The sequence below is a fragment of the Pseudomonas fluorescens genome, from assembly GCF_000968015.1.
In the GTDB taxonomy this organism is placed as follows: Bacteria; Pseudomonadota; Gammaproteobacteria; order Pseudomonadales; family Pseudomonadaceae; genus Aquipseudomonas; species Aquipseudomonas fluorescens_W.
Window position 1 is genome coordinate 1 of record NZ_LACH01000043.1, and the last position, 57671, is coordinate 57671.

The window sequence follows — 57671 nt, forward strand, 5'->3', positions numbered from 1 at the left end:
GCCGGCTCACTCCTACAGGGACTGTGTCAACGGAGCAAATAAGGGATTTCGACTTTCACGGCCCCGGTCGGGCAGTCCTTTTCACACGGCATGCAGTACCAGCATTCGTCGAAGGCCATGTAGGCCTTTTGCGTGGCCGGGTTGATCGCCAACAGGTCCATCGGGCAGACGTCGACGCACACGGTGCAGCCTTTGTGGGCAATGCAAAGGTCCTCATCGACCGTGACGGGCGCGTTGGAGCGAAAGAAGATTTCCTGGGGTTGATAGGCCATTTCGCGGTCTCTCTTTTTGTGATGCTCAGGCAGCAAAGGCACCGACACGCAGCCGGTCGTAGGCCTGCATTTCATCGGCGTCCAGCGGGATGATGTAAGGCTCGACGGCTTTCTTGAAACTGGTCATCTGGCCGTTTTCATCCTTTTTCAGGTGGCAATGGCAGAACCAGTCGCTGTCGTTGCGTTGCGGGTGGTCGACCCGATAGTGGTAAAGCCCCCAGCGACTTTCGGCGCGGAACAGCGAAGCGCGGGCGGCCATTTCGGCGCAGTCGCGGATCATGCTGACTTCCATCGCGCGCATCAGTTCGTGGGCGTTGTGGGCCTTGATCTGATCGAGATCGCGCTGGATATCGCTGAAGCGTTGCAGGCCGATTTGCATTTTCTTGGTCACTTTCGGCGGTTGCAGGTAGTCGTTGACGAAGCGTCGCAGCTTGTACTCGACCTGAGCCGGCGGCAGGCCGTGTTCGCGGTCCAGCGGCGCGTAGACCCGGGCCTTTTCTGTTTCGATCTGCTGGGCATCGACCGTCGAAAACTCGCGTCCGACGACAAAATCCGCCGCGTTGGTGCCGGCAAACCAACCATAGGTGAACGCGCCGAGCATGTAGTTGTGCGGCACCGCGGCCATGTCACCGGCCGAGTACAAACCCATGACCGAGGTTTCGGCCTTCTCGTTGACCCACACGCCGGACGCCGAATGCCCACTGCAAAAACCGATTTCCGAGATGTGCATCTCGACCATCTGCGTGCGGTAGTCGGTGCCGCGATTGGCGTGAAACTGGCCGCGACTCGGACGTTCGTTGCTGTGCAGGATCTCCTCGATGTTCTGGATGGTTTCCTCGGCCAGGTGATCGAGTTTGAGGAACACCGGACCGTTGCCGCTTTCGAGTTCCTGGTGGAACTCCCACATCATCTGGCCGCTCCAGTAATCGCACTCGATGAAGCGTTCGCCCTTGTTGTTCGCGGTGTAGCCGCCTAACGGACCGGTGACGTAGGCGCAGGCCGGGCCGTTGTAATCCTTGATCAGCGGGTTGATCTGGAAGCATTCCAGGTTCGCCAGTTCGGCCCCGGCGTGATAGGCCATGGCGTAACCGTCGCCAGCGTTGGTCGGGTTTTCGTAGGTGCCCATCAGGTAACCCGAGGACGGCAAACCCAGACGCCCGGCGGCGCCGCAGCAGAGGATCACGGCTTTGGCCTTGATCACATGGAAATCGGCAGTGCGGCAGTCAAAACCCATCACACCGCTGACCGCGCCCTCTTCGTCCGTCAGCAATCGCGTGCAGACCAGCCGATTGGTGATGCTCACCCGCGCCCGTTTCAACTGGCGATACAGGACTTTTTTGATGTCGTGCCCTTCCGGCATTGGCAGCACGTAGGCGCCCATGTGGTGGACCTTTTTTACCGCGTAGTCGCCGGTCTCGTCCTTCTCGAACTTCACACCCCAGCGATCCAGTTGCTCGATGGTTTCGAAGCTATGGGTCGCGTACGCATACACCGCCGCCTGATTGACGATACCGTCATTGGCGATGGTGATTTCCTTGGTGTATTGCTCGGGCGTCGAGTGGCCGGGAATGATCGCGTTGTTCAGGCCGTCCATGCCCATGCTGATCGCGCCACTGCGTTTGACGTTGGCCTTGTCGATCAGCAGCACGCGCAAATCGCGGTTGCGTTCCTTGGCCTTGATCGCCGCCATCGGTCCTGCGGTGCCGCCGCCGATCACGACGATGTCGTATTCCTGTTCGAGCGTCTTTCTAGTCATTGAGCCGTGAGTCATGCCTGCGCCCCTTTTTGCCGGTCGATCCGCAGGCGGTACTGGAAGGCATCGCCGCGGTAGTAAAGGTGTTCGAAGTCCACGGGCTGGCCGCTGGCGTCGTGGGTCAGGCGCTCGATGCGCATGATCGGCGAGCCGGGCTCGACATTCAGCGCCTGGGTCAGATCGCTGTCGGCCAGCACTGCGTCGATGGCCAGATCGGCGTGACCGAGGGCCAGGCCGCAGTCGTTTTCCAGGATCAGGAAAATGTCGCGAGTGACCAGGTCGGCCTTCTCCAGACGCTCGCCGATGGCCTTGGGCAGGTAGGTGATTTCGAGGGAAATCGGCTCGCGGTTGATCAGGCGAACCCGCTTGATCTGCGCCACGGTCTCGCCTTCGGCGACCTGCAAGCGCTCGGCAACGAGTTTGTCGGCGGGAATGAATTTGAAACTGCGCAGGCGGTTGATCACCTCGTAGCCGCGACCGGTCATGGACTCGGCGAGGCCTTGCAGGGTGCTGACGTTCTGGAAGGTTTTCGGCTTGGCGACGAAGGTGCCCTTGCCGTGGATCTTGAAGATCAGCCCTTCTTTCTGCAGATCCCCCAAGGCCTGGCGCACGGTGATGCGGCTGACGTTGAACAGCGCGCCGAGTTCGCTTTCGGAAGGCATCTGGCTGTCTTGCGGGTATTCGCCGTCGAGGATGCGAGCGCGAAGCACATCCCGCAGCTGGGTGTGCAGCGGAACGCTACTGAGGGAGAGAACGTTATCGGTCATGGAAGATCACTTGTTATAACGAGTTATGACGTGATCTTAAAGTTCTAATGGCGGGCTTGAGAAATACTGTTTGAGCATAAGGTTAGAGCGGTCTGTCAGACGGGCACAAACCATTGTGGCGAGGGGGCTTGCCCCCGCTCGGCTGCGCAGCAGTCGCTAAACCTGCTGACATGGTATGACTGAAAGAATGCAGGGGAGCGCTTCGCACTCCAACGGGGGCAAGCCCCCTCGCCACAGGGAACCACTCACCGAGGAAGTGGGGAGTAATCAAAACTCAACAGCGCTTGAGGATCTGGTCCATCACCCAATCGGTTTTCAATGCCTGCTCGGCCACGGCTGGATGCTGCGCTTCTCCACGGATATGGGCGTTCATGCCCAGCACGTGATGCCACTGGATGTGCTCGTGATTGTCGATGTGCAGGCTGAGGTTTTCATCGGCTTCAAGCTGAACCGGATGTTCATCGAATACGGAAAAGCTGATCCGGCCTTTGCTGCCGATCAGCTCGACCCGATCTTCGCGGCGGTCCGCAACGAAGTTCCAGCAGCCCATGCCCAGGGCGCCCGACGCAAACCGCCAACTGGCGCTGACGGCATCCTCGGCGGCATACAAACCGGCCTGGTGCGCGGTAAACCCGGCGACTTCGACGATGTCACCGAGCAGGTACTGGAACAGATCGAAGCCATGACTGGCCAGGTCGGCGAAATAACCACCGCCAGCAATTGTCGGGTCGGTGCGCCAGTTATCTGTACCGCCAAGATCGGTCGGAGATGGCGCTTTGGTCAGGGTCCAGGTCAGGTGCCGGACCTCGCCGATCCGCCCCTCTTCCAGCCATTGCCGCACTTGCTGGAAGCGCGGCAGCGAACGCCGGTAGTAGGAAACAAACAGGTGCAGCCCGGCATCGGCAAAGACCTTTTGCATCTCACGGCTTTGCCCGGCATTCAACGACATCGGTTTTTCGACGCAGCAATGTTTGCCAGCGGCGGCCACCCTCAAGGCGTAAGCGTGATGACTGTCAGGCGGCGTGGCGATGTACACCGCGTCGACCTCGGGATCATTGATCAGCGCGTCGACTTCGGTGTAGACCCGAGCGATGCCGTGGCGCGCGGCATAATCCGTCACCGCGTCCAGACGCCGGCCCATCACCGCCACCAGCGCCGAACCGGGCGCCTTGTAGAAGGCCGGCCCGCTCTTGCGTTCAGCGACGCTGCCACACCCGATCATGCCCCAACGCACCACGTTCATACTCACTCCCTGATGGTTAACCGATGCACAGTGCGCGCAGGTCCAGATGACCGTCCTTGAGCGGCGGGCACCAGTAGTAGCCGCCAGTGATCGGCCGGCTGATGCGGTACAAACCGTCGGTGATGCCGTCTTCCAGACCGCTCATGCGACGCAGTTGGGCTTCGAAGGCATCGAGGGAGAAACCGAAGGCCAGGAACATCAGGCCGGCGCGGTCGCCTTCGATCCAAGGCATGGAACGGCGCACCACAAAGGCCTCGGGGGCGAAGCTTTCCTGGGCGGTGCGTTTGACGTGAGCGGAAATCGGCGCGTCGTCGATCTCTTCGTTGTCGCTCAAACGACGGCCCATGATGTTGTCCTTCTCATGGGACGGCATCGCGTGGAAGCCCTTTAGATCATGCTGCCACTGCTGGATCGCGGCGAAGCTGCCGCCGACCATTCCGTCAGCGCCGTCACTCACCAGCGCAGCGGCAACGGCGGCTTCGTCGTGAGGGTTTTCGGTGCCGTCTTCGTAACCGGTCAGGTCATGGCCGGTGAGGTGGCGGAAGGTTTCGTTCATCTGCACCAGACGCAGGGCCGGGGCCAGCGCGGCTTCGATGGCGCTGCTGCGATTGAGCAATTCGCCACGGTCGACACCGTGCAACCAGCACCAGAGCGCGTGCTGGGTCGACGGGTTGTCGACGCCGACACCGGTCAATGCTGGAAAGGCGCGCAGGCCTTCGATTTGCCCTTTGAGGGCCTTGACCAGGGATTCACCGAAACCGACTACTGCCGACTTCCCGTCGACCAGCCCTTTCAGATTTTCCAGCGCGGCCGGCAAGGCAGCGGCGGATTCGAGTGCGAAGAACATATGACGGGCTTGAGGCGGAACTGGGGTGGCGAGAATGCCCGGCTGGTAGTAACTCATATGAACTCCTTTAGAAAGAGCGCGAAGTTTAACCGCAGCATCGGCCGTTGTGTGTTTTCAGCTCAAAAACCGCCACTGTCATCCCTCTTCCAACCGGTCAAGACAGCCTGTGTGCTGTGGGTCATGACAATCCGTGTTGCCATCTGGTAAAACGATTCAGCTATGCTGATCTAGCCACCACTTTCGACAGCCGCGTTGTGATCAGGCCTTGACCTGATGGCAGTGCGTAGCGATAACAGACCTTATCCGCATCACCCAATCCAGACGGGGTAGCGACATGACCACAGCACACATCCTAGGCAACCTGTTTCCCGACGCCAGCGACATCCCGGAAAAATACCGCCTCGACGGCCAGACCGAGCAGCGTGAGTACCTGGTCGACGGCGAGCTGAAAACCTGGTCCGGGCCCCTCGCCCAAGTCCGCAGCCCGGTGTACCTGGCGGGTGAGAATGGCGACGAACAAGTGATCCTCGGCAGCACGCCACTGCTCGATGCCGACACCGCATTGACCGCTCTCGACGCCGCCGTCCGTGCCTATGACCGGGGCCAGGGTCTGTGGCCGACAATGCGCGTAGCCGAACGTATCCAGCACGTCGAGACCTTCCTCGGACGCATGCGGGAACAACGCGAAGCCGTGGTCAAGTTGCTGATGTGGGAAATCGGCAAGAACCTCAAGGACTCGGAGAAAGAATTCGACCGCACCTGCGATTACATCGTTGACACCATCAACGCGCTCAAGGAACTCGATCGCCGCTCCAGCCGCTTCGAACTGGAACAGGACACCCTCGGCCAGATCCGCCGCGTACCGCTGGGTGTGGCGTTGTGCATGGGACCTTATAACTACCCGCTGAACGAAACCTTCACCACGCTGATTCCGGCGCTGATCATGGGCAACACCGTGGTGTTCAAACCGGCCAAGCTCGGTGTGCTGCTGATTCGTCCGTTGCTGGAAGCATTCCGCGACAGCTTCCCGGCCGGGGTGATCAACGTGATCTACGGCAGCGGCCGCGAGACGGTCAGTGCGCTGATGGCCAGCGGCAAGATCGACATCTTCGCGTTTATCGGCACCAACAAGGCTGCCAGCGACCTGAAAAAACTCCATCCAAAACCACACCGCTTGCGCGCAGCGTTGGGCCTGGATGCGAAGAACCCCGGCATCGTGCTGCCTGAAGTGGATCTGGACAACGCGGTCAGCGAAGCGCTTACCGGTTCCTTGTCCTTCAATGGCCAGCGCTGCACCGCGCTGAAAATCCTCTTCGTCCATGAAGACGTGGTCGACGCTTTCATCGAGAAATTCAACGCCAAACTCGCCAACCTCAAACCCGGCATGCCGTGGGACAGCGGCGTGGCGCTGACGCCGTTGCCGGAAGCGAGCAAGGTCGATTACCTGCACTCGCTGGTGGCGGATGCCGTGAGCAAAGGCGCCACCGTGGTCAACCCCAACGGCGGTGAAGCCCGCGCCTCATTCTTCTACCCCGCCGTGCTGTATCCGGTGACGCCGCAGATGCGCGTCTATCAGGAAGAACAATTCGGCCCGGTCGTGCCGATCGTGCCTTACCGGCATCTGGACACGGTGATCGATTACGTCCTGGAGTCGGACTTCGGCCAGCAGCTGAGTATCTTCGGCACCAACCCGGTGGCGGTCGGTCGGCTGGTGGACACCTTCGCCAACCAGGTCGGCCGGATCAACCTCAACGCCCAGTGCCAGCGCGGCCCGGACACCTTCCCGTTCAACGGCCGCAAGAACTCCGCCGAAGGCACGCTGTCGGTGCATGATGCGCTGCGGGTGTTTTCGATCCGGACACTGGTGGCAACCAAGTTCCAGGAAACCAACAAAGAACTCATCAGCGAGATCATCAGCGGACGCAGTTCGAGTTTCCTGACCACCGATTACATCTTCTGAGGAGACCGAGCCTGAGCACATTCAGAGCCAATCGACTGCCACCGCTAATGCGCCGACTGCTGCGTCCGTTGCTGGACCCGTATCGGCGCTATCGCCACGCCAGGGTGATCCACGCGGTGCGTGTGTCGTTGGGGTTGCTGGCAACGATCCTGCTGACCACCGGCATCCATCTGCCCCACGGTGAGTGGGCGTCGGTGACGATGCTGGTGGTGATCGGCGGTTTGCAGCACCACGGCAACATCGGCAAAAAAGCCGCCGAGCGCGCCATCGGCACCTTGATCGGCGCCGGCGTCGGCTTGCTGCTCGTGGCGCAACAGGCCTGGCTCGGGATGCCGTGGCTGACCTATTTCGCGATGGCCGTGGTTTGCGGATTCTTCTCGTACCACGCCATCGGCAAGGGCGGTTACACCGCGTTACTCTCGGCGATTACCGTGTTTATCGTCGCGGGGCATGGCGACAATCCGATCACCGACGGGTTGTGGCGTGGGGTGGACATCCTGATCGGCATCGCCCTGGCCCTGGCATTTTCTTTCGCCCTGCCGCTCTACGCGGTTTATTCCTGGCGCTACAACCTGGCCGATGCCTTGCGCGACTGCGCGACGATCTACGGGCGCATCATCAATGGCCAATCGGTCACCGATGACGAGCACCATAAACTCGTGGGCCGCCTGAACACCGTGATGGTGCAACTGCGCTCGTTGATGCCCTCGGTGTCCAAGGAAGTGCGGATATCCATGACCGAACTCGATGCCATTCAGCGCCACTTGCGGATGTGCGTCAGCACCCTGGAAATCCTCGGCAATACCCGACCTGACGCCAGTGACCCCGATGCCATGGCCCATCTGCAATCGGCCTTGAAAGCCGAGCATCGGCTGATTCGGGTCCAACTGATCGGTATGGCCCGGGCGCTGAAATCCGGTGCATCCCAGCGGCTGAGTCGGCCCGTCGAACTGCCGTTGGATTCAAGCCTGGCCGCACCGGTTTACAACCCGCTGGATGGCTACCGGTTATTGGTCCGGCAATTAGCCGCCAACATCGGCGAGATGCGCCAGCGCCTGGCCAAGACGGCACCGCGCTGGAACATCTGACGTTTCTTGACGGCTTATTGCGTCGTCACCGTCCGACGAAACTTAAGGCTCCAGCCCTGTTGCATGCCGGCAGCGGCCAACAGAATCGCGGCGACACCGATCCATTGCAGCGGCTCCAGGCGATGGCCGAAAGCGAACCAGTCAACGAAAATCGCCGCAATCGGGTAGATGAAGGACAGCGCACCGGTCAGTGCCGTCGGCAGTTTTTGGATCGCGCCGTAGAGCAGCACATACATCACGCCGGTGTGGACAATGCCCAGGGTGACCAGACTGGCCCACGCGCTCGGCGCTTGCGGCAGTGCCGAAAAGTGCGCGAATGGCGCGAGTAACAGCACACCGGTGGTGACCTGAATCAGCGCGATCAGATGCGGCGGTGTGCCGGTCAGGCGTTTGATGATCAACGCGGCAATCGCGTAAAGAAATGCCGCCCCCAGCGCCAGAGCGATGCCCATCAGGTAATCATTACCGCTCTCGCCCTGCCCGCCATGTGCGCTAACAATCGCCAGCATCCCGAGAAACGAAATACCCAGCCAGAACAGTTTCTGCAGGGTGATTTTCTCGTTGAGAAACAACGCGGCCAACCCCACCAGCATAAACGGCTGAACGTTATAGACCGCCGTACCGATGGCAATCGAGGCGCGGGAGTAAGAAGCAAACAACAGCACCCAGTTGCCGACAATCGCCACGCCGCTGAGCACGGCCAACAGGAACGTGGTGCGGGTCAGAATGCCGGGGCGCAGGAAGCCGAATGCCGCGCAGATCAGCAACAACGTGCCGGCGCCGAACACGCAACGCCAGAACACTACGTCCAGCACCGGCTGCCCGGACACCAGAACGAACCAGCCGATGGTCCCGGAAATCAGCATGGCGGCGGTCATTTCAAATGACCCGTGACGTATTGTTTTGTCCATCATCAGACTCCTGTGTTTGAGCCCAAAGTATGCCAATCCGCCGAAGGGCTTCTCCAGAGCAAAAAGCAGGCTAAACTCGATTTCTGCCTTTTTTATCAAGGCATTTTGAATTTATTGCCTAATAGGGGTTTCGCCATGACCGACGATATCGACCAAGTGCTGATCACGGCATTGATGGAAGACTCACGCCGCTCGCTCAAGGCTCTGGCGCAGATCAGCGGCCTGTCCTCGCCGAGCGTCGCCGAGCGATTGCGTCGCCTCGAAGAGCGTGGCGTGCTCAAGGGTTACACCGTCGAGATCGACCCCAAATGCTTTGGCTATCAACTCCAGGCCATCGTCCGTATTCGTCCGCTGCCAGGCCAGTTGCAGGAAGTGGAACGGCAGATACAGGCCATTCCCGAATTTACCGAGTGCGACAAAGTCACTGGCGATGACTGTTTCATCGCACGCCTGCATGTGCGTTCGATGGAGCAACTGGACACCCTGCTCGACCGCCTGAACACCCACGCCGAAACCAACACTGCCATCGTCAAGAAAACCCCGGTCAAGCGCCGCTTGCCACCGATGGCGTGACCCTTTACTCAAATCGCAGGCAAGAAAAAACCCGCCGAAGCGGGTTTTTTCCTCAAGGCTGACGATTAGTCATCGCGGCTCATGATGCCGAACAGCTGCAACAAGCTGATGAACAGGTTGTAGATCGATACATACAGGCTGATGGTCGCCATGATGTAGTTGCGCTCGCCGCCATGAATGATGGCGCTGGTCTGGAACAGAATGCAGACCGAGGAGAACAGCACGAAACCTGCGCTGATCGCCAGTTGCAGACCGCTGATCTGGAAGAACAGGCTCGCCAGCGTCGCACCCAGCAGCACGAAGAAGCCTGCAGTGATGAAACCACCCAGGAAGCTCATGTCCTTGCGGGTAATCAGCACATAAGCCGACAGACCGCCGAACACCAGCGCTGTCATCGCGAAGGCCGAACTGACCACCTCGGCGCCGCCCTGCATGCCCAGGTAACGGTTGAGGATCGGGCCGAGCAGGAAACCCATGAAACCGGTCAGGGCAAATGCCGACACCAGGCCCCAGGCCGAATCACGGAGTTTGTTGGTGAGGAAGAAAAGGCCGTAGAAACCGATCAGCACCACGAAAACGTTCGGGTAGCCGACACGCATCTGCTGAGCGACAAACGCCATCACGCCGCTGAATGCGAGGGTGAGAGCGAGTAAGCCGTAAGTGTTGCGCAGGACGCGGCTAACCTCTAGCTGCTCAGCCTGCACGCTGTTATTAACTGCGTAATCCTGTTCGCGCATGGCGACACTCCTGTTGGTTTGAAACGTTCAGTCGCAAAGATCATAACAGACGCTCTGTAACAAGCTACGTAGAGAGTTTGACAGTGTGTTTCATTCAGGTATTATGGCGCCCGCAACGCAAACGGAGGTGTGGCCGAGTGGTTTAAGGCAACGGTCTTGAAAACCGTCGACTGTAACAGGTCCATGAGTTCGAATCCCATCGCCTCCGCCATATTTGTACCGACAAAGCCCTGATTATTCAGGGCTTTGTCGTTTCTGGGGTTTGTGAATCAGGTTCGCCCATTCCTTGGTCGTTTCCGCATCTTTCCGGCTATTTCCGCCAAGATGCGCTGTACGCTGTATCGATGAGTGGTTTCGTTCAAATAGTTGGGCGATCTGCTGGAGAGAGTCGCCTTTCTACCAGTGATCCCACATTTCTGGCTTTCGGTGTAATAGATCCCAGGTCTCTGCTTCATCTGCAACACTCCTTCTGCTTACACAGGATCTAGTTGTGTTGCATCGACCGGTTGAATCCACAGCCAAAAGCTGCCTTCCGGCCTTCGCCTTCCATACCTATCTACCAGACTCGTTCGAGACGTGTGTCAGCCTGCCTCGGCAAAGAATTCATCGGCGAGAGGTTTTTTTGATGGCTACTGCTTCGAACCTGAAGGATATTTTTGACCGCTGGGAACGAGTTTGGCACGAGGGCGAATACGATTTAATTCCCCAATGTATGGCGCAAGCTTATATCCGGCACGATGAACTCGGAGACCGCACCGTAACGCCAGAGGATTACGTCAAGGAAATTGCTAAGGCACGAGAGGCACGTCCCAATACCCGTTTCGTTATCTACGAACACAGTTTCGTCGGCGACCGCGCTTGGTTCCGCTTCAATTTGAAATGGACTGACCCGAGCACGGGTGGCACTCAAACCCGGGCGGGCATACAGCTTTATCGAATCGAGGCCGACAAGCTCGCAGAAACTTGGCTGACTCTGCTGCCTCTAGGTTCAGCGTGGCCGGATACTGTTGCTCAGGATCATTGGACGAGCTAAACGCTGACTCGCAACCAATTTTGACCGCTGCCTGGCTGAAACAACAGTCAGCTTTGGATCCAGAGTGTGTAAAAACGCAGACACCGTTTGGAGATCTGCGTTGCTACGTAAAATCTGCCAGCGCTTGGCTAGTCAGCAAGACCTGAAATTTGCGTAGGAACGCAATTTTCGTTCGGGTTCTGACCGTCATACCTGCTCTAAAACGTTTTTACACAGCCTAGGTCGATTACAGCCCTTCGCGACAAGCAGCAATCGGCCAGCAGCAGTCATTCAAATGTGCCGAGTCGCGTTGTGCGGGTCGACGCAACTGCCATCAACTGAGTTGATCGATGACCTTGATCTGCGTCAACCCTGCCAGTTCAGCCTGCTTTAATACCTCCTCTGACGTCGCGTCCGCGGGCTTCTGTTCTCTCCATCCCCACCATGCAGCTGGTGCAGGTGCATACCCGCCTCAGGAATGGGCAACCGAGCCTACTTGAGTTCGAACACGCCGTTGGATAAATTTTGCAGCTCTATACAGACCTACTGCGCAGTGTGCCTCACACGTTAGTACCGATAGGTAGCCTGCACTGAAACCCCATTCGCACTATTGTCGTAGTTGGCGCTGTATCCAGGTTGAACACCGGAGTTGTTCGCCTGCTTTACCGAGACTTTGGAATCCCAGAGATAACCATAAGCAAAGTCTATCGTCAGATCGGAATTCGGCGAATAAGCGCCACCCAAGGTCACGGCTTGGCGATTCCCGACCGGAATGCGCACGCTGCGATCAGCATTCCTGATTGGCGACGGATCATAGGCGTAGCCTGCGCGCAGCAGCCATTGTTGGTTCAATTGATAGGAGGCGCCAACTGCGGTGCTCCAAGTGTCGCGCCAGTTCATTTCTTCGATCACACTTCCCAAGCCAGCCGCCTGACCCACAGGGGAAAGACCGCTATTGACTGCCTCGACCTTCTGGATCCGGCTCCAACGTTTCCAGGTGGTCCCCAGGTAGCCCGTCCAGCGACTGTTGAAATGATGGGTGATAGAGGTGTCCACGGATTCGGGCATCGTGAGGTCTATCTTGTTGTCATACTTTCCGTCCAGCGGGATAACGCTCGGGGAGCCAGAAACCTCAGTATGCCCTTTGAGTTCATAGTCCACCTTCGAGTGATAGTTAATCCCCCAACGGGTTGCCTCAGTAAAGTCAACCAAGATGCCTACGTTATAACCAAGTGCCGTGTCATCGCCTTTGATGGTGACCAGTGTGTCCTCGCCATTGTTCAGGGCGCCGGTGGCCAGGTAATTCTGAAGCTTTGCATTGAAACGGTTTATGGTCGGTCCGCCACCAATGGACACGTAATCATTGATCCGATAGGCAATGGTGGGCTGCAAGGTTATTTCCTTGGTCGTGCTGTAGGAGCCATGGTAGCGACCCTGAAAAGTGCTCTCGTAATCATTGATCAGGCCACTCGGAGCGTAGAGACCCAGGCCAATCGAAAAACGATCATCAAGTGGCGTCGACATATAAGCGAAGGGCACAACCCCCAACGGTACCGAATCCCCTTTATTCGTTCCTGAGGCACTGCTCTGCGCATCACTGATGTCATCGCTCACCGAGACGACCGCAGCTCCACCGGAAATCTCAGTGCGTTTGAGTTTGGTCAAGCCCGCAGGGTTGCCAAAGATAGTGCTGGCGTCCAGCGCGGATGACGATCTTCCCGCATAAGCAGTTCCCGCACTACTTGCACTTTGCTCGTTCAAGGCAATGCCATTGGCGCCCGCGGTTGTTGAAGCGCTGAGTATGGCTACGGCGCCGGTTAACTTGATCCAGGAAGCAAATGCTTGCTGAACAGAGACACACGGGATCGCACGGTTATTCACTTTCATTGTCCACCCCTTATTCTTTTTGTTGGTTGCACGCAGGCAAGGCTTGGCCTTCCCGTGCACATGTCAGTGCCGGTTGGAGTTGATCGAAGTTGTGAAAAGGGCCCTGGCTGATTAGCACCAGGGCATGTTTGTTTAACTTATGAAAGCGAACTCGCACTCATTTAAGCCACTCCACTTGAAAGCTATAGCGCCCTAGAAGAAGGGCCAGGGACTCCTGATTGCCTCCCGCCCGGATGCATGCGACTAGCCCGCGTCGTCCATCCTGTACCACCTCTACCTCAACTTCCTGCAGACACATACGTTCCACTTCCTGCTGGACTACTCTGGCAATCTCCCGCTGCTGCAAAGTGGGCTTGAATATCTTGCCCACGGCAGTCAGAGGCAACGCTTCGAGGATTTCAATGCGCTTGGGAACGGCTGCCCGCTCGCTGATGTTGAGATGAGCGAATGCCTCAAGTTCTTCGGCGCTGCACACTTGCCCGGGGCGCAGTTGAACGTAGGCGACCGGCACCTCGCCCGAGTAGGCATCGGGACTGCCGATGGCAGCGGCCAAGGCGACGGCGGGATGTGCCTGCAGAGCCTCCTCGATTTGCTTGGGATCGATGTTGTGACCGCCACGAATGATCAACTCCTTCTTGCGTCCGGTCAGCCAGAAATAACCCTGCGCATCCTGACGACCCAAGTCGCCCGTATTCAGCCAGCGCTGACCGTCGATATCGATCCAAAGGCCCTGGTTATGACGCTCCTCCAGATAGCCTTCGAAAAGGTTCGGTCCACTGATCGTGATGAGGCCGATCTCATCCTCGCTGGCGTCGCGCAGGTACTCTCCCGAATCGTTGAGCAAGACCGCGCGCATAGTCTGGTAGGCGATCCGTATCCCGATGGAGCCGATATGGCGCTCGCCATGGGGCGGATTGATTGAGGAGACGCAGGCGCCCTCAGTAAGGCCGTAACCTTCAAGGATTTTCACCCCGGTACGGTTCTCGAACTCTCGGAAAAGCTCAGCCGGCATGGGTGCGGCGCCACACATGGCAAAGCGAAGACTGGAGAGGTCGCGGCCCCGCCATTCATTTTGCAGAAGTGCAGCATAGACAGTGGGCACGCCGGAAAAGAGGTTGATACCGAAGTGCTCGACCATCTCCCAGAATCGTGGGATCACTCCCTCGCCACGATACCCCTGAGGCGTCCCGAGGATCACATGGTCGCCTTGAGTCCAAGGCATCAGTCCAGTCACCAACTGGCCATTGACGTGAAACAGCGGCAACCCACAAAAGATAACCTGGCCACCACTGCGCGGCTGCAAGTGAGCGGCCACGGCCCATGCATTGAATACTTCAGAGCCATGGGTTCGGGCGGCGATCTTGGGGAGCCCGGTGGTGCCGCCAGTACAGATATAAGACGAGCATTCATCCTGACGGATTTGCCGACCGCTCTTGAGGTATGTGTGCGGCTGAGTCGCCATCAGCGATCGCCAATCGTGGATCGCGATACCACTGTGTAAGTCTCGCTCCTTCAGTGCCGCGGCTTTCAGAGCCCCACGCACAGGTTCGGCGACATAGGGTTCCATGCTGACCCAAACAACAGACCTGACCGTGGGTATCTGATCCAGCTGCGAAGCCAGTTTGGGCCACAGATCACTGCCCGCAGTCGGCGCAAGCGTTACTACCACGGATGCCTTCGCGGCATTCAGCAAGCCAGCCATCTGCTTGGCCTCGAGCAGAGGATTGATCGCCATGACGATCCCGGCCGCCTCCCCGCCCCATATCGTGAAATGGGTTTCCGGCAGGTTGGGCAGGATGAAGGCAAGCACCTCACCCGGTTTTATGCCCAGGTCATGAAAGGCATTTGCCGCGCGGGTGATATTCGCGAAAAGCTGGGAGTAGTTCCACTCGCAGGTGCGCTTGAAATCGGCGGCATCGGCGAAGAAGCTCAGCGCCGGTGCCTGGGGGGTGCGCTCGGCCGCCACACGCAGCGCTTCATAAGTGCTGCAAGCCAGGCCACGCTCCGACAAGGGGACTCGTTCGAGATGTTCGATGTCGCTCAGGGTCTGCACCACCATCAGGCTTCCCCCACGACTCGGTTGCGTTGCACGCCGAGATCGATCACGCCATCGGCGCTGCGAATACGCGCCTCGACTACGTCACCTGCCTTGAGGTACTGCGTCCGGCCCTCTTGCGCCTTGAGGAAAAGCTTCCACTTGGTGGCTTCTGGCATCAGGGCAGCAATGCGCTGTTTGGCAGGCGAAGGCACCGTTAGAGCACAGCCCGCAGGCGTACCGGTGGCGATCAGGTCTCCAACGTCGAGATCTTGCAAGGCGGAGAGTTCGGTCAGGGTTTCAGCGGGACCGTAAACCAGGTTGGCCGTGCTGTCGTTCTGTCGCACCTGGTCGTTGACCGTCAGGCGCAGCTGCAGGTCTTTCAAGTAATGAATGTTCGAGGCATCCAAAAGGCAGAGGTACGGACCGACCGGACCGAAAGTGCGGTAGCTCTTGCCCTTGTAGAACTGCATCTGGGGAATCTGAATGTCACGCGCCGAGTAGTCATTGACAATGACAACGCCCGCAATGAACTCATGCAGATTGGCGTCGGTGACAGCAACAGCGCCGGTGATCGAGCGCTTCATCACGAGGCCCAGTTCGATCTCGTAGTCAAGAAAGCGCACGTGGCGCGGCTTGATCAGGTCGCTGTCAGCCGCCACCAGGCAACTCGTCGCCTTGGTGAAGATCATGTTGAATTTCTTCGCATCCGGGTCCATGCCCGACTCGATCATGTGCTGACGGTAATTGGCGCCCTGGCAGACGAACTGCTGGTTACGGGTCACCGGCGACAGCAGTTTTACTTCGCCCTCCGCAAGCTCAGCGCCTTTCAGTTGAGCGAGGTTGTCGATACTGTTCTGGCGAATGAAGTCACCGGTGGTTTCAAAAACACCGGGGACAACCGTGATACGGCCCTGGCGAAGCACGCCCCAGTGGATACCGTTCTGAAATTCAAAGCGGACTACGTGTACAGCAGACATTGAAGGTACTCCTGGAGCGGTGTTTGTCCCGCGTTCGGTGGTGCGAGAACTGTGGTGTTGTTCTGAAGGGGGGCTGACAACGGTGTAAACCCACGCACCGCCAGCAATCAAAGCGCCGGCTTTAAGCACGTCCCGCCGGCCAAACCGGGTTGAGTTGTCCGACATGGCGGCAGCTCTACCCGAACATCCGCATGAGTGTTATCAGCTTGCGAATGGTCAGGTCCGGGCTGCGTCGCAGGTTGCGGATCAGCAGAAGCACATTGGTCAGGTTCATCTTGGGTTTGGTAAAACTCTTGGGCATGCGCTGCCCCCACTGCGCCATTGCCTCGGGACTCACCGGATGAATGCCCGTAGGCCGAGTGGCCGTGAAAAGATCCCCGTCGCAGTAATGCTCGTGCTTGTCGCCCCAAGGGTCTTGCCAGTAATCGAAGATCTGACTGCCCAGAATGTGCCGGCCGATGCCCCATGAGTGTTCCCAACCGCGCTCGCGCAGGACGCGCTGCCCCATACCCACGGCGTCTGCATCAACGACTTCATAGGCGCTATGGCTGTAGGTCGCCATGAACCCTTGCGCAATCGCGAGCGTATGGTGAGGCGCCGGCATATCACCGAGATCAAGGCGCATGAAAGTGACGATGGGCGTGCCGTCGGGGAGTACCTGCACATCGCTGGGAATAAACCCGAAGTACTGCGTATACCAGGCACAGGTTGCTTGATAGTCGGCCACCTCAATGACGATGTGACCCAGTTTGAGAACTTCAGGGGGAGCAATCGGCGGGCGCTGCGTCGCGTTGATTCGCGGTTGTTCCTGCGCCAGATTCCAGTGCAATGGAGCTCTATGCACCAGAGGCTTGCCCGGCGTCTGGTCACAGACGGCTTCCACAATGAAACCGGAAGGATCCGTCAGTCTGACGTAATACCCTTTACCCGGATGTTCCGATTTCTCGACCGATGACGCACCCGGGATTCGAGTGAGCTTTTCCAGATCTTCCAGGGACTGCACGGCAAGTCCGAACCCGATAAAACGTGCCTGTTCGCCACGTTGGACACGGTAACAATAGGCAGTGGCTTCGGTGGCCCGCAGATAGAGCGTATCGGCCTCCTGCCGACTTACCGTCAGACCGAAGTCAGTCAGGAAACGCGCCGCCTCATTCAAGTCCGGGCGCTGGAAGATCAGGTGAGTCAGATCCTGGGCCTTTACCGACGGCTGCGGATGCCGCGCGGGGTGTGGTGTCGCCAACCGGTGCAATTCGTTTTTGTTGTTCATTGTTGTTGTTTTCCGGGTTTTTAGGGCAAAGCTGTCCCGAACCCCTGAAAACTCAGGGGTTTATTCAGTCAAATCAATTACGAGCTCAGTCGAGAGACGGAAGTGCCGGCAACTCTTGGGTCGCCAACGCACGAGCCTCTTCTGGCGGCACACCCAATGCCCGCAATACCAGCTCGGCGGTATCAGAGCCCGACTCGCGCCACGTTCGGTGACCTTCCAGTACCAGGAAAATCGAGCCAAGCACGCTGCTCGATATCAGCGTCAGTACCGAGAGCAATTGCTCCTGCGCAAACGTGTAGCGCCCTGTGGCAAGCCCGCTCAGAAGATCCTTGGTCGCCTGGCTGCTGAACATTTCGCGCAACGCCGAATTGCTCATGGCGAATTTATGGATGAACGCGCCCCACTGAGAGTCTTCGTGCGCTCGGCGAATGAAGAATCGAATGCCATTGGCCAAGCGATGAGCGGGATCCGAGAGGGAATTGAAGCTCTTGTTGACGCGCTCATGCATCTCCCTCGCGAGATGACTGGCTACCGCTTCGAACAGGCTTTCCATGCTGTCGATGTTGCTATAGACCGTTCCGCGCGCCACGCCTGCCTCTTGCGCGAGGTCAAGGATGTTCACTTGTGAAGTGCCTCTCTCGGCGAACAGGCGAAAGGCAGCTTGATGGATGCGGCGCTGTGTTGGATTCAGGGATTCCACGGTTCTCTCTCCAGGATTACCTCATGGACCGATTGAACACTCGTGTTCATTTTACGTCAACACTATTTTTTAGCATGTTGGATTTTTCGTCCGAAAAAACGGCCTAAAACCTAACAATCTGAATGCCAGGATCAACCTCGCCTAGTCAATAAATGTACTGAACATTGACATAATTGAACACGCGTGTTCATTTATGTTGGTCGAATTTTTATTAGCTGAAGGACAGAACATGACCGGCTCAAATCTCTTCAAACCGCTTCGATTGCCCAACGGCACGGTGATTCCAAACCGAATCGCCAAGGCTGCCATGGAGGAGAATCTTGCCAACGGGGATCACGCTCCAGGGGAAGCGCTGGTTAAGCTCTACCAGCGTTGGGCGGAGGGTGGTGCCGGTCTGATCATCACTGGCAATGTCATGGTTGACCGCCACGCCTTGACCGGGCCCGCTGGCGTAGTGCTTGAGGACGATCGGAACCTGGGCAAATTCAAGCTATGGGCCGATGCCTGCCGCAGCCATGGAGCCCAGGCCTGGATGCAAATCAATCATCCCGGACGGCAGCTGCTGGCTTCAATGGGGCAATCGGCAAGGGGTCCCTCCGCAGTGGCGGTCGATATCCCCGGCCTTTCAAAAGCGTTTGTGCCACCCAGGGCTTTGGAGGAACAGGAGATCGAAGAGCTGATCGGGCGCTATACCCAAGCGGCGGTGCTGGCCGAGCGTGCCGGATTCACCGGCGTGGAGATTCATGCCGCGCATGGCTACCTGTTCAGCCAATTCCTTTCCCCCCTGACCAATCGGCGTGATGACCGCTGGGGCGGTAGCCTCGAAAATCGTGCGCAAATTCTATTGAAAACCATCGACGCAATTCGCCAGCGAGTGGCACCGATCTTTTGCGTCGCTGTGAAGCTCAACTCCGCAGACTTTCAGCGCGGCGGGTTCGATGCCGCAGATGCGGCTCGTGTAGTGGAAATGCTTAACGCCAAGGCGGTCGACCTGGTCGAGTTGTCGGGCGGCAGCTACGAAAGCCCGGCCATGCAAGGGCAGACCCGCGATGGCAGCAGCCTGGCTCGAGAAGCCTATTTTCTCGAGTTTGCAGAAAAAATAGGCGATATAGCGCGCATGCCGCTGATGGTCACCGGCGGCGTGCGTAGAAAGGAGGTCGCGGAACGCGTGGTGAGCGGCTCGGTGTCGATGGTCGGACTTGCCACTGCATTGGCAATCGAACCAGCCCTGCCAAAACAGTGGCTGGCGGGTCGGGACATCAAAGTGGAGCCCATCGTCGTCCGCTGGAAGAATAAGACGCTGGCATCGCTGGCAGTGGCATCGGTGATCAAGAAGCAGCTCGGCTTGCTGAGCCAAGGGAAACGGACAAAACCCGGGACATCGCCCCTCATGGCATTGATCGCCAATCAACTGAAGGCTCGTCGTCAGGCGAAGAGCTATCGGCAATGGATTGATCAAGCCAGGTAGATCAGCGACGACACCGGATCAGGCCGGTAGCGGCTTGCCGGCGATTTTCCTGGCTCTGGCAGGTGTGACGCCCAGAGCCTGGAGAACCATTTCGGCGACCCTCAGATCGTGCTCCGCCACTGCACGCCCCTCGACAACCGAGCGCATGGCTCCGGTTGTGCACGACAGGACGATGTCCAGGGCGACCCCTTCGTCCTCGTAAGCAAACGTGCCCGCACGCAGTCCTTCACGCAGATCGCCCAGTACATGGTCAGCCAGACGCGAGCGCATGGCCTGGTCGAAATGGATAATGCGCAGCAGCGCATTCGCCCATTGGTGGTCGGCCGCGGCCCGGCACACAAACATGCGCACGCCAATCGAAAGCCGCTGTGCTCCGCACTGCACGTCCCTGCTCATGGCGGAAATGGCATCGGAGAACTCGGCGGCCATGGCGATGCCCACCGCCTCCAGCACTTCGTCGCGAGTTCGAAAATAGTTGTAGATGGTGCCGTTGGATACCTCGGCTTCCGCGGCGACCTCGAGCAGTGCGATCTCCCCCACTTCCTTACGTGCGATAAGGCGCAATGCCGCGTCCACCAGGCCGCGACGGGTGCGCTCACGTTTCTTGTGACCTCTCGTGAGAGGTTCTGGCGCATCAGCTTCTAAAGGAAGAGTGGGGGAATGCATGATCAAGCTCGTAATCTAATGGGCTCGTTGATAGTAATGGAAACGCCGTCAGGAGTGGCGCCATCACTCATCAGCAGACCCCGACAGTCTCGAAGGAGTTTGCTGGCCTCTGCGCCAGGGGCGTGGTGCATGATGATACGGTCAGGACGAACGGCGACGAGTGTTCCTTTAGCAGCCAGTGGCAAGATCTCATGGTTCATGTCTTCGATGAAGTCACAGCTGCCGCCGGAGCGTTGGCCGCGTGCTCTGACCTCTAAGAAGTGGCCGCCCATTTTTTCCCAGGAAACGATCTGATCAGGGGTTAGCAGTGACAACGGGTCAACGCCGAATCCAACCAGGGTCAGGCTATCTCCCAGAGCATCGTCGCTCAGTTTGATCTGCTTTTGCATGTTGCGAGTCCAGGCCTGGGGAAACAGGCTGCCACGTACCAGTTTGTCGCCCCGGCGATGCTGCACGAACAGGCCGTGTTTGAAGGTGTTCTTCGGCTTGATGTCCAACTGCTCGAAGTACCTCCTGGTTGTGGGAGTCAACGCCAGCGTGCGCATCAGACCGTGGACAAAGAAAGCGGCGATCTTGTTCTTGGGCATCACCAGACGGCCCATGAGTTTCGCTAGATTGATCATTGCCTGGGCATGCGGGCGGCGCTCTACGTCATAGGTATCGAGTATTGCAGGCGCGGCATGGCCGCGAAGGACCCAAGCCAGTTTCCAGGCAAGGTTGGCGCCATCTCGAAGTCCCGCAACGAGGCCCTGCCCGACAAAAGGAGGGGTGATGTGCGCGGCGTCGCCGGCGAGAAAGACGCGCCCCTTGCTGAATCTGTTGCAGCACCGCGCGTGGAATCGATACACCGCCTTGCGCTCGATTTCCAGCTCCTGCGGGTTGATCCATGGAGCAATCAGCCGGGCTATGCTTTCCGGGCTTTCCAGCTCTTCCCGGGACTCACCGGGTTGCAGCATGAACTCCCAACGCTCCCTGCCGCCGGGTGCGGGCATGTGCGGCGTTGGGCGCTGCGGATTACAGAGAAACTCAATGTGATCAATCGCTGACTTGTGACGATTCTTGACATCGACAATCAGCCAATCCTCCGCATAGGTCTGCCCTTCGAACTCCTGGCCAATCAGCGCTCTGACCCTGGAGCTAGCGCCATCCGCTCCGATCAGGTACTGGGCGCGAACGGAATGCGACTGCCCATTCTGATCCCGTACGCAAGCGACGACGCAATCTGACTGCTCGACCAGGCTCTCCAGCTCGAAGCCACCCAGGCTGGTCACGGTCTTAAGCCGGGAGACTTGGCTGCGCACTGCGTGTTCGAGGTCGGGTTGATAGAACGTCACGAGTTTCGGATGGCCGTCGACGCACCCTTCGGTATTGGCTCGACCGAACTGCCCGAGTACCGGGGAGTGCATCTTCACTTCAGGGATAACGATCTTCTCGAAAGCGTCTTCCGACAAACCAGCTTGTTGCAGGATGCGCAGCGCCTCGTTGTCCAGTGCAATGGCACGCGGCATCAGTACGACGTCATGGACCTTGTCCAGTACCAGGGTCGTGATCCCATAGCGGCCGAGCAGCGCCGTGATTGTTGCACCTACCGGACCGTTACCGATGACCAGCACGTCGACGGCGGAGGGAGGCAATTCGGAAACTTTCTTGTTGTTGTTCATATTGAGCCCTTGTTGTGATTGAAGTCGTGAGGCGCGCAGGTCTCATCGTCAGGCAAGGTCAAGGTATTCAATATTGAGAGATATTTCAATATTGATGTTCTTGTCATTATTTTTTGAGATCATGCTCAAGCCGCGATGGGGCCAAGGGGCGAGCCGAATTGCGCGGTGTGAAGCGAGTTTGCGCGTGTGCCGGTTTCCGACCGGCGACGCTTGGCTTCAGAGCCGATCAGCGTTGTCATTAGACCAATGGCTCAAGACTGCCGAGGCTGGAGAGCCGTTGATTCAAAAGGTTGGTCGATAGGACCAGGAAGCCGGCCACACCGGTTTTCAGTATCGACCCCCATGTGAAGCTTCGCGGCGCACAACCCTGTTTTAGTCTTTAGGAATCAACCGTGGCACGTCCGCAGCCCCATCCAAACCCAGTCTTGCTCTGCTTCTTCGAATTCGAGCTCGACGAGTCCAACGCCTGCTTGTTGCGTAATGGGGAAACCGTTGCAGTGGCACCCACGCCTTTCACGTTGTTATGCGTGCTGGCACGCCAGCCAGGGTCGCTGGTGACCAAGGATGCCTTGCTTGATGCCGTGTGGGGGCATCGGTTCGTCAGCGATTCGGTGCTGAAAACGGCCATCAGCGATCTGCGCAAGGTGCTGGGCGACGAACCCAGGCAACCTCGCTTCATCGAGACGGTGTCGCGGCGCGGCTATCGCTTCATCGCCCCACCCTCCTCCGCACTTTCGAAGCCGCCTGCATCCGCGACGGTTACAGCGACCGGCACACCTTCGTCACCGTCATTCATCGGTCGCACTGACGAGGTCGCGAGGCTGCAAAGGGCCTGGGAGCGGGCGAATGGCGGCCAGCGCGCCGTGGTGTGGCTCGCCGGAGAACCGGGGATCGGCAAGACCACGTTGATCGAACATTTCCTCGCTGGCCTTGGCGGCATCGCCTGCGCACACGGCCATTGCATGGAACACTTCGGCACCGGCGAACCGTACCTGCCAGTGCTGGAGGCGTTGGCCGATCTGTGCCGCGGCGACCCAACCCTGCCGGCGTTGTTGCGCGAAGTGGCACCAACCTGGCTGCTGCAATTGCCTTGGCTGAGTAGCACGGAGGAACGTGACGCATTGCGGCGCGAGCTGGCCGGCGTCGGCCCGGAACGCATGCTGAGGGAGTTCGGAGAACTATTGGATCGCTACACAGAGCTGCATCCGCTGTTGCTCGTGACCGAAGACCTGCACTGGAGCGACCGGGCGACGGTTCAGCTGATTAACTACATCGCACGACGCCGTGGCCCGGCAAAGCTCATGTGGCTGTCAAGCTTCCGCCTTGCCGAAGTGGTGGCGCTCGACCATCCGCTCAGCTCATTGCGTCACGAACTGCGCCTGCAACGCTTGTGCGAGGAAGTGGTGCTCGACCCGTTTTCCGAAACCGAGGTTGCCGACTATGTGGCGTTGCGTTCAGCTTCACTGGCTCGCGATGAAGCCTTCGTACGCGCCCTGCACGAACGGACCGACGGCGTGCCCTTGTTCGTGTCCTCAATCATCACTGAGGTGATGGATGCAAAAGAAGACGAAACCACCGTCGAAGCTCGACTGGCGGATCTGGCGGTACCCGACAACCTTGCGGCCATCATTGATCACTACATCGCCAAGCTTGGCCCGGAGCAACGTACCCTCCTCTCGGCGGCAGCGGTGTGCGGGGCCGACTTCCGGGTTGAGACGATTACGCTTGCGCTTGAGCTCGACCCCGTCTCAGTAACCAGTGCCTGTGAGGTGCTGGTGCGCGAGCAAATATGGCTCACACAATTGCAGCCCCATGAAGCTGACGACACGATAGAGCTGCCTTACTCATTCCGTCACGCCCTCTTTCGGCAGGTGCTGTACGACCGCACGCCGCGTTCATTGCGCATTAATCTGCATCGGCAGGTCGGCACTGCCCTGGAACGCGAACGCACAGCTGGCGTCCAGGTTGCAGCCTCAGAATTGGCGATGCACTTTGACCGTGCCCGGCTGCCGATGATCGCGCTGCGCTACTACGCCGAGGCCGCAGAAGCCGCGCTACTGCACTTCAGCCCGGACTTGTGCATCAGCCTCACTGAGCGTGCCCTGATCCTGCTTATGCAGGCACCCGAAGGGTCGGAGCGCGATACGCTCGAAATCACCTTGGCCACGTTGCAGGGGGTTTCGGCCTTCCACATGTTCGGTGTCGGCAGCGAAGCCAAGGGCGTTTTCGAACGGGCATACACGCTGCTCGCGAACGTACCCGAGCACCCTATGCGCAGTCGCCTTCTGCACGGATTCGGCTATCTACTCGGTCTGCGCGGCGACTATTCGCAGGCTCTGGAAGTGGCAGAGCGTGCTGAAGCTCTCTCCCTCAACGCAAACGATCAAGAGCTCATGCTGGCGGCGTGCATCGTTCAGGGCGAGGTGCATCACCTCCAGGGCCGCACGAAAATGACACGCAGCTGGTTAGAGAGTGCCCTCGCGATCGCCGAGCCGCTGGACATAGGTACAAACGAGATCTTTGCGGCAGATCCCCAGGTTATGCTGCACGGCATGCTGGCCATCGAGCTGGTGCGGTCTGGCCTGATCGAGCAAGGGCGAACCCATATGCAGCAGGCACGAACCCGCGCGCATACGCTTCGACAACCTATGACATGGCTGGTCGCGACCTGGCAGGAAGTTTTGATCGAGGTACGACTGGGAAACCCTGTGCGGGTGGCAGCGCTGGCTGACGATATGCAGAAGCTCGTCGATGAATATTCGCTCGCGCTCGGGCGCACGGCTTGCCGCTGGTGGCGTGGCTGGGCCGATGCGCGCAACGGTGCTCCCCACGACGGTTACCGGCACATCCGTGAGGCCTACGAGGAACACACCGGACTTGGTATGCGCTCCGGTGCCAGCGAAGTACTTGGCTACGCCGCCGAGGCGCTGCTACTGGCAGGCGATTACGACGCAGCGCACGTTGAATTGCAGGAAGCCCTCCGAGTGGGAGAGGAATTGGGAGAACGGGTGTACCTTCCGCAGCTGTTGTTGCTGGTGGCCGCGATCGCTCGAGCTCAAGATCGGTCGGATGCCAGCAACGCGGCGATACGGGCTGCGATTGAGGAGGCACGCGCCCAAGAAGCATCGTGGCTGGAACTGCTCGCATTGGTCGAGCTGAGTGAGCATCACGACGCAACAATTGAGGAGCACCAAGCATTGGGGATATTGATAGACCAATTGCCAGAAACGCATGGGACTGAATTGGTAAAACGTGCGCGCTCGTTGATTGACGCCGCCAAGCGGGCTTGAAGCGTCAAGGCGGGCCCGAAGCCATCCGCTGTTGGCAACGGCGCAAATTGCACTCCACTTGATCACCCGTTTGCACTCGACCTAACCAGTCATTTGCATTCATTCTGACCACGATTGCATCGGATTTGACCGGCACGCTTTGTAATCATGATTGGCAGATAACGGCCAAAAGCGGACACCTCAAATTGGTGGCGAGGTTTCTCGGTCGTGAAGTTCATTAAACAGTTTTCGCAAAAATCCGTCGCCGGCTGCGCATTCAGAAAGCACGTAATGCCCTGACCAAATGTCCCAACCTGTAGCAAGAGTCAGATCCGAGCGCTGGAAGCTTGGGTAGATTTTTTCGTCCAGGCCGATCACCACCGAGCCCACGCGCCGGAAGCCCCAGACTTCAATCAGTTTGTTTTCCAGCGTTTCCCAATCAGTTTCAGGTAAGTCGCCAAAATCGATTGTCAGATGGCCGTTTGAGGATGCTTGTAGGGTCGCATTCATATGTTCGCGCCTAGCGTGGAAATGTTGACTAGAAGGTGAAGAGTGAGACACGCCGCTGACGTGCTTGGCAGCAATCTTGGTTTGTTCTTAGCCAAAGGCAAGCAGTATTAAGCAGCCGCGATCGTCCAGGAGCTGCCACTCAACGCGACTCGATAATTCCCACCCGACCATGCATCATCATGCTCGCCACAATCCCGTTGTGGGCATCGAAGCTATAAATGCAGAACCTGCCCGCCTGCAAAAATGAGCCTTTTGAAATGGAAGTCATCTCATGTTCGAACGTAACAAACTGGTTCCGGAGTTAATGGTCACCAACCTGGATAGCAGCCTGGCTTTTTGGGTTTCTTGCCTTGGGTTCAACGTAGCTTATCAACGCCCGGAAGACGGATTTGCATACCTTGATTTGAATGGTGCTCAAGTAATGCTTGAGCAGGTTGATTCGGACTCGGGTCAATGGCTGACTGCGCCGTTGACTAAGCCGTTTGGACGAGGCATCAACCTGCAGATTGATATTGAGGCTGTCGCACCCATCATCCAAAAACTTGATCAGGCTGGATTTCCACTCTATCGAGAATGCAAAGACACCTGGTATTGGGCTGAAATTGTAGAAGTAGGCCAGCGTGAATTCATCGTCCAGGATCCCGACGGTTATCTAGTAAGGTTGGTAGAGCGGTTGGGTGAGAGACCGGCTTGCTCAATCTGAATCTGAGCCAAGCCCACCGTCAGCTTTGGGTTGTGGATTGATGCCGATGATGACTGGTAAAGAACGGTCAAAAGTGGACGGTGGACACGGTGATGGCAAATGGGTAGCTTCCTTGCCGTCACCCATGTTGCGTTTCTCCCTGAGCAATGTCGCATTTGCCGTGACAACTTCTAAGCCAACCTTACCGTTACGGAGCATATAAGACATGTCAAACATCGTCGCATGGACCCTGTTCGCCTTGGGCGTCCTCCATGTTCCATTCGGTATTATCAAGTTCAAAACAGCATTCGCCGCCGCTATAGACTCTGGCTTCGTTGACCAATTCAAAGCGCACGAAGACCGGCGTACTGCTCTCTGGTTTACCATGCTGGGGCCGCTTTTTATGCTCGCAGGGCAGACAGCGATTCACGCCGTAGCCGTTGGCGATCTCGCGCTACTTAAAATGGTTGGCCTCTATGTGCTTATGATCTCGATCATTTGCGTCATTGCTGTTCCAAAATCGGGGTTCTGGGCAACGCTGCTGGTTTCTCCGCTAATCATCGCGGCAGGGTATGGCTTGTACGCCTGACAAACGGTTCATCCTTGACAATAGGCAACAATCGGCCAGAAGCAGTCAGTCAAGAGCAGATCAAAATCACTCATTCCGAAGGCAACCTGGCACCTTTACGAATTTGGCGGGCTCTAAATGCTGCATTCGTCGATAAACGCACCTTGAAGATGACATTTTTATTACTATCCAGTGGCAATCCTTTCGGGTCAGAAGATGAAAGTCAGAGCTACAGTCATATGCGAGAGAGATAGGCAAATCTTGCTCGTTCGAAAACTCAAGTCAAAATGGGCCCTGCCTGGTGGCAAGGTAGAAACTGGCGAGTCCATCGCTAGAGCTGCTGCTCGATAACTCCAAGAAGAAACCGGACTGACCATTGATCAGCTCTTGTATATCTTTGAATTCGATGCAGGCAACACACGTCACCATGTTTTTGAAGCCTCTGTTCCAGAGGCAGAAAACGCCACGCCTCAAAACGAGATCACCGAGTGCATTTGGTTTTCTATGGGCAAGCTTCATGACTTGGACACAAGCGATGCTACGAAATCAATTGTCAGGTCATTTCTACGCCGTCTTTAACTCTCCCCGGATCGTTCTGGTTCGCGCAAAGGTAAATCGTCTCTTCGTATCATTGGGTTTCTGCAATGGGGCGGATAGCGACAGCAAACTGCGTGCCTGTGACTTAACCAAGTTGCGAGTACGAGACATAGCCCATGGGGAACATGTATCGTCACGGGCCATCGTGAAGCAGCAGAAAACTCAGCACCCAGTGCAATTTGAAATCACTGAGCAAACCCGAACGGTTCTGGAGGCTTGGATGCATCAGGCCCACCTTCGCAGCGAGGACTTCTTGTTTCCGACCCGGTTGCACGACTCAGACCATCTCTCCACCAGACAATACGCTCGAATAGTCAAAGCGTGGGTGACCGTCATTGGCCTTGACCCAACCATGTACGGTACTCACACACTCCGGCGAACCAAGGCATCGCTGATCTATCGCAGGACGAAGAACCTGAGAGCTGTCCAGCTCCTGCTTGGTCATACGAAGCTTGAAAGCACCGTCAGATACCTGGGAATCGAGGTCGATGATGCTCTGGAAATGGCGGAACAGACGGAAGTCTGACCACCCACCGCGACGGTCTATTTTAGATCGCCGATGTCCGGCCATAAGCGGTCGCCCCAATCACACCACTCATACGGCCGGGAGAGAAATGTCATTTTCTCGGACGAGTCGCTCAACGAAGAACTCCATATGCCCTCTGGGGACAGTCAGCAAAGGCCAAGTGTCGACCTTTAAAGCGATACCCTGAAATGCTTGGGCGCACTTGGAACGCGGAAAGTGTTCGTAGACTGCTCGCTGCTTCTGCACTGCCCTGCGCGCACATTCATCGTACGGAACCGCTCCCACATACTGCAGGGATACGTCGAGGAAGTGATCGGTGATCTTGGTCAGTTTAGCGAACAGGGCGCGACCTTCCTGCGGGCTCTGCGCCATATTGACCAGCACCCGGAAACGGTCCATTCCGTAATCACGATTAAGTAGTTTGATCAGTACATAGGCATCGGTGATCGAGGTCGGTTCATCGCAGACCACCAGCAGGACTTCGTGGGCCGCCCGGACGAGACTGACCACCGACGCGCCGATGCCCGCAGCTGTGTCAATCACCAGCACATCGAGACTGTCACCGATTTCACTGAAGGCCTGGATCAGGCCGGCGTGCTGAGCCGGAGACAAATGCACCATGCTCTGGATGCCTGAAGCCGCGGGGACGATCCGCACCCCACCGGGACCGCGCACAAGTACATCGGATAGCTCACAGCGACCTTCGATTAAATCGGCAAGCGTGTACTGCCGGGAGAGTCCCAACAGAACATCGATATTCGCCAAGCCAAGATCGCCATCAAGCAATACGACTCGCCTTCCAAGTTTCGCCAGCGCCAATGAAAGATTCACCGCCACAGTCGTCTTGCCCACGCCGCCCTTTCCGCCGGTCACAGCGATAACTTGCACAGAACGCACACCATCCATGTTATTGATTCCTTTCCATGTGCAACAGGTGCGAGTAGTCGCTAGCTATTTCTAGATACACAATGGTAGCTGAAAAGTTAGACATGGTCCCTGGCTGTATAACCGGATCACCAGAAACGCTGTAACCCACTACATTGCAATCACGCGAACCAGAACTGCACTGCCACTGCAACGATGCCTTTATCCGCCAAGGTACCGCCTATGCCGGATTCAGACCTACTCCCTTCCTGCTATTCAAAATCAACGAAAATCAACTCGCCCTGGAGGCTGCCATCATATAGCCCCGCTTTGGATCGAGCAGCGCGACGCGACCGAGGTTGTTGGAAATGTGCGCCGCACGCTGCAAACGATCGACAAAAATGAAGAATTCATCAAGATGACGCTCGCGCTGCTCATGACCCCAGAGTGATCGCTCACGGGCAGCAATCGGCCGAGGCTGTGTAAAACCGTTTTAGAGCCAGCTTGACGGTCTGAATCGAAACAAAAATCCCATTCCTACGTTTTCTGCCCCTCATGACAGGCAGAATCGGCCCAAAAGCAGACGCAGGGTGACGTAGTTCTTTTGCTCCCCTACCTGCACTCAATGCAGACTTGTTGAAACCATGCAGAAAAAGAAGGCCAACTCTCATCTATGTGTCCGTTATGCGACCAGTATCGAACAGCGCCAGACTCCGAAATAAGAAAGTAGTCACCGTTATTTTCAATGAAAGGTAACCAATCTCGGGGCACACCTGCATGGCTCCAAGCGGTCTCGGCAATTTCGAATATGTCTAGGTAGCTGCAACCTCTCACTATCAACGCTGCGTCTAGTGCGGCGTTTTCGACATTGCTACCTTCCTTCAAGAACTGGACATATTGGACTGGGAAACGAAACTTGAGCGCGCGCTCTGCTTCTGCGATATCGGCGTCTGTAGGGATTCGAAAAGGATCTTCTGTCATTCACTCGGTCCGAGTCTTGATGGATGGCGCTGAAACCTGTTTATTCGAGCACCATAACTTAATGAGCACGGCAACGCAGAAATTGGTGCAGAGGAGCATTGCGCTCGATTACAGCCGGTACTGACAGGCAGCTTTGGGTCGACTGCAGCTACTGGTGACAGGCAACAATCGACGCACAAAGCGCCGTCGAATATTTCGCTACTCTGTAACCGTCCAACTTTGTGGGGTCAGTTCAATTTAAGGGGACACCATTTCTAGCCTTTTAAGCAGGTCTTTCCATGCAGCCACAACGCCGTTCCTATTCCAAATCCTTCAAGGCCCAGGTTGTACAAGAGTGCGCCCAACCCGGAGCTTCGATTGCCAGCGTTGCGCAGAAGCACAGCCTTACCGCGAACCTCGTCATAAAAGGATTAGGGTACAAACGAGCAAAGCCATGGCGCTGCAACTTGCTTTCATTCCGCTGCCTTTGCAGCTAGCCGGAGGGCGTCCCCTGGCTCCTTCATCGAGTATCTGCGTTGAAATCCAGCACCCGCGTGGCACCGTCAAAGTGAACTGGCCGGCCGAAAGCGCTGCCGCCTGTGCCACCTTTCTGCGAGACCTGTTGCGATGATCCGCATCGACACCATCTGGCTTGCGGCGCGAAGGCTGAACCAACAGCCTTTCGATGGAAGGGTTAGACCTCAGGGAACAGTGCTCTCAGCCTTAGGGGCAGGTAGCCCGAGGCCAACCGACGCGCGCTGCACGCAGGAGGCTGGCCTTAACAACCAAGCGGTGAAATGGGGCAATAATGAAGATGTAGGCCCGGCCTAGACGGTTGTGGCACTGGACCACGGTTGAAAAAACGAGTTGGCGACTGCCTTCTGGCTCTGCCTCTCCAGAACACAGGATCGATATCCGGAAGTCGAGGTGCTTGTCGTCCTCTCCCAACACGATTTCAGTCTGGTTCGAGCTGTAGACCTTGAAGATTTGAATCCGATTAGCAAGTGTTGCCAAATGTTTGGCTGTCTTGAGACCAAAACAGGCAACGATAGTGTCTCGGACTTTCAAGAGCCATCCGATCCAGGATGGCTGGTGGGAAAGGATGAATCGAGCTAGCAAGTCTGGATTGGTGGATGTGCCCGCAGGGAGCCGAATCGCAAAAGCGTCCGCCAGGTTCATCGACTTGTAAAGGTGGGTGATGCCGGACCTCGAGGGGACTGGTACGGACTTAATGAGCTCAAATTCTCGGGGCATCGGGGATCTCTCCTGAGTTCTAACTACCAATTAGACGACATGCCATGTCGCGTTTCTTGTTGCGATGATGTTGTTGAGGCGCCAACTTTTCCTTGTCGGATACTGAGCCCGATCAAGGCATCATAGAGCTCTTGCTGCCCAGCTGGCAAAACAGGGAGCAACGTCGCACGGCGCTTGTCGACACCGAACCAGGATTCAACCAACCATCCCACCAGATAGAGCGCCGAAAGGCATCCGCCAGCGGTTGCAACGCTACCCTGGCATACAAGAGGCTGGTCCACGGGCTCAAGTCCCAGAGCTTGCAAGCCCGATCGTGCATCCGGGTGTGTAGTTGCCTGGCCGCTGAGCAGCCCAAGCCGTTCGAGAATGAAAGCTCCGGCGCATAGGGAGCCGATTCGCTGGCGTCTGGAGTCAAGTTCAAACGACGGCAGGAAATCTGGGGCGACAAGTGCAGCGGGTACCCCTTCCTTGCCGCTGACGAACAATACCGCGTCGGCATTATTGGCCTCGGAAAGCGGACCGTGCACCGAAACAGGCAGGCCGTGCGCAGATCGCACGATAGAGCTAGAACCCAATATTCGGACGTGCCAGTCCTCAGTGTTGCGGCCTAAGATGTCCCACATCAGGAATAGGTCGATATCAGTGAATTGGTCGAAAGCAACCAGAACGATTTTCTTCAAGGCGAGCTCCATGAAAAGTGCTGGCGTGCAAAACGCAACGGCCATCTTTGCTGGTGTTCGCAGCGTATCAATCGGTTGCGCACCATACACAGTCTGTATGGCGCTAAACATGGAGCGAAATAACTGATGAGAAAACTAACTCGTAACCATTGGATCGCGGCTGGTTTTGAGGCCCTCGACCAAATAGGGCATCTTGGCGTTTCGGCCGAGAGTCTATCGCGCCGATTGAATGTGACCCGCGGATCGTTCTATCACCATTTCCGCAATCGCGAAGACTTTGTCCGCACCTTGCTGGCCGCTTGGGAAGAAGACTACACGGAGCGCATGCTCGCTTATGCGGCGCAGGGTCGTAGCGCGGGCGAAACCTTGAAACGCTACTTGAGTATTGCCGCTGAGAAACAACCTGGTCGGGAAGTTTCCATCCGAGCCTGGTCGCTGCTGGATCCGTTGGTAGGCGAGTTTCAGCAGCGTGTTGACGCAAGACGACTGGACTTCGCGATACGGACGTGCCGCCGCTTGGTCCATATGCCAGGCGAAGCAGAAGTGATTGGTCAGGTGGCCCATCTGTGCCTGATTGGTGGTCAACAGGCAGGGCTGCGGCGTGATGCCGCTCGCTTCAACAGTTTCCTGCATCGAGCCTTTTCACTTTTGGAAGGGGCTCTTCCACCGTGGCGGGCCTAAGTCATGAGCTAAATGGGGTAACTGAGTAAATAGAGTTCGCGTGCCACTGCAAATGTGTTTGGGGTAGAGACGTCGCTACCAATCTGCAACGCTTCAAGCCTTTGCGCGCTGTAGCAATGGCGATTAATGGAGAGCGGACTTATGTTTGTTCATGGAGACCCCCCCAAAAGCGGGGGAAGTTTTCCTACATTAAGTCGGAACTCCACCCACAACTACCCGCCTCGCCACAACGCGAACCACGCCTGAAAGAGATCGATCGGAACGAGGAACTCTCCAACAAAACATTCGCGCTCAGGATGGCTCCTGGAGTGACGGCCAGGTGACGACAGTTGTAGCGGCAAACGTTTCCCGACTGAAGTCTGACCTTTCGCTTACGACTTGGCCTCGGGGGCGGCTTACGCTGGCATCGAACTTTCTTGATCCCCAGGTCTGCGATGAGCCTTAACCCCGAATCCAAATACCCGAGCCGCCGTTCATACGTTGTCAAGTTGCGCAGTGATGCCGAGCGAGACGCCCTGAAGGGCCGGCTCGAAAACCTGGTCACCGGGCGTCAGCGCGAGTTCTCGTCCGCCGAAGAGTTGCTGGAATCGATTGGCGCCGATCTGGCGTCAGCAGCCGGTGAGCAGGCAATAGAAAGCGACAGCGAATAATTCTTTCCCGCATCGACATACAGAGCGCATGGCGACCGAACGGTGACGGTTCGCTGACGACTTTGCGCACACAGTCCTCCTACGCTGATGCCACCTCGAACCACACGAGTCCATGTCTAATGCCGCGACTTTCCAGCCTCCAACCGCTGCCCCGCCCTACCGGTGGGATAACCTTGCAACGGACCAAGTGCCCGACTGGGTTCGCCATTGCGGCAGCCCTTTTCACTTCGATTTCCCTCGCCCTTTCTGGTTGCTCCACGCCGGTCGTCAAGCCATCGGTTGACCTGCCTGGCAACTTCGCCGCCTCGGACTCCGAGATGGAGCCCGAGGCGGCCTGGTGGGAGGTCTACCACGACCCATTGCTGACGGATCTGGTGCGCCGAGCCGCGCGTGAGAACCGCGACGTCAAGATTGCTGCCGAGCGCTTGCGTGCCGCGCGTGCCGGAGAGACGGTCAGCCAGTCCTGGCTGCTCCCGAGCGTCGGTGCATCCGTGTCCGGCAGTGACCGCAGCAGCGGTTACAATTCAGCAATAAAACAGGGGTATCCGGATACCAAGACCACCAGTGTGGGTCTGGACGTCTCGTGGGAACTCGACCTGAGCGGCCGACTACGCGCCGGCGCAGCGGCGGCTGACGCCGATGCGCTGGCCGCAGAACACAGCATGCGCGGCGTACGCCTGCTGGTGATGAGCGATGTCGTCAGCAACTATTTCACACTGGTCGGTGCACAGCGCCAAGTCACGACGCTGCGCGCAATCTCGGCGATGCAGGATGAAACGCTGCGCTTGGTTACCGCGCGTCAACAGGTGGGGCTGGCATCCGCGTTCGACGTCGAACGCGCACAAACCGACGCCTTGTCGGCGCGGGCGCAAATTCCGCCACTGGAAACCCAAGTGGCAGTGGCACGTCACCGTATCGCGGTGCTGATCGCCGACCAGTCTTTCAACACTAAGAACATCCAGCCTTCGAGCAGTGATTTTGCCGATGTGCCCGAGGCCAAGCCCGGCCAGCCCGCCGAGTTACTGCAACGCCGACCTGACGTACTGGCGCTGATGGCACAGCTCGACGCCGCCAATGCGCGACGCCAGCAAGCGAAAGCTGAGTGGTTCCCGCAACTCTTCCTCGGCGCGTCCTTCGGCCGCCAGGGTCTCAACCTGAACGGTGCCGATCTCGGCGCTGCGCGCTTCACCAACGTCGCAGGCCTGCTGGCGATGCCGCTCTTCAATGCCGGGCGCACGCAAGCGATCAACGAAGCGGCCGAAAGTGCTCAACAAGAGGCGCTGCTACGCGCCGAGGACGGGATCGTACGGGCGCTCGAGGATGTGGAAAACGCCCTTGTCACGCTTGCGCAGGAACGTCGCCGTTCCGGGTCGCTGCAATTGGCCGCCGCTTCCGCAGAGTCGGCTCAAAACCGTGCCCAGTCGCTCTACAACCGCGGGCAGATTGACCTGTTGCCTCTGCTGGATTCGCAGCGGGCGCGCCTGGCGGCACGCCTGAATTCCAACGAAAGCAACACCCGTCTGCTGCTCGACAGCGTACAGCTCTACAAGGCACTGGGCGGGGGCTGGCAGGTGTTCGAACAACCCTCCAACCCAACCGCATCCGCCAAAGCCGACCGGCCACCACTTTCCTGAGAATCTCTCGTTTTCCAAAGAGGAACCGTCTTGAAGAATTCCCTTACTGCGGCCGGCGCCTTGGCCGTCGCCGTCATGCTGTCCGCGTGTAGCCCCGACCAGCCCACAGTGCCGGCACCCCGACCGGTGCGTACCGCTGAAATCAGCTACGACAATGCTCGCGACATCAGTCGCTACGTGGGCACCGTGCAATCGCGACATGAAGTCGACCAGGCCTTCCGCGTGGGCGGCAAGGTCGCCCAGCGCAAGGTCGAGGTAGGCCAGTTTGTGCGCGAAGGCGACATACTGGCTGTACTGGATGACGCCGACTACCGCCTCGCTGAGGAAGCGTCGCGACAACAGTGGACGGTTGCCGTCGAGCAGACACGCCAAGCCGACTCGGACCGCCAGCGCCTGACCGCACTGAAGGCTGACGGCTCGGTCAGTGCGGCCGACGCCGAGCGCGCGCAGACCAATGCCCAAACCGCGCATGCGACCGCCGAGGCCGAGGCGCGAAAGCTCGAACTCGCGCGCAACCGTCTCAAGTACACCGTGTTGCGCGCCTCGCGTAGCGGCGTCGTCACGGCTGTGCGCTTTGAGGCCGGGCAGGTCGTGCCCGAGGGTCAACCGGTTGTCTCGATCGCGAATCCGGATGAATCCGAGATCGTCATCGACGTACCCGAGGATCAACTGGCTGTCTTCAAGGACGCGCGTTTCAAGGCGTCGCTGGCCAGTGCGCCGAGCGAGGTCTTCGATGTCACGCTGCGCGAGCTGTCGCCGCAGGCCGCAGCACAGACGCGCACCTATCGCGCGCGGCTCCAGCCGTTGCAGGCATTGCCACTGGGCGCCACCGCCACGGTGATGGCCGAGCGAGTCATGACAAGTGCCTCTGTGGCGGCAGTGCCAGCCACTGCATTGACGCAGAGCGGCGGTCAGCCGGCGCTGTGGGTGGTCACGCCCACGGGCAAGGATCCGGTCGGCATCGTCGATCTGGAGCCTGTTGCGGTGTGGGGCTATCGCAACGATGAGGTGCTCGTCTCCGGGCCGCAGGCTGGCGTATTGGTCGTCACCGCCGGCATCCAGAAGATGACGTCCGGACTGAAGGTCGCGCTCCCCGGTGCGGCGATCGTTGACGCCAATACCACGCAGCAGGCCGCCCGATGAACAACTTCAACCTCACCGACTGGGCGCTGCGCCATCGCGCCATCGTTCTGTTCATACTCCTCATTGTCGCGGTGGCTGGCGCCTTCAGCTTCACCCGGCTCGGCCAGCTCGAGGATCCGAACTTTTCCGTGCCGTCCATGACCGCCATGGTCATCTGGCCGGGCGCCACTGCCCAGCAGTTGCAGGACCAGGTCCTCAACCGCATAGAGAAGAAATTCGAGCAGATCGACAACTTCGAGAAGGTGGTCACCTACGCGCGGCAAGGCTATGCAGGCATGACGCTTACCGTGCGCGGCGGCACTTCCAAGGCTGACCAGCGTGAAGCCTGGTATCAGGCGCGCAAGAAACTCAACGACCTGAGCCTCGAGATGCCTGACGGCGTGATCGGCCCGATCCTGAACGACGAGTACGGCGACGTGTATGGCCTGATGTACGCCATCAAGGGCGACGGCGTCGGTCACGCCGACCTGTCGCACGCGGCCGAGGACATCAAGCGCCAGATGCTGAAGGTGCCGATGGTCAAGAAGATCGATCTCATCGGCAAGCAGGCCGAACGTGTCTACGTCGAATTCTCGCATGAGCGCCTGGCCGCGCTGGGCATCACACCACTGGTCATTGCCGAAAGCCTCAAGAGCCAGAACGCCATGGTGCCCGCAGGCCAGATCGACACCCGCGGCGACCGCGTCATGGTGCGCGTGAGCGGCCAGTTCACCAGCGAAGCGGCTATCCGCAACGTGCCCATCGCCGCGGGCGGCCGGCAGATCAAGCTCGGCGACATTGCGACCGTTACACGTGGTTTCGAGGATCCGCCCACCTACACGGTCCGCCACAACGGCGAGCCCGTGCTGATGCTCGGCATCACAATGACCAGCGACGGCAACATCGTGGACCTTGGCAAAGCGATGGACGCGGCCGTCGCCAAGATCCAGTCGGAGCTCCCGCATGGCGTGGAACTTGAACTCGTGGCCGACCAGCCCACCACGGTGAGGGATGCAATCCTGGACTTCGGGCGCGCACTGGCCGAGGCGTTGATCATCGTGATCGCGGTGAGCCTGGCCAGCCTGGGCTGGCGGGCAGGTCTCGTGGTCGCGGCAACGGTGCCGCTGGTGCTGGGCGGCGTGGCGCTGGTGATGCTGGCGATGGGCTGGAACCTCGAACGCATCTCGCTCGGCTCACTGATTATCGCCTTGGGACTTTTGGTGGATGACGCCATCATCGCCATCGAGATGATGGTGGCGAAGATGGAAACCGGCATGGACCGCGTGAAGGCGGCCGCCTTCTCCTATCAGTCCACCGCCATGCCGCGCCTGACCGGCGCACTCATCACGGTCGTGGGCTTCCTGCCGATTGGCCTCTCGAAGTCCACCACTGGCGAGTACGCGGGGGGGATTTTCTGGATCGTTGGCGCCGCGGTTCTGTTCTCGTGGATCTGTTCCGGCATCTTCACACCGTACCTGGCGGTCAAGATGCTGCCCAACGACTTGGGCACGCACCAGCACGCGGATCCGCACGACACCAAGTTCTACCGCAACCTGCGCCGCCTGATCGACGCCGCCATCGAGCGCCGCTGGGTGGTCATCGGTGCGACGGTTGCCGCACTGGTGCTTGCTCTGGCCTGTATCAAGCTGGTGCCGCAGCAATTCTTCCCCAACAGTTCGCGCCCTGAACTGGTCATTGACCTGCGCGTCAAGGAAGGCTCCTCATTCGCCGCGACGACCGAGCAGGTCAAGCACATGGAGGAGATCCTGGCGAAGGACGAGGACGTGCGTTTCTATACCGCCTACACCGGCGCCGGCGCACCGCGTTTCTATCTCTCGCTCAACCCCGAGCTGCCCAATCCGGGATTTGCCCAGCTCGTTGTGATGACCAAAGATCTGGATGCACGCGAGCGAGTACGTGCGCGGCTGGTGGCCTCGGCTGACCAGCAATTCCCCCAGGCATGGGTGCGCGTGACCCGGCTCGAATTGGGGCCACCTGTCGGCTACCCGGTGCAGTTCCGCGTCGTAGGGCCTGATACCCAGAAGGTGCGCCAGATCGCTCGCGAGGTGGAGAACGTGATTGCGTCCAACCCGAAGGTGCGCGACCTCCAGCTCGACTGGAACGACCCGGTGCGCACGCTGAAAGTGGAACTTGATCAGGACAAGGCGAGCGCGCTTGGTCTCACGCCGGCCGACGTGTCGCTGGCGACTCAGACCGTGATGAACGGCGCAACCTTGTCGCAGCTGCGTGAGCACGAGGACCTGATCGACATCGTCGCCCGTGCCGTGCCCGCTGAGCGCCTGAGCCTCGACACACTGAAAGACATCAACCTCTACACGCGCCAGGGCACGGTGGTGCCGCTGTCGCAAGTCGCACAGGTGCGCTCTGAACTGGAAGAGCCAGTGCTTTGGCGCCGCAACCGCGATATGGCAATCACGGTGCGTGCCGACGTGAAGGATGGCGAACAAGGTGTATCGGTGACGCAGGAGATCCAGCCGTTGCTCAAGGACATCGAAGCGAAGCTGCCGTCGGGCTACCGCATCGACACGGGAGGAGCCGTTGAGGAAAGCGACAAGGCCAACAAGGCGCTGATCGCGGTGGCCCCGCTGATGCTGATCACCATCCTGCTGTTGCTCATGCTGCAACTGCAGAACTTCTCCCGCATGTGGATGGTCGTGCTGACCGCACCGCTGGGCCTGATCGGTGTGGTGCCGGCGCTGCTGGTGTTCCAGTCGCCGCTGGGCTTCGTTGCGATCCTGGGCATCATCGCACTGGGTGGCATGATCATGCGCAACGCAGTGATCCTGATCGATCAAGTGCAGATCGAGATCACCGAAGGACGCGACCCATGGAATGCTGTGCTGGACGCCGCCATTCACCGAGCCCGTCCGGTGATGCTGACGGCGCTGGCCACCGTGCTGGCAATGATCCCGCTGACGCGCAGTGTGTTCTGGGGGCCGATGGCAATCGCGATCATGGGCGGCCTTACGGTGGCGACGCTGCTGACGATTTTCTTCGTCCCTGCGTTGTATGCCGCATGGTTCAAGGTGGGTCGCCAGACGGCCGCTAGCACCCAACCGGTGAGGGGTGATGCCGCGCTCGCTTCTGAGTAATGAGGGCCGTAGCGTTGTGCCCCTTGTTCAACGCGTTTATTAAAACAACCGAGGTCAGCCGCGATGTCTTGCGAACGTTACTTTCTTTCACCCCTCGCGGCTAACACCGGGACGAAGCAGGCTGGCGACTGAACATTCGCTCAGACGTCAGGGGCAGGATGGAGCCCACGAAAATATGTCTCCCAGTACACCTCTGCACTATTTTGGATTTCAGTAGGCATTGATTTAATTCGTCGTCAGAGCGTGTTCAAAATCCGCCGAGGACAAGCGTTCTGCGTCTTCCAGCGAGCGACGGATGGCCGCTGTCAGGTGCTTTTCGATTTGCCTGGGGTCGGTCATGATGGCGAGTTCTGGTGCAAGTTGCGGGGGATTTTCGACCTGGTACAAATGCACGCCGAAGCCTCACGGGATCCGGGATCGCGATGATGCCAGGAAAAAAATTCGTGACCGATCTGGCGAACTGTCAGCGTTGCGTACTGCGCAGCGAGACCTCCAGATAATTACCCAAGGAAAGGAGCGACTCATCGAAGACTTACGCCGCCAGTTACACGACAAGGACTCAACGTGACACTGTCCGTACGTATACCTGGCATGCAGCGAGGGCGATCAGTCCTTGGTCGTCGGTGATTGCGATTGCGATTGCGACAACTCGTGGAGCATGCGCCCCCTTCCCCACATCAACACGACTTCGCATCCAGCTCGCCGCCTACCTCGTCCACGCTGCTCTACATATCGCCACCCAGTGATCGCACCAAATTGCCTGACATCGAGCAGCGCGTTGATCGGTTCTGGCCCGATGCCCTCGATCGCATTGGACCTGACAAGCTGGGTCTCTGTAGACTCGCCCACAAAAAATGGGGCGGCGATGAACGATTTCTTGCACTACATCATCCAGGTGTTTCAAGGCAACGCTAAGGAAGTGATGATCGCAGTCATGATGACGGGTGGCGTTTGGTTATTTGAGCGGTGGAGGCCAGCAGTAGCCGACCCCGGCTTAGGCGGTAGGTGGCACAACATCAAAGTCTTCATTTTATTGCTAATCGGCTTAGCTTTTGCAGCCCCGCTATTGAATCGATGCGCGCAACTCTTACCGAGCATATCGCTGCTTGAGCGCATCGTGCCGGACTGGCAATCAAAAGGCATAGTCGGTGGCATCCTTGCCACTCTCATCTATGCATTCATTTGGGACTTTTTCCAATACTGGACCCATCGACTTGAGCACAAATATGCTGCCCTGTGGGCATTCCATAGAGTGCATCACAGCGATGCGCACATGAATGCCTCAACCTCTCTACGCCAGAGCGTAGGAGGTGCATTAATCGGCTTTTTTCTTGCGCACATACCTGCCGCAATAATTTGCGGGGGGAACATGGTTCCCTATCTAGGTTCATTGATATTGTTTAGTGGCTGGGGCTACTTCAATCATGCGAATGTCTGTTTCTCATTGGGCCCCTTCACCCGAATAATCTCAGGCCCGCAATGGCACAGACTGCATCATGGAAAGGAAGCTCAATATCACAACTCAAACTATGCAGCGTTCTTTCCGGTATTAGACCTGGTGTTTGGCACACTACGACTGCCGAAAAAAGAAGAATGGGTGGAAACGGGCCTTCTAAATGATGTCTCCCCTCAGAATCCGCTCAAGCAAGCCTTTTTGTCATGGCGCAATGAAAATGCATCTACCGCAAGCACACCTCACGTACATACTGCTGCAGTGCCCTTAGAGCTGCTTGATCGGCAATGATCCTAGCGCGGATATCGAAAGCAGTTGATCCAGAAGCTGCAGTGAGTTCGACGGTGCCTGCATTGCCCAGACTGGCGGAACTGGCGGGATCGGGCACCTCCCCACTACTGGCACGACAACTTCCCGCAATGCGCAGCCGGCGAGCAGAGTCAGCAGCAGCGCGGCGCAGAGTTTCATTTTCGGCAAGTCCATCGGTCTTTTCCTTCTGGGCTTTCTGGTCGAGGTCTGCGAGCGCCTGTTCGGCAGTCTGCTGCTTTTCGATAGCTCGATTTTTTGTCGGAGACAATCTTTCTGTAGCTATTGGCCTGCCACATCCAGGCACCGGTGGCGCCGATCAGCAGCGCAGATATATAAGGAAGGAGTCGGAGCAGGATCGCGCTCATGCCAGCGCCCTCAGCGCCCTCAGCGCGGTCGCGTAGAACGCTTGGCGCTTGGCCAGGCCATTGCTCCAGCCGTTGATGCGCTTGGTGATGAGGATGAAATCCTCGGCATCGGCCAGGGCATTGAGGTTCCGCGAACTCCAGAACCAGGACGCCGACTTCGCGGCCCAAAACAGACTGATCTGAAATAGATCACCTCGCGACGTCCAGGCAGAGTTCACGTGCCCTCCCACACACCTTTTTCAGCCCAATTCGCTCTCCCTGATGAGCTTCTTGTTAATCTTCCCGACACTCGTTTTAGGGATTTCTGCGACGAACTTGAACTGCTTGGGGATCGCCCATTTGTTGATGCGGCCACGCTCGACAAATCCTTGAAGGTGCGTCTCCAGGATCTTGCGGTCGAGATACTGCCCAGGCTCGCACACCACCAGCGCCATCGGCCGTTCGCCCCATTGCTCATCGGCGATGCCCACGACCGCAACTGACATGACGGCCGAGTGCTCGCTGATCAGGCTCTCCAGTTCCAGGGAGCTGATCCATTCCCCGCCCGTCTTGATCACATCCTTGATGCGATCCTTGATTTCCACTCCACCCAACGCGTCGATAGAGGCCATGTCGCCAGTATGCAGCCAGCCGTTGTGCCACAACTCGGCGCCCTTTTCGGGCTCCTTCAAATAGCCTTGGGTCAGCCATGGGGCGCGCACCACGATCTCGCCCAGGGACTCGCCGTCGTGTGGAACGTCATTGCCACTGGCATCGATGATTTTCAGGTCGACCATCGGCACAGGCGTGCCCGTCTTGATGCGGGTGGCCAGTTGGGCTTGCGTGGATTGATCGAGGTCTTTGTCTCGCAGGTAAGTCAGGCACAGCAGTGGGCAGGTTTCCGACATGCCGTAACCGCTGTGCACCTGAATACCTTTGGCGCTCGCTTCGCTGGCAATACCTAATGTCAGCGCGCTGCCGCCCAGGAGCATTTTCCAGCCATCGAAACGAGTCCGTTGCGCTTCCTCGCAGTTCAGGATCATTTGCAGAATGGTCGGCACACAGTGGGAGAACGTGACCTTCTCCTCTCGATACAGCCTGACCAGGCTGTTGGGCTCGTAGCGGCCGGGGTACACCTGCTTGATTCCCATCAAGGTAGCGACATAGGGCACACCCCAGGCATGCACGTGAAACATCGGCGTGATCGGCATGTAGACATCATCAGAGCGCAGCAGCGGCAACCCCTGATAGACGCCCAAAGTGCCGACAGCATTCAAGGTGTGCAAGACCAATTGGCGGTGGGTGAAATACACGCCTTTGGGGGCGCCAGTGGTGCCCGTGGTGTAGAACAGGGTCGCGACGGAGTTTTCATCGAAATCGGGAAAGTCGTACTGGTCGGCCGACCCGGCCAACAGGTGTTCATATTCCCCCAGCACCGGTAGCGACGTGTGAGTGGCTGTGTCGTCCGTTAACTGCAGGTAACCTTTGACGGTTTTGAGCTGCCCCTGAATCTGTTCAACCAGTGGCAGAAAATCATCATGCACCAGCACCAGGTCGTCCTCGGCATGGTTCATGGTGAAGAGCACCTGATCCGGCGAAAGACGGATGTTCACGGTGTGCAGCACCGCGCCGATCATCGGCACGGCAAAGAAACATTCCAGGTAGCGATGGCTGTCCCAGTCGAGCAGGGCCACGGTGTCCCCGGCCTTGACGCCGGCAGCGGTCAAGGCGTTGGCCAGCCGGCGGATCCGCTGGTTGAGGGTCTGGTAGCTGTAGCGCAGCTTGTCGGCATACACGATTTCCCGGCCCGGCTCGTAGCGCACGCCGGACAGCAACAATTGCTTGATCAGCAAGGGATAGGCGTAGGCGCCGTCGGCGGGCGGAATTATTTTTGTCGCCATCATGGTTGTGGTTCCCGGTCCTTTTTACGTGGGCTCAGAACTGCTCTGCATCCAATTGATAGAGGCATTCGCTGCCAGCCTTGGCCGATGCGCTCAACGAGTGAATGCGTGGCAGCAGACGGGCGAAGTAGAACCGCGCGGTGGCCAGTTTGCTGGCGTAGAAAGCGTCCTTGGAATGCGTGCTCATGGCAGCCTTGGCCATTCGTGCCCACATGTAGGCGTACGCGGTGTAGCCGAACACGTGCAGGTACTCGACCGAAGCCGCGCCGATTTCATTCGGGTTGTTCTGGGCTCGGTCCAACAGCCATGCGGTCAGTTCGTCGAGGGTGTCGACGGCGGCGTTCAACGGTTTGGTGAACTCACCGAGGTCAGCGCAGGCATTGGCGGTGAAATTGCGAATTTCGGCGGCGAACAAACGGTACAGCGCCCCGCCACTGCCGACGATTTTGCGCCCGGCCAGGTCCAGTGACTGGATACCGTTGGTGCCTTCGTAGATCTGGGTGATGCGCACGTCGCGAACCAATTGCTCCTGGCCCCACTCGCGGATGTAACCGTGGCCGCCGAAAATCTGCTGGCCATGCACCGTGGTTTCCAGCCCCATGTCGGTGAGGAATGCCTTGGCCACCGGGGTCAGCAGTGACACCAGTTCCTGGGCGCGGCTGCGGCTTGTCGCGTCATCGCTGTACTTGGCGATATCCAGTTGCAGGGCCACGTAGCTGGAGAACGCCCGCCCGCCCTCGTTCAAGGCTTTCATGGTCAACAGCATGCGCCGCACATCCGGGTGAACGATGATCGGATCGGCGGCTTTGTCCTTGTTCTGCGCGCCCGTCGGCGAACGGCTTTGCAGCCGCTCGCGGGCGTATTCGACGGCGCTCTGGTACGAACGCTCCCCCAGCGCCAGGCCCTGGATGCCCACGCCCAGACGTTCGTAATTCATCATGGTGAACATCGCCGCCAGGCCCTTGTTCGGCGCATCGATGATCCAGCCAGTCGCCCCGTCAAAGTTCATCACGCACGTGGCGGAGGCCTTGATGCCCATCTTGTGCTCGATGGAACCGCAGGACAGAGCGTTGCGCTCGCCCAGCGAGCCATCGGCATTGACCAGCACCTTGGGCACCAGAAACAGCGAAATACCTTTAGGGCCGGCGGGCGCATCCGGTAACCGCGCGAGTACCAGATGAATGATGTTTTCGGTCAGGTCGTGCTCGCCGCCGGTGATGAAAATCTTGCTGCCGCTGATCTTGAAACTGCCGTCGACCTGAGGTTCGGCTCGGGTGCGAATCAGGCCCAGGTCCGTGCCGGCATGCGCCTCGGTCAGGCACATGGAGCCGGTCCAGGTGCCGGCGTACATGTTCGGCAGATAGCGTTCCTTGAGTTCCTGACTGGCGTGGGCATTGATCGACAGGCACGCACCGGCAGTCAGCATCGGGTACAGGCCGAACGACAGACTGGCCGAGTTGACCATCTCCTCGACCTGAGCCGAAATCGCCTTGGGCATGCCCATGCCACCGAACTGCGGATCACCGCCCACGCCGACCCAACCGCCTTCGGCGAATGCTTGGTAGGCCGCGACAAAACCGTCCGGCGCCGTGACTGCGCCGTTGCTCCAGGTGCAGCCCTGCTCGTCGCTGCTGCGGTTCAACGGTGCGATAACTTCGCCACTGATTTTGCCGGCCTCTTCAAGGATCGCGGCGGCCGTTTCTTCATCGATCACCTCGGCCAGGCCAGGCAGTCGGGCCCATAGCCGGGACACCTGGAAGACTTCGTTGAGTACGAAGCGCATATCGCGCAAAGGAGCTTTGTAATCAGACATGGTTGGCTTACTCGGAAGTGGTCAGGGCATGTGGCATACCCTGGCGTTGGGATGTGCCGGTTGCACCGGCGTGCGCCACTTGGTCTTGCGGAACGGGGTGACGCAGCAGGAAATAAGACAGGGCAGGAATCAGGATCAGCGCCCCGAGCATGTTCCACAGGAACATGAAGGTCAGCAGGATGCCCATGTCGGCCTGGAACTTGATCGGCGACCAGACCCAGCACACCACGCCGGCCGCCAGGGTGATGCCCACCAGGCCCACGACCCGGCCGGTAAACGACACGGCGTTGCGGTAAGCCTGAGACAGCGGCAGGCCCTGGCGCTGGTAATGCAGCTGCACGCTGAGCAGGTACAACGCGTAATCCACGCCGATGCCCACGCCCAATGCGATCACCGGCAGGGTCGCGACCTTCACGCCAATGCCCATGGCCACCATCAACGCTTCGCAGAGGATCGACGTCAGCACCAGTGGCAACAGGGCGACCAGGGTCGCGCGCCAACTGCGGAAGGTGATCAGGCAGAACAGCGTCACCGCCGCATAGACGTACAACAGCATCGTGCGATTGGCTTCACGCACCACAATGTTGGTCGCCGCCTCAATCCCGGCCGACCCGGCTGCCAGCAGAAACTGTCGGTCTTCGCTGTTGTTGTCCCGGGCGAATTTTTCGGCGATGCCCACCACCGCATCCAGCGTCTCGGCCTTGTGATCCTTGAGGAAAGTGATCACCGGCATCAGCGAACAATCGGTGTTGAACAACTCCGGGGAGTTGACCGAGGCTTGCTGCGCGGCGTAGTTCAGCACGTCCTGATTGCGCTGGATGCTGTTGAGCTTGGGGTTGCCTTCGTAGGTGCCGGCGGTGATCTGGCGCACCGCGTTGACCAGCGAAGCCGTCGCCTGTACGCCCGGATATTGCTGCAGCTCCCAGGCCAGACGGTCGGCGAGGATCAATGTCTTGTAGTTCAGACAGCCTTCCGGTGCGGTCTTGATCATCACCGCGAACAGGTCGCTGGACAGCGCGTAGTGGCTGGTGATGTAGGCGTTGTCACGGTTATAGCGCGAGTCTGCACGCAACTCCGGCGCGCCACTTTCCAGATCGCCGATCTTCAGTTGCAGGCTGACCATGAAGCCGCCGATGCCCATCAGCACCGCAACCAATACCGCGCCCGTGGCCCACTTGCGCGTGGTGAAGCGGTCGAGCAAGTCCCACAGTTTGCCGAAGCCTTTGTGCCCTTCTGCACGCGTGTCGATTTTCAGCGCACGCTCGGCAGCCTTGGCGCCAACGCCGACATAAGACAGCGCCACCGGCATCAGCAATAGAGAGGTGAAAATCAGCACCGCCACACCAATACTGGCGGTGATCGCCAGGTCGCGGATCACTGGAATATCGATCAGCATCAACACCGCGAATCCGACGGCGTCGGCCAGCAGCGCCGTGACGCCGGCAATGAACAGACGGCGGAAGGTGTAGCGCGCGGCGATCAGCTTGTGGGTGCCACGGGCGATGTCTTGCATGATCCCGTTCATCTTCTGCGCAGCATGGGACACACCGATGGCGAAAATCAGAAAAGGCACCAGCACCGAGTACGGGTCGATGGCATAGCCGAGCCAGGCGACGATGCCGAGTTGCCAGACCACCGCGATCAGCGAGCAGCCGACCACCAGCAAGGTGCTACGAACGCATCGGGTGTAGGCGTAAATGATGATCAGCGAAGTGACGACGGCCAGGCCGAAGAACATCATCACCTGAATCAACCCGTCGATCAGGTCGCCCATCAGTTTGGCGAAACCGATCACCCGGACCTTGTACTGACCCTTACCCTCCTCCCCGGCTTTGCGTGCAGCGCTGTCGCCAGCGAACTCGATCTTGTCGCGCAACTGCTCTTCGAGCATCTGCGAAAAGGCATGGTAGTCGATGCGTTGACCGCTGGCCGTGGCCTTGTCCAGCAGCGGCACGATCAGCATGCTCGATTTGTAGTCGCTGGCCACCAGACTGCCGACGATACCGGCGCGGGAAATGTTCTGGCGCAGCTGTTCTATTTGCTCAGGCTTGCCCTCATACGTATCGGGCATCACCGGACCACCCTGAAAACCTTCCTCGGTGACTTCAGTCCAGCGCACCGCCGGGCTCCACAGCGACTTCATCCAGGCGCGGTCGACGCCTTCGGTGAGGAACAATTTGTCATTGACCTGCTTGAGCACGTCGAGGTATCCGGGGTCGAAAATATCGCCCTGAGTGTTCTCCACCACCACCCGCACCGAGTTGCCCAGACCGCGCAACGACTGGCGGTTTTCCAGGAAGTTCTGGATGTACGGCTGACTCTGCGGAATCATTTTCTCGAAGCTGGGGCGCAGCTCCAGGCGAGTCGCGGCCATGTAGCCCAACACCACGGTGGCGAGCGCCATCAGCAGCATGAACAGCGGACGGTAGTTGAACACCAGCCGCTCCAGCCGATTGCCGGATTGGCGGTCGAAATCCCGCAGATCGCGGATCACCGGCATGGTTTCTTGTTTGATATTGCCCATGTCTGGGTTCTCGCTCTAAAGGTTCGAGGGCTTATCAACGGACAGCGTCCGTGCACCACGGCTGCCAACCACCACCAGCGCACCGTCGGCGGCGCGCGTGACGCCCGTCACCGGGACCGGCTCGGCGTGCTGCACCCAGCGCATTTGCGCACCGGTGCCCTGGCTCACCAGCATCTGCCCGCCCTGAGTGAACAAGCGGTAATCACCTTGCGCATCGACAATGCCGGCGGTGATGCTGACGTGCAGCCCACTGTCCTGCGGGGTCCAGCTGATACCGCCATCGGTGCTGCGCAGCACATTGCCGCGCAAGCCGTAGACGAGCGCTTCCCCGGGCTTGCCGAGCACACCGAAAAAACTGCCCTGATAAGGTGTTTGCACAGCGGCGAACCGCTGTTGGGCGTCATCCCATTTCAGCAACAAGCCCTGCTCGCCGGCGATGTACAGCGCATCGCCGGTGGAAGCGATGGCGTTGAGGTGAAAGCCCTGCGGGTTGTCGGTGCGGTCCTGGAACGGGGTCCAACTCTGACCGCCATCCTCGGTGCGCAGGATCAGGTTAAACACCCCGACCACATAGCCGAGGCGGTCGTTGGCGAACCAGACATCGAGCAAGGGTTTGTCAGCGCCCTGCGCCACCAGGCGCTCACCTTCGGCGACCAGCAGCGGCCATTGTTCGTTGTCAGGTTCTGCAAGGGCCAACGCCTGGTAATGCTTGACCAGCAAGGCACCGATCTCGCGGCCGTCCAGTTGCTTGCGCCAGGTCGCCCCCGCGTCGTTGCTGTGCAACACCACGCCGTCGCCGCCCACCGCCCATCCCTGGGTGGCGGAAGGAAAACTCACGGCATTGAGGTCGGCACTGACCGGCACAGCGGCCTGTTGCCAGTGCTTGCCGGCATCATCGGAAAACAGAATATGGCCACGCTGGCCGACGGCGATCACGCGCTCACCGGCGCGGGCCATGCCGGACAACGGACTGTTGATGGCCAACGCACTGACCCTGGCGGGCAGGTCCAGCACATCGACGTAATCGCCCGCGTGGGTGACACCCTGCAACAGGCCGAGCACAACGCCAAACGCCACCTGCAAATAATTCTTATACGAACACATACCGCGTCCTCTTCGGAAAACCGCGCCGGGACACACATCCGTGTGTCTGACGTTCACACCGGGCGCCCGCGACGATCGGCGTGCACCGACCGCCGCACGGTCCACGCCTTGTAAGCAGTGGACCCTGCGGGCGCTTTATTGCGGTTGGCTTAGCGAATGCCGCTGCCGGCCAGGGATTCCGACGACCATTGCGCCTTGGAGAGCGGATCGATGTACTTGATGCCGCCGTAAGGCCCGACCACGCCGTTGATGTTGTAGGAACCGCCCACCAGGTCGTAGATCATGAAGGGCGTGGAATCCGGGATCTGCTTGTCGTAGCTCTGGCTGAGGAACGCGAAGGAGCCACGGTACAGCTGACCACGGGCGTCGTATTGGTCAGAGGCCAGAGCGGTCCAGCTGTCTTCATCGAGGTAGAAGCGACGCTTCTGATAGATGTGTCGAGCGCCGGCCTTGAGGTTGCCCTCCACCACCCAGACGCGGTGTTTTTCCCAACGCACGTAGTCAGGTGCCAGGTGATTTGCGGTGGTCAGCGACTTGGGATCCTGGGCGTAAGTCAGCTTGTAGGTGTTGTAGGGCACGATCATTTCCTGCTTGCCCGCCAGCTTCCAGTCGTAGCGATCCAGTGCACCGTTGAACACGAAAACATCGTCGTAGGTGCCCGCACCAGCGGTGCCAGGGTTAGGCGTGTCGTAAGCCAGGTTCGGTGCCAGCTTGACCCGACGCTGGCCCGGCAGGTATTGCCAGGCGCGGCGCGGTTGCTGCAATGGGTTGGCCGCGTCCTTGAGCATCACCGCTTCACCGGCCCGGCGTGCGGGACCGGTGTAGGACAGCTTCATCTGGTAGTACACGTCGGCGCTGCTGATCGGCTGCGCGAGGTTCTCGTAGATCGGATAGGAAATGAACGCCTGCCCGGTGGTCGCCAGGCTCGGCACGCCAGCGGAGTCGACGTTCCAGGAGTCGTACTTGGAATTGATGCTCACGCCTTGATAGCGCAGCAGGAAGTTCCACATCGCTTCGTTGCCCGACTGCGGGATCGGGAACGGCACGCCCGGCAGCACGTTATCGATAGCCAAACCGCCTTCAAGGGACTTGGCGCCGCTGGCATTCTTCACGCCGTTATCGAGTATGGCTTTGGGCAGCGAAACGGTGCGGTGGGTCGGGTAGACATTGACGTGGAAGCTCGGGAAACGTTTGGCCAGTTCCGCCGTGGTTGCACTGAGCAAGCCCTTGTACTGATCGGCGTTTTTGCCGTCGATCACCAGCAACGGTTTTTCGTTGGCGAAGGGATCCGGACGCATGCTGTCGCCGGATTTGAAACTGGCCGGCGGCGTGGTCAGGCCACCGTCATAAGCGGGGATGGAACCATCAGCGTTCCCGGCCTTTTCGGCGCCCACCAGGGTCAGGCTGCTGCCCAGTTTGGCAGCGTCCTGGGTTGAAACAGCGGCCTGTGCCTGGGCGGCAAGGACCATGGCCAGCGAAGCGGCCAACACGGTTTTGGCGAATTTCATCTTGTTATTCTCCTGCTTGCATTCAGCAAATCAGTGGTGAATCAAAAAGTGGTTTTCATCGTCAGGTAAACGGCGCCACGGTCCTCAGTCGTTGCACCACCACCGGAAAAGGCTGAGTAGCCACCGGCGTAACAGGCGTAGTTTTCATTGCCGCTGAAGGCATTCGGCGTGGAGCCGTCACCTCCGTTCGGACCGGTACTCACACCACTGACATTGCACTTGTCGGCCTTGCCGAAAGAGTCCACGTACTTCAGGTCGACAAAGTATTTGTTGTACACAACGGCCCCGAGGCCGACGGCGTAGTTACCGGTATCTTTGGCACCGCCACCGGAGACCGGTGACACGCCATCGAGACCGAGGTTGATGGACATCGGCGCATTGAGGTCGACACCGGGAAACACTTGGTACCAGGTCGGTGTGAAGTTGACCGCGATGCCCCAGTTGTCACGGGTCGGCTGGTCGATGCCGTGGTAGGTGCCCTTGCCTTTGTAGAGCGCCTCGTTCTTGCTATCGAGCTTGAGCAAGTTGCTGTAGTACAACTCGGCGAGCAGGGTCGCCGAATCGAACACGGGGGTTTTCGGCAGGGTCATCAGACCGTTGACCGTCCAGTGCAAGGTGTCGCCGGTGGCGGCCATGCTGTCGCCCTTTTGCGGGGTGTCATAGACCACACCGGTGCCGGGCGTGCGCGCCGGCAGCAGGCCAAGACCCTGGCCCAGGCCCAGCGGACTGGTGGTGCTGACGATTGCCGGAATACTGGCCAGCGGCATGTTGTGCCGAACGTTGAGGTCCGAACCCACACTCACCCCGCCCACATCCTTGGACAGGCTCAGGCCAACGATCTTGATGTTGTCGGCATAGGCCATTTGATAGGTGGCCGTGCTCAGCGAGTTGAGCGTGTTGACCACCGCAGGCACTTGCCCTGCCGGCCGGGTGCCATTGGGGTTGGCCGAACTCAGGCCTCTGGCATCCAGCCAGGCTTGTGGCAGGATCTCCGAGGTTTCGCGGTAGTAAACGCCGAGGGTGCCATCCAGCCAGGCCGGCGACCACTTGGCCATAACGCCCCAGTCACCGCGCTTGTCCGGCGTCAGGTCGTGCCCGCGACGGACGTTGGTCAATGCATTGCACGGCGCCAGGCCGCAACCCAGAGGGCTGCCAGGCACGACAGCATTAGTGTTACCCAGCAGGAACGACTGAGCGCCGAAACCGACCAGGTCGGAGCCGCCGTAGTAGGTGCCGGCTTCCGGTAGGCGAGCGGCGTCCCAGTCGAGAAAGTACTGGGCCGCTAGAGTCAACTCTGGGTTGACCGTGAACGACATCGACAGTTGATTACGCGGAACAAACAGTTCCTTCGCTTCAGTGCCCGGCGAGGCGGCCAGTTTGGCCAGGTCCAGGCCCGATTGACCGTAACTGATCGAGTGCACCGGGTTGAGAATGGTCTCGCCCCAGAACACGTTGTGCTGACCGGCCTTGACGCTCAGCAGCGATTCATCGCCCACTTCGGTGCTGTAGAACACGAAGGCATCGAGGATTTCGCCGGACGGACCGGTGTAGTAACGCTGGGCATAGTTGCTCAGGTGCGGGCTGCCGTTGCCGACGTTGTCACCGGTGACCGCGGCCAGACGTGGGTCGTTGGCGACCAGTCCCGACCTTGCGTCGTTGCCGTTGACGAACGGGTTGGAGTTGGAACCGGTGTTCTCGTAGGCCTTGTCGTACCAACTGGCGGCGCTGACGCGAAAACCCATGTGGTTCTGGTAGACCACATCCATCTCGGTCAACAGGTCGATACGGTTAGTGATGTTGGTCCCGGCCTTACGGAAGTTGTAGTCGCCGTCGTTGTTGTTCGGCGTTCCCAGCATGCGTTTATCAGCGCTTTCGGTGCGTACGCCGTAGTTGTACTTCACGGTGTTATCAAGACGTACGGCCCAGTCCGGGTTACCTGTGTCGAACTCGACCGCCTGCGCGACCGGCACGGCGGCGGCCAGAATGGCCGAGGCCAACAAGGTGTAACGCGAGGGTGCGAACCCGTGACTCTTATTGTTGTGCATTGCGTTGTCTCCGCCTTTTTGTATTTGTTTTAAGCGCAGCCGCCCTCGCGCAACCCCTTGTTCCAGGGGTTTACGTTTTCAGGAGTGAGGGCAATTGCCGGATGGCGCGGGCCAACCGGCGCCTGAACTAGCTATCCAGCTCGAGGATGAGTGCTTCGGCGTGTGGCCAGCGCCCATATCCGGCAGCAGGATTGAGATGACCGACTTCGCCGAGATTGAGCAGTTCACTGCCCCAACCTTTCGCCATGCGAGTGGCAGCGTCCAGGCTGGCGAGGTGGTCGTTGGTACTGGCGGCCACCACACTGCGGAATGGCAACCGGCCTTTGGGTAGAGGGTCCCAACCCTGGGTGCGCAGGGTTTCAGCGGATGGGTAGCCTTGCGGCCATTGGGCATCAAGGTCCGGCGGAGCGGCCAGCAGCGCGCCCTTGATCGGCCGACTGTGCCGCGCTGCCCAATGCGCAACCATCAACACGCCGGCGCTGTGAGCGACCAGAATCACCGGCCCGTCGATCTGCTCCAGTTCATGCTGAATCGCTTCGACCCGCTTGCTGCAATCGAGCTTGTCGGTTTCCAGCGGCGGCACGCTGCGTACCTTGCACAGCCTGGTTTCCAGCAACGTTTGCCAATGCTCGGCAACGTGCTCGCGCAGACCCGGTACGATCAGAACGGTTGCGGCAGTTTGCAGTTTGTCCACGTCAACACCTTCGCTTTCTCGATAACTCGACTGGCTCTATTCGCCAGGGGCTTTTTGTAGGACTGACATTAAAGAGCGCCCGACCGAGGCGCTTTTCATTGGACGTCAGGCACTTTTCTTTTCATGACAAATTTCCAGGTGTTGGCGCACGGCGACCATTGGTCGAATATACCCGCAGGTTCTCTACAGCTCACTGTAATCAATGGGTGAGCGTCGATTGCTCCACAACAACGGTGTGATTTTGGACAGCATTGAGCGAGTGCCCTCGCCAACGTCACAACTGTTCAATTGTTGATGTGCTGGATATAGTCGCCACGCAAATTTGAATCGCAACCGGCCCAGGAAAGACCTTCGCATGCCCAAGCTTGTTCGCGCCGCCGTCTTGACCAACTACCTGGAGGTCACTCAGTACCTGGGGTTCAATCCGCGCGATGTACTGGCCGGCGTCGGCTTGAGCAAAGCCCAGCTGCAAGCCCCTGAACATCGCATTCCCATCGACGCTGCCGTGCGTCTGCTGGAGGATTCGGCTGCCGCCAGTGGCTGCCAGAGTTTCGGCCTGAGCATGGCCGAGTCGCGCCAGCTCTCGGACTTCGGCGTGGTCAGTCTGTTGCTCAGCCACCAGCGCACGCTGCGTGATACGTTGCAAGTGTTGGTGCACTACCGTCATCTGATGAACGATTCGCTGGCCCTCTTCATCGAGGAGGCTGGCAAGATGGTGATCATTCGCGAAGAGGTGGTCACCGAATCGCCGATGCCCTGCCGACAGGCCAATGAACTGGCCATCGGGGTGATGTTCCGCCTGTGTGCCGCCCTGCTCGGCGCACACTGGCATCCCTACAGTGTCAACTTCACGCACCAGCCGCCCGACAACCTGCAACTGCATCGCCGTCTGTTCGGCTGCAAACTGGAGTTCGGCAGCGAGTTCAATGGCATTGTCTGTCCCAATGCCAGCCTCGACATGACCAACCCGCATGCCGACCCGGCCATGGCGCGCTATGCCCAGAGTTACCTCGACTCGCTGCTGAACCACGAAGGCCAGTCGATGCTGTTCGAGGTGCGCAAAGCCATCTACCTGTTGTTGCCGATGGGACGCGCCACCATCGAGCAGATCGCCCAGACCCAGGGCATGAACGTTCGGACCCTGCAACGACGCCTCAAAGACGACGGCTGCGCCTTCAACGACCTGATCAACGACGTGCGCCGTGACCTGGTGTTGCGCTACCTGGAAAATCCGAATTACTCGTTGGGCCGGATCGCCGACATGCTCGGCTACTCCATGGCGAGCTCCTTCACACGCTGGTTCATCACCCAGTTCGGCATGCCGCCGGCGGCTTGGCGCAGCGCACAAAAGCAACCCAAGCCACCCAGCGAACCGAGCACTCTGCCCGGCTCCACGGAACCTTGGGACGACTGAAAGGGACGCAAAAAAAGCGGCGACTGCTGGCACAGTCGCCGCAAAAAAACCGGTGTTTATGACACCGGCCTAGGAGTCCTGTGGCGAGGGAGCTCGCTCCCGCTGGGATGCGAAGCAGCCCCAAAACAGTCGCCGCGTACTTTCTGAAAAAATACAGTGGTCCTGGAAGAGGGGCGCTTCGCACCCCAGCGGGAGCAAGCTCCCTCGCCACAGTGTTGTGTGCCTACATTCCCCAACGCAGCAACAACAGCACCAGCACGACGAGGAACACCGTCTCCCCCACCATCAGCAGGATCGGCTTGATGCCCACCGCCGCCAGCTCCTTGAGCTGGGTTTTCATGCCCAGGGCGCTGATGGAAACCACCAGGCACCAGCGCGACAATTCATTGACCGATCCCTGCACCGCCGGGGCCACCCATCCGGTGCTGTTGATACAGGCCAGAATCAGAAACCCGACGGCGAACCATGGCAGCAGCGGCGGTCGTTTGCCGGTCGTGTCAGCGCCCTGCATGCGGGTGATCATGGCCGCACACACGATCACCGGCAGCAGCATGGCAACGCGCATCAGCTTGACCACCGTGGCCGTGTCGCCGGTCTCGGTCGACATGCTGTAACCGGCACCGACGACCTGGGCGACATCGTGGATGGTGGCGCCCAGGAACACGCCCGCCACTTGTGGCGACAACGACAGCCAGTTGGCAATCATCGGGTACACGATCATCGCCAGGGTCGACAGCGCCGACACCCCGATCACCGTGAATAACGTCGCGCGTTCTTTCTGCGGATGGTTCGGCAATGCCGCCGCCAGCGCCAACGCGGCCGACGCACCACAAATCGCGGTGGCGCCACCGGTGAGCATGCCGAACAAACGCTGAAAGCCCAGCGCCTTGGCCGCGATCACCGAGACGCCGATCGTCACCACCACCAGAATCACCACTAGGGCCACAGGCTTCCAGCCCAGCGCAGCCATTTGTTCGAGGGTGATGCGCATGCCCAGTAGCGCCACACCAATGCGCAACACGGTGCGTGCTGTGAACTCGATGCCGGCCTTGCAGGCGCCGTCACCGGCCAGGAAATTCAGCGCCATGCCCAGCAACAAAGCGAACAGCATCACCGGCGCACCGTAGTGCTCGGACAAAAAAGACGCGGCGGCAGCAACGATCAAGCTGACGACTAAACCTGGCGCCAGTTCGCGCGTTCGGCTGTGGATACGGGTGAGAGCGATGGCGCTCATGGCGCGGCCTCCTCGGGAACGATGACGATGAATGCCTGGCCGTCGATGATCTCGACCGGGTAGTTGGCGACTTTGACTGCGGTGGAATTGAGCAGGTAACCGCTGCGCAGATCGAAGCGCAGGCCATGGGCGCAGCACTGAATCACCCGCCCCTCAAGGCGCCCGCCACACAGCGAGGCGCCCTGGTGCGGGCAACTGTCGTCGATGGCAAACACGTCACCGTCGACGTTGAATAACGCCAGGCTTTTGTCATCGAATTCGAACAGTGCACGACCGCCCGCCTGCGGGAGTTTTCCGGCAGGCACGGGGATACGGAGACTCATGCCGGTTGCCGCTCGTGATCACGTTTCTTGAGTGATTCGTTCATGGCCTCGAGCAGCGCCTGAGCAGGTTGTGCACCGATCACCGTCATGCGGCGGTCGAACTGAAAGCTCGGCACGCCACTGGTCGCGCCGGGGAAGCCTTCAAATGACGTGGCGTCGCCCTTCAGGCAATCGAGCACCACGCCCGTATCGACGCCGCAGGAGCGGGCAATGGCGAGCAAGGTCTCGCGGCACCCCAGGTTTTCACGTTTGCGGAAATAAGCGGCGAACAGCCGTTCGAGCAGCATTTCACGCTGAGTAGCATTGCCCAGTACGCTGACTCGTTCGAACAGACGGTGGGCGTCTGCGGTGTTGGGCATCGTCTCGATGTGGCTGAGGTCGATGGTCAGTCCAACCGCCGCGGCAGCCTGCTGTACCTGGGCTTGACGCATGGTCATAGCCTCGGCATTGCCCAGACGCTTGCGATAGAAGTCGGCGAAGGGTTCACCTTGCACCGGTAACTGAGGCAGCAACTGCACGCCATGCCACACCGTGGTGATCTGCACATCCGGGTGGCGACTGCGAAACTGTACCTGCGCATGCTCCAGTTGACGCTTGCCGATCAGGCACCAGGGGCAGATGAAATCGAAGAACACATCAATACGTAAACGACCACTCACAACTTCACCTCTAACACGGATTCGTCCACCGGATCGTTGACCCGCTCACCCTTAAGCCGGGCAATGTCCTTGTGGTAATGACACTTGGCATAAAAGAACACGGCCGCTGCGGCGAGGCTGACCAGTGGCACTAATTGAAAAGCAGCCTGCAAGCCAATGAGGTCGGACACCTTGCCGGTGATGAACGGCCCAGGCGCCAGCCCCAGCATGTTGTTGGCCAGGGTCAGCGTGGCGAATGCCGTGCCGTGGACCGAGTAATGGGTCAGGTTGGCAACCATCGCGCCGCAAGGGCCGGTCGTGCCGGCGGCAATCAACATGCCCAGGCAGATCAGCACCAATTGCACAGGCCCTGCCGGCAGGGCGAAAGCCGCCGACAACAGCAGGCAACTGCCCAGGCAATAGGCGATGGCCAAAGCGACTTTGCGCTCTGGCGCATGGCGCGACAGTCGATCGCTGAGCATGCCGCACAGGATCATCCCCGCACCGCTGCACAGCACGATGATCGCCGCGACACCGCCCGCCTTGTCCGTGGCCATGTCGTAATAACGATTGAGGTAACTGGGCATCCACACAATCACGGTGCCGCCGACGAACAGTTGCAAGCCACTGCCGACGTAGGCAGCGATTACCGAGCGGCTGGAAAACAGCGTACGCAACGGACGCTTGACCGCTGCCGCCGCCTTGTTCGCCGCCAGGGAGGCACGTTGCGGCGCAATGCGCGCTTCCTTGACGATGACCGGGTAAAGCACTGCCAGCAGCAGGCCAAACAGCGCCATGCCGGCAAACGACCAGCGCCAGCCCAGCTTGGCGGCGATTGCACCGCCCAGCGCCATCCCTAATACCGAACCGAACATACCGCCCGCCATGAAAGCACTGGCCAGCGTTGCTCGCAGGTGTTTGGGAAACACCGAAATCACCACCGCAATGCCGACGCTGCCGTATGCCGCTTCGCCAACGCCGACCATGAATCGTGCAATGAACATCTGCGGGTAGTCCTGCGCCACTGCGCAGCCCAGCGTCGCCAGACTCCACAGCAAGGCCATCAGCGCCAGGCTCTTGACCCGGCCAAAGCGATCCGCCAGCAATGACAGGGGAAATGTCAGCAGCCCCACCATCAGCGCGACAATGCCACTGAGCAGGCCGAGCTGGCCGTCGCTCAGGGCCCATTCGCCCTTGAGCATCGGGAACACCGCGTTCAGCACCTGGCGCGACATGTAATCGGAAATCAACAGCCCGAACGTCAGTGCAAAGACGATCCAGGCGTACGGGCGCGCAACACCGACAGCACAGTCGTCATCGTCTGCGGCGATTGGGTGAAAGGCCATGCAGCCTCCTCAAAGCTTTGTTTTATTGTTGTTATCAAGCGTGTTGCAGTGCAGCGAGCGGGAGGCCATTGACCTCCCGCGTCG

At 59.0% G+C, this 57671-nt stretch carries 49 protein-coding genes, 1 tRNA gene and 5 pseudogenes; 20 read left to right on the forward strand and 35 right to left on the reverse strand.

Annotated features, from left to right (window positions below; all coding sequences use genetic code 11):
• Window positions 1-26: 26 nt before the first annotated feature.
• The 5 genes from VD17_RS19100 to VD17_RS19120 form a co-directional block, all read right to left on the reverse strand.
• Complete coding sequence (locus tag VD17_RS19100; RefSeq protein WP_007946457.1) at window positions 27-272, reverse strand: 4Fe-4S dicluster domain-containing protein; 246 nt, start codon at window positions 270-272, stop codon at window positions 27-29.
• A gap of 25 nt (window positions 273-297) precedes the next feature.
• Window positions 298-2028 carry a fumarate reductase/succinate dehydrogenase flavoprotein subunit gene (locus VD17_RS19105; protein ID WP_046055199.1) on the reverse strand — a complete coding sequence of 577 codons (1731 nt, stop codon included), beginning with the start codon at window positions 2026-2028 and terminating at the stop codon, window positions 298-300.
• Window positions 2029-2039: 11 nt separating this feature from the next.
• Window positions 2040-2792, reverse strand: a complete 753-nt coding sequence (locus VD17_RS19110; RefSeq protein WP_046055157.1) for a GntR family transcriptional regulator — start codon at window positions 2790-2792, stop codon at window positions 2040-2042.
• Between the two features lie 274 nt (window positions 2793-3066).
• Window positions 3067-4035 (reverse strand): Gfo/Idh/MocA family protein, encoded by a 969-nt coding sequence (locus VD17_RS19115; RefSeq protein ID WP_046055158.1) that lies wholly within the window; start codon window positions 4033-4035, stop codon window positions 3067-3069.
• Between the two features lie 16 nt (window positions 4036-4051).
• Entirely contained in the window at window positions 4052-4939 is an 888-nt protein-coding gene (locus VD17_RS19120; RefSeq protein ID WP_046055159.1) for a Dyp-type peroxidase, read from the reverse strand.
• 277 nt (window positions 4940-5216) lie between these two features.
• On the opposite strand from VD17_RS19120, the gene VD17_RS19125 reads away from it, so the two are divergent.
• Together VD17_RS19125 and VD17_RS19130 are read left to right on the forward strand one after the other, a co-directional pair.
• A complete protein-coding gene (locus VD17_RS19125) occupies window positions 5217-6842 on the forward strand; it encodes an NADP-dependent glyceraldehyde-3-phosphate dehydrogenase (RefSeq protein ID WP_046055160.1) in 1626 nt (541 codons plus the stop codon).
• Between the two features lie 47 nt (window positions 6843-6889).
• Window positions 6890-7930 carry an FUSC family protein gene (locus VD17_RS19130; RefSeq protein ID WP_185753186.1) on the forward strand — a complete coding sequence of 347 codons (1041 nt, stop codon included), beginning with the start codon at window positions 6890-6892 and terminating at the stop codon, window positions 7928-7930.
• A 14-nt stretch (window positions 7931-7944) separates the two neighbouring features.
• Here the strand turns inward: VD17_RS19130 and VD17_RS19135 are convergent, their stop codons facing one another.
• On the reverse strand, window positions 7945-8841 hold the full coding sequence (locus tag VD17_RS19135) for a DMT family transporter (RefSeq protein WP_046055161.1): 897 nt from the start codon (window positions 8839-8841) through the stop codon (window positions 7945-7947).
• Window positions 8842-8976: 135 nt separating this feature from the next.
• Between VD17_RS19135 and VD17_RS19140 the strand changes: the two genes are divergently transcribed.
• Window positions 8977-9414 (forward strand): Lrp/AsnC family transcriptional regulator, encoded by a 438-nt coding sequence (locus tag VD17_RS19140; RefSeq protein WP_008155029.1) that lies wholly within the window; start codon window positions 8977-8979, stop codon window positions 9412-9414.
• A 65-nt stretch (window positions 9415-9479) separates the two neighbouring features.
• On the opposite strand, the gene VD17_RS19145 is transcribed toward VD17_RS19140, so the two are convergent.
• Window positions 9480-10151, reverse strand: coding sequence for a Bax inhibitor-1/YccA family protein (locus tag VD17_RS19145; RefSeq protein ID WP_008155030.1), 672 nt, complete (start codon window positions 10149-10151; stop codon window positions 9480-9482).
• A gap of 123 nt (window positions 10152-10274) precedes the next feature.
• Here VD17_RS19145 and VD17_RS19150 point away from each other — a divergent pair.
• A tRNA-Ser gene (locus VD17_RS19150) sits at window positions 10275-10362 on the forward strand.
• Window positions 10363-10466: 104 nt separating this feature from the next.
• Here VD17_RS19150 and VD17_RS32265 read toward each other — a convergent pair.
• Window positions 10467-10606, reverse strand: a pseudogene (locus VD17_RS32265) (IS30 family transposase); the annotation flags it as partial.
• Window positions 10607-10776: 170 nt separating this feature from the next.
• Here VD17_RS32265 and VD17_RS19155 point away from each other — a divergent pair.
• Window positions 10777-11184 carry a nuclear transport factor 2 family protein gene (locus VD17_RS19155; protein WP_046055162.1) on the forward strand — a complete coding sequence of 136 codons (408 nt, stop codon included), beginning with the start codon at window positions 10777-10779 and terminating at the stop codon, window positions 11182-11184.
• 546 nt (window positions 11185-11730) lie between these two features.
• Here the strand turns inward: VD17_RS19155 and VD17_RS19160 are convergent.
• The 5 genes from VD17_RS19160 to VD17_RS19180 all read right to left on the reverse strand — a co-directional run bounded on the left by VD17_RS19160 (window position 11731) and on the right by VD17_RS19180 (window position 18032).
• On the reverse strand, window positions 11731-13050 hold the full coding sequence (locus VD17_RS19160) for an outer membrane protein transport protein (RefSeq protein ID WP_046055163.1): 1320 nt from the start codon (window positions 13048-13050) through the stop codon (window positions 11731-11733).
• Window positions 13051-13207: 157 nt separating this feature from the next.
• Window positions 13208-15109 carry an acyl-CoA synthetase gene (locus tag VD17_RS19165; protein WP_046055164.1) on the reverse strand — a complete coding sequence of 634 codons (1902 nt, stop codon included), beginning with the start codon at window positions 15107-15109 and terminating at the stop codon, window positions 13208-13210.
• The gene (locus tag VD17_RS19170; RefSeq protein ID WP_046055165.1) at window positions 15109-16065 is read right to left on the reverse strand and encodes a fumarylacetoacetate hydrolase family protein; all 957 of its coding nucleotides are present in this window, start codon (window positions 16063-16065) and stop codon (window positions 15109-15111) included. The genes VD17_RS19165 and VD17_RS19170 overlap by 1 nt, the downstream gene beginning before the upstream one ends.
• A 175-nt stretch (window positions 16066-16240) precedes the next feature.
• Entirely contained in the window at window positions 16241-17332 is a 1092-nt protein-coding gene (locus tag VD17_RS19175) for a VOC family protein (RefSeq protein ID WP_046055166.1), read from the reverse strand.
• 85 nt (window positions 17333-17417) lie between these two features.
• Complete coding sequence (locus tag VD17_RS19180) at window positions 17418-18032, reverse strand: TetR/AcrR family transcriptional regulator (protein WP_046055167.1); 615 nt, start codon at window positions 18030-18032, stop codon at window positions 17418-17420.
• A 229-nt stretch (window positions 18033-18261) separates the two neighbouring features.
• On the opposite strand from VD17_RS19180, the gene VD17_RS19185 reads away from it, so the two are divergent.
• Window positions 18262-19500 carry an NADH:flavin oxidoreductase/NADH oxidase family protein gene (locus VD17_RS19185; RefSeq protein ID WP_046055168.1) on the forward strand — a complete coding sequence of 413 codons (1239 nt, stop codon included), beginning with the start codon at window positions 18262-18264 and terminating at the stop codon, window positions 19498-19500.
• Window positions 19501-19518: 18 nt separating this feature from the next.
• Here VD17_RS19185 and VD17_RS19190 read toward each other — a convergent pair whose 3' ends face one another.
• Complete coding sequence (locus tag VD17_RS19190) at window positions 19519-20166, reverse strand: TetR/AcrR family transcriptional regulator (protein ID WP_046055169.1); 648 nt, start codon at window positions 20164-20166, stop codon at window positions 19519-19521.
• A gap of 2 nt (window positions 20167-20168) precedes the next feature.
• Window positions 20169-21827, reverse strand: coding sequence for a bifunctional 3-(3-hydroxy-phenyl)propionate/3-hydroxycinnamic acid hydroxylase MhpA (mhpA, locus tag VD17_RS19195; protein ID WP_046055170.1), 1659 nt, complete (start codon window positions 21825-21827; stop codon window positions 20169-20171).
• Between the two features lie 392 nt (window positions 21828-22219).
• On the opposite strand from mhpA, the gene VD17_RS19200 reads away from it, so the two are divergent.
• The gene (locus VD17_RS19200; protein WP_046055171.1) at window positions 22220-25117 is read left to right on the forward strand and encodes an AAA family ATPase; all 2898 of its coding nucleotides are present in this window, start codon (window positions 22220-22222) and stop codon (window positions 25115-25117) included.
• 180 nt (window positions 25118-25297) lie between these two features.
• On the opposite strand, the gene VD17_RS19205 is transcribed toward VD17_RS19200, so the two are convergent.
• The gene (locus VD17_RS19205; protein WP_046055172.1) at window positions 25298-25606 is read right to left on the reverse strand and encodes a hypothetical protein; all 309 of its coding nucleotides are present in this window, start codon (window positions 25604-25606) and stop codon (window positions 25298-25300) included.
• Between the two features lie 271 nt (window positions 25607-25877).
• On the opposite strand from VD17_RS19205, the gene VD17_RS19210 reads away from it, so the two are divergent.
• Entirely contained in the window at window positions 25878-26309 is a 432-nt protein-coding gene (locus VD17_RS19210; RefSeq protein WP_046055173.1) for a bleomycin resistance protein, read from the forward strand.
• Here VD17_RS19210 and VD17_RS32270 read toward each other — a convergent pair.
• Complete coding sequence (locus VD17_RS32270; RefSeq protein WP_185753187.1) at window positions 26301-26516, reverse strand: hypothetical protein; 216 nt, start codon at window positions 26514-26516, stop codon at window positions 26301-26303. The two genes, VD17_RS19210 and VD17_RS32270, sit on opposite strands and share 9 nt — an antisense overlap.
• Between VD17_RS32270 and VD17_RS19215 the strand changes: the two genes are divergently transcribed.
• The 3 genes and pseudogenes from VD17_RS19215 (at window position 26515) to VD17_RS19225 (ending at window position 27979) form a co-directional block, all read left to right on the forward strand.
• Window positions 26515-26877 (forward strand): DUF6463 family protein, encoded by a 363-nt coding sequence (locus VD17_RS19215; protein WP_046055174.1) that lies wholly within the window; start codon window positions 26515-26517, stop codon window positions 26875-26877. The two genes, VD17_RS32270 and VD17_RS19215, sit on opposite strands and share 2 nt — an antisense overlap.
• A 195-nt stretch (window positions 26878-27072) precedes the next feature.
• Window positions 27073-27435: pseudogene (locus VD17_RS31710) on the forward strand (NUDIX hydrolase).
• Window positions 27374-27979, forward strand: a complete 606-nt coding sequence (locus VD17_RS19225) for a tyrosine-type recombinase/integrase (protein ID WP_259674578.1) — start codon at window positions 27374-27376, stop codon at window positions 27977-27979. The pseudogene VD17_RS31710 and the gene VD17_RS19225 overlap by 62 nt, the downstream one beginning before the upstream one ends.
• A gap of 69 nt (window positions 27980-28048) precedes the next feature.
• On the opposite strand, the gene VD17_RS19230 is transcribed toward VD17_RS19225, so the two are convergent.
• Entirely contained in the window at window positions 28049-28885 is an 837-nt protein-coding gene (locus VD17_RS19230) for a MinD/ParA family protein (RefSeq protein WP_046055175.1), read from the reverse strand.
• A 201-nt stretch (window positions 28886-29086) separates the two neighbouring features.
• On the opposite strand from VD17_RS19230, the pseudogene VD17_RS32670 reads away from it, so the two are divergent.
• A pseudogene (locus tag VD17_RS32670) lies at window positions 29087-29294 on the forward strand (hypothetical protein).
• A gap of 161 nt (window positions 29295-29455) precedes the next feature.
• On the opposite strand, the gene VD17_RS19240 reads toward VD17_RS32670, so the two are convergent.
• Complete coding sequence (locus tag VD17_RS19240; RefSeq protein WP_046055176.1) at window positions 29456-29824, reverse strand: SMI1/KNR4 family protein; 369 nt, start codon at window positions 29822-29824, stop codon at window positions 29456-29458.
• A 278-nt stretch (window positions 29825-30102) separates the two neighbouring features.
• Between VD17_RS19240 and VD17_RS32965 the strand changes: the two genes are divergently transcribed.
• A complete protein-coding gene (locus VD17_RS32965) occupies window positions 30103-30300 on the forward strand; it encodes a transposase (RefSeq protein ID WP_080932038.1) in 198 nt (65 codons plus the stop codon).
• Between the two features lie 226 nt (window positions 30301-30526).
• Here VD17_RS32965 and VD17_RS19250 read toward each other — a convergent pair whose 3' ends face one another.
• Complete coding sequence (locus VD17_RS19250; RefSeq protein WP_046055177.1) at window positions 30527-31057, reverse strand: DUF2867 domain-containing protein; 531 nt, start codon at window positions 31055-31057, stop codon at window positions 30527-30529.
• Window positions 31058-31080: 23 nt separating this feature from the next.
• Entirely contained in the window at window positions 31081-31737 is a 657-nt protein-coding gene (locus VD17_RS19255; protein WP_046055203.1) for a DJ-1/PfpI family protein, read from the reverse strand.
• Between the two features lie 126 nt (window positions 31738-31863).
• On the opposite strand from VD17_RS19255, the gene VD17_RS31720 reads away from it, so the two are divergent.
• From VD17_RS31720 to VD17_RS19280, 5 genes are all read left to right on the forward strand, one after another.
• A complete protein-coding gene (locus VD17_RS31720; protein WP_080932039.1) occupies window positions 31864-32418 on the forward strand; it encodes a TetR/AcrR family transcriptional regulator in 555 nt (184 codons plus the stop codon).
• Between the two features lie 434 nt (window positions 32419-32852).
• Complete coding sequence (locus VD17_RS19265) at window positions 32853-33068, forward strand: hypothetical protein (RefSeq protein WP_046055179.1); 216 nt, start codon at window positions 32853-32855, stop codon at window positions 33066-33068.
• A 173-nt stretch (window positions 33069-33241) separates the two neighbouring features.
• Window positions 33242-34702, forward strand: a complete 1461-nt coding sequence (locus tag VD17_RS19270; RefSeq protein WP_259674579.1) for a TolC family protein — start codon at window positions 33242-33244, stop codon at window positions 34700-34702.
• A gap of 30 nt (window positions 34703-34732) precedes the next feature.
• Window positions 34733-35845, forward strand: a complete 1113-nt coding sequence (locus VD17_RS19275) for an efflux RND transporter periplasmic adaptor subunit (protein ID WP_046055181.1) — start codon at window positions 34733-34735, stop codon at window positions 35843-35845.
• Complete coding sequence (locus VD17_RS19280) at window positions 35842-38937, forward strand: efflux RND transporter permease subunit (RefSeq protein WP_046055182.1); 3096 nt, start codon at window positions 35842-35844, stop codon at window positions 38935-38937. The genes VD17_RS19275 and VD17_RS19280 overlap by 4 nt, the downstream gene beginning before the upstream one ends.
• A gap of 225 nt (window positions 38938-39162) precedes the next feature.
• Here VD17_RS19280 and VD17_RS32675 read toward each other — a convergent pair.
• Window positions 39163-39306, reverse strand: a pseudogene (locus tag VD17_RS32675) (terminase small subunit); the annotation flags it as partial.
• A gap of 496 nt (window positions 39307-39802) precedes the next feature.
• Between VD17_RS32675 and VD17_RS19285 the strand changes: the two are divergent.
• Window positions 39803-40681, forward strand: coding sequence for a sterol desaturase family protein (locus tag VD17_RS19285; protein WP_046055204.1), 879 nt, complete (start codon window positions 39803-39805; stop codon window positions 40679-40681).
• On the opposite strand, the gene rz1 is transcribed toward VD17_RS19285, so the two are convergent.
• The 9 genes and pseudogenes from rz1 to VD17_RS19330 all read right to left on the reverse strand — a co-directional run bounded on the left by rz1 (window position 40658) and on the right by VD17_RS19330 (window position 52632).
• Window positions 40658-40873: a lysis system o-spanin lipoprotein Rz1 gene (gene rz1, locus VD17_RS32680; protein WP_046055183.1), complete on the reverse strand. Its 216-nt coding sequence runs from the start codon at window positions 40871-40873 to the stop codon at window positions 40658-40660. The two genes, VD17_RS19285 and rz1, sit on opposite strands and share 24 nt — an antisense overlap.
• Window positions 40874-41060: 187 nt before the next feature.
• Window positions 41061-41228 (reverse strand): annotated as a pseudogene (locus tag VD17_RS19295) (glycoside hydrolase family 19 protein); the annotation flags it as partial.
• 75 nt (window positions 41229-41303) lie between these two features.
• Window positions 41304-42947, reverse strand: coding sequence for a fatty acid--CoA ligase (locus VD17_RS19300; protein ID WP_046055185.1), 1644 nt, complete (start codon window positions 42945-42947; stop codon window positions 41304-41306).
• A 31-nt stretch (window positions 42948-42978) separates the two neighbouring features.
• A complete protein-coding gene (locus VD17_RS19305) occupies window positions 42979-44757 on the reverse strand; it encodes an acyl-CoA dehydrogenase C-terminal domain-containing protein (RefSeq protein WP_046055186.1) in 1779 nt (592 codons plus the stop codon).
• A gap of 7 nt (window positions 44758-44764) precedes the next feature.
• Entirely contained in the window at window positions 44765-47281 is a 2517-nt protein-coding gene (locus VD17_RS19310) for an efflux RND transporter permease subunit (RefSeq protein WP_046055187.1), read from the reverse strand.
• A gap of 15 nt (window positions 47282-47296) precedes the next feature.
• Window positions 47297-48385 carry a WD40/YVTN/BNR-like repeat-containing protein gene (locus VD17_RS19315; protein ID WP_046055188.1) on the reverse strand — a complete coding sequence of 363 codons (1089 nt, stop codon included), beginning with the start codon at window positions 48383-48385 and terminating at the stop codon, window positions 47297-47299.
• A 149-nt stretch (window positions 48386-48534) separates the two neighbouring features.
• A complete protein-coding gene (locus VD17_RS19320; RefSeq protein WP_046055189.1) occupies window positions 48535-49893 on the reverse strand; it encodes a DUF1329 domain-containing protein in 1359 nt (452 codons plus the stop codon).
• Window positions 49894-49934: 41 nt separating this feature from the next.
• Window positions 49935-51938 carry a DUF1302 domain-containing protein gene (locus VD17_RS19325; protein ID WP_046055190.1) on the reverse strand — a complete coding sequence of 668 codons (2004 nt, stop codon included), beginning with the start codon at window positions 51936-51938 and terminating at the stop codon, window positions 49935-49937.
• A 127-nt stretch (window positions 51939-52065) separates the two neighbouring features.
• On the reverse strand, window positions 52066-52632 hold the full coding sequence (locus VD17_RS19330) for an RBBP9/YdeN family alpha/beta hydrolase (RefSeq protein ID WP_046055191.1): 567 nt from the start codon (window positions 52630-52632) through the stop codon (window positions 52066-52068).
• Between the two features lie 355 nt (window positions 52633-52987).
• Between VD17_RS19330 and VD17_RS19335 the strand changes: the two genes are divergently transcribed.
• Window positions 52988-54046: an AraC family transcriptional regulator gene (locus tag VD17_RS19335; protein ID WP_046055192.1), complete on the forward strand. Its 1059-nt coding sequence runs from the start codon at window positions 52988-52990 to the stop codon at window positions 54044-54046.
• Between the two features lie 223 nt (window positions 54047-54269).
• Here the strand turns inward: VD17_RS19335 and VD17_RS19340 are convergent, their stop codons facing one another.
• The 4 genes from VD17_RS19340 to VD17_RS19355 are packed head-to-tail and all read right to left on the reverse strand — an operon-like array spanning window position 54270 to window position 57587.
• A complete protein-coding gene (locus tag VD17_RS19340) occupies window positions 54270-55280 on the reverse strand; it encodes a YeiH family protein (protein WP_046055193.1) in 1011 nt (336 codons plus the stop codon).
• A complete protein-coding gene (locus tag VD17_RS19345; RefSeq protein WP_046055194.1) occupies window positions 55277-55603 on the reverse strand; it encodes a Rieske (2Fe-2S) protein in 327 nt (108 codons plus the stop codon). Before VD17_RS19345 ends, VD17_RS19340 begins: the two co-directional genes overlap by 4 nt.
• Window positions 55600-56262, reverse strand: coding sequence for a DsbA family oxidoreductase (locus VD17_RS19350; RefSeq protein ID WP_046055195.1), 663 nt, complete (start codon window positions 56260-56262; stop codon window positions 55600-55602). The genes VD17_RS19345 and VD17_RS19350 overlap by 4 nt, the downstream gene beginning before the upstream one ends.
• On the reverse strand, window positions 56259-57587 hold the full coding sequence (locus tag VD17_RS19355; protein ID WP_046055196.1) for an MFS transporter: 1329 nt from the start codon (window positions 57585-57587) through the stop codon (window positions 56259-56261). Before VD17_RS19355 ends, VD17_RS19350 begins: the two co-directional genes overlap by 4 nt.
• Between the last annotated feature and the right edge of the window lie 84 nt (window positions 57588-57671).

What these genes read in the sequence shown, in the direction of transcription:
- VD17_RS19100 (WP_007946457.1), bottom strand. Translation starts at nt 272, where the DNA reads ATGGCCTATCAACCCCAGGAAATCTTCTTTCGCTCCAACGCGCCCGTC.
- VD17_RS19105 (WP_046055199.1), bottom strand. Translation starts at nt 2,028, where the DNA reads ATGACTAGAAAGACGCTCGAACAGGAATACGACATCGTCGTGATCGGC.
- VD17_RS19110 (WP_046055157.1), bottom strand. Translation starts at nt 2,792, where the DNA reads ATGACCGATAACGTTCTCTCCCTCAGTAGCGTTCCGCTGCACACCCAG.
- VD17_RS19115 (WP_046055158.1), bottom strand. Translation starts at nt 4,035, where the DNA reads ATGAACGTGGTGCGTTGGGGCATGATCGGGTGTGGCAGCGTCGCTGAA.
- VD17_RS19120 (WP_046055159.1), bottom strand. Translation starts at nt 4,939, where the DNA reads ATGAGTTACTACCAGCCGGGCATTCTCGCCACCCCAGTTCCGCCTCAA.
- VD17_RS19125 (WP_046055160.1), top strand. Translation starts at nt 5,217, where the DNA reads ATGACCACAGCACACATCCTAGGCAACCTGTTTCCCGACGCCAGCGAC.
- VD17_RS19130 (WP_185753186.1), top strand. Translation starts at nt 6,890, where the DNA reads ATGCGCCGACTGCTGCGTCCGTTGCTGGACCCGTATCGGCGCTATCGC.
- VD17_RS19135 (WP_046055161.1), bottom strand. Translation starts at nt 8,841, where the DNA reads ATGGACAAAACAATACGTCACGGGTCATTTGAAATGACCGCCGCCATG.
- VD17_RS19140 (WP_008155029.1), top strand. Translation starts at nt 8,977, where the DNA reads ATGACCGACGATATCGACCAAGTGCTGATCACGGCATTGATGGAAGAC.
- VD17_RS19145 (WP_008155030.1), bottom strand. Translation starts at nt 10,151, where the DNA reads ATGCGCGAACAGGATTACGCAGTTAATAACAGCGTGCAGGCTGAGCAG.
- VD17_RS19155 (WP_046055162.1), top strand. Translation starts at nt 10,777, where the DNA reads ATGGCTACTGCTTCGAACCTGAAGGATATTTTTGACCGCTGGGAACGA.
- VD17_RS19160 (WP_046055163.1), bottom strand. Translation starts at nt 13,050, where the DNA reads ATGAAAGTGAATAACCGTGCGATCCCGTGTGTCTCTGTTCAGCAAGCA.
- VD17_RS19165 (WP_046055164.1), bottom strand. Translation starts at nt 15,109, where the DNA reads ATGGTGGTGCAGACCCTGAGCGACATCGAACATCTCGAACGAGTCCCC.
- VD17_RS19170 (WP_046055165.1), bottom strand. Translation starts at nt 16,065, where the DNA reads ATGTCTGCTGTACACGTAGTCCGCTTTGAATTTCAGAACGGTATCCAC.
- VD17_RS19175 (WP_046055166.1), bottom strand. Translation starts at nt 17,332, where the DNA reads ATGAACAACAAAAACGAATTGCACCGGTTGGCGACACCACACCCCGCG.
- VD17_RS19185 (WP_046055168.1), top strand. Translation starts at nt 18,262, where the DNA reads ATGACCGGCTCAAATCTCTTCAAACCGCTTCGATTGCCCAACGGCACG.
- VD17_RS19190 (WP_046055169.1), bottom strand. Translation starts at nt 20,166, where the DNA reads ATGCATTCCCCCACTCTTCCTTTAGAAGCTGATGCGCCAGAACCTCTC.
- mhpA (WP_046055170.1), bottom strand. Translation starts at nt 21,827, where the DNA reads ATGAACAACAACAAGAAAGTTTCCGAATTGCCTCCCTCCGCCGTCGAC.
- VD17_RS19205 (WP_046055172.1), bottom strand. Translation starts at nt 25,606, where the DNA reads ATGAATGCGACCCTACAAGCATCCTCAAACGGCCATCTGACAATCGAT.
- VD17_RS19210 (WP_046055173.1), top strand. Translation starts at nt 25,878, where the DNA reads ATGTTCGAACGTAACAAACTGGTTCCGGAGTTAATGGTCACCAACCTG.
- VD17_RS19215 (WP_046055174.1), top strand. Translation starts at nt 26,515, where the DNA reads ATGTCAAACATCGTCGCATGGACCCTGTTCGCCTTGGGCGTCCTCCAT.
- VD17_RS32270 (WP_185753187.1), bottom strand. Translation starts at nt 26,516, where the DNA reads ATGTCTTATATGCTCCGTAACGGTAAGGTTGGCTTAGAAGTTGTCACG.
- VD17_RS19225 (WP_259674578.1), top strand. Translation starts at nt 27,374, where the DNA reads ATGACTTGGACACAAGCGATGCTACGAAATCAATTGTCAGGTCATTTC.
- VD17_RS19230 (WP_046055175.1), bottom strand. Translation starts at nt 28,885, where the DNA reads ATGGATGGTGTGCGTTCTGTGCAAGTTATCGCTGTGACCGGCGGAAAG.
- VD17_RS19240 (WP_046055176.1), bottom strand. Translation starts at nt 29,824, where the DNA reads ATGACAGAAGATCCTTTTCGAATCCCTACAGACGCCGATATCGCAGAA.
- VD17_RS32965 (WP_080932038.1), top strand. Translation starts at nt 30,103, where the DNA reads ATGCAGCCACAACGCCGTTCCTATTCCAAATCCTTCAAGGCCCAGGTT.
- VD17_RS19250 (WP_046055177.1), bottom strand. Translation starts at nt 31,057, where the DNA reads ATGCCCCGAGAATTTGAGCTCATTAAGTCCGTACCAGTCCCCTCGAGG.
- VD17_RS31720 (WP_080932039.1), top strand. Translation starts at nt 31,864, where the DNA reads ATGAGAAAACTAACTCGTAACCATTGGATCGCGGCTGGTTTTGAGGCC.
- VD17_RS19265 (WP_046055179.1), top strand. Translation starts at nt 32,853, where the DNA reads ATGAGCCTTAACCCCGAATCCAAATACCCGAGCCGCCGTTCATACGTT.
- VD17_RS19280 (WP_046055182.1), top strand. Translation starts at nt 35,842, where the DNA reads ATGAACAACTTCAACCTCACCGACTGGGCGCTGCGCCATCGCGCCATC.
- VD17_RS19285 (WP_046055204.1), top strand. Translation starts at nt 39,803, where the DNA reads ATGAACGATTTCTTGCACTACATCATCCAGGTGTTTCAAGGCAACGCT.
- rz1 (WP_046055183.1), bottom strand. Translation starts at nt 40,873, where the DNA reads ATGGACTTGCCGAAAATGAAACTCTGCGCCGCGCTGCTGCTGACTCTG.
- VD17_RS19300 (WP_046055185.1), bottom strand. Translation starts at nt 42,947, where the DNA reads ATGATGGCGACAAAAATAATTCCGCCCGCCGACGGCGCCTACGCCTAT.
- VD17_RS19305 (WP_046055186.1), bottom strand. Translation starts at nt 44,757, where the DNA reads ATGTCTGATTACAAAGCTCCTTTGCGCGATATGCGCTTCGTACTCAAC.
- VD17_RS19310 (WP_046055187.1), bottom strand. Translation starts at nt 47,281, where the DNA reads ATGGGCAATATCAAACAAGAAACCATGCCGGTGATCCGCGATCTGCGG.
- VD17_RS19315 (WP_046055188.1), bottom strand. Translation starts at nt 48,385, where the DNA reads ATGTGTTCGTATAAGAATTATTTGCAGGTGGCGTTTGGCGTTGTGCTC.
- VD17_RS19320 (WP_046055189.1), bottom strand. Translation starts at nt 49,893, where the DNA reads ATGAAATTCGCCAAAACCGTGTTGGCCGCTTCGCTGGCCATGGTCCTT.
- VD17_RS19325 (WP_046055190.1), bottom strand. Translation starts at nt 51,938, where the DNA reads ATGCACAACAATAAGAGTCACGGGTTCGCACCCTCGCGTTACACCTTG.
- VD17_RS19335 (WP_046055192.1), top strand. Translation starts at nt 52,988, where the DNA reads ATGCCCAAGCTTGTTCGCGCCGCCGTCTTGACCAACTACCTGGAGGTC.
- VD17_RS19340 (WP_046055193.1), bottom strand. Translation starts at nt 55,280, where the DNA reads ATGAGCGCCATCGCTCTCACCCGTATCCACAGCCGAACGCGCGAACTG.
- VD17_RS19345 (WP_046055194.1), bottom strand. Translation starts at nt 55,603, where the DNA reads ATGAGTCTCCGTATCCCCGTGCCTGCCGGAAAACTCCCGCAGGCGGGC.
- VD17_RS19355 (WP_046055196.1), bottom strand. Translation starts at nt 57,587, where the DNA reads ATGGCCTTTCACCCAATCGCCGCAGACGATGACGACTGTGCTGTCGGT.